Consider the following 53,910-nt stretch of genomic DNA (forward strand, 5'->3'; position numbering starts at 1 on the left):
CGAAGGCGAAGCGGAGCTTCAGCAGGAAGCCGCGCTCCAGCACCCCGGAGGGGACGCTCGGGTCACCGATGGCACCCAGCAGGATCGCGTCGTGCGGCTTCAGCGCGGCGAGGTCGTCCTCGGTGAGGGTCTCACCGGTGGCGTGGTAGCGCCGGGCGCCGAAGTCGAACTCCTTGGTCTCCAGCTTCACGTCCTGCGGAAGGACGGCGGAGAGGACTTTGAGACCTTCGGCCACGACTTCCTGACCGATGCCGTCACCGGGGATCACTGCGAGATCGATGCTGCGAGACATGCCCGACACCGTACTCCGCGTCCCATGGGATGACACCGGGTGTCCATGATGCGGACGGCTCCCGGACGTCGGTGTCAGCCATTCGACCTGTGTTCACCCCTACGCTGGGACGCCGTTGGAATTCTGGGGGAGCTTCATCGACATGACTGTGCTCATCGGGGGGACACCCCCCGAACCCCCCGTACCCGACGTCGGCATCCCGGAGCACCTCGCGGTCCGGATGAGCATGGCCGAGCAGTACGAGTACCTGCGCACGAAGCTGACCCGGCGCCGCACGCTGGTGACGGCGGGCGCCGTGGCGGCGGGCGGGTTGCTGGCGGGGTGCGCCGGCAAGAGCGGCACCACCGACAGCAAGGCCACGCTCCCCTCCCCCGCCACGTCGAAGGTGCCCGGCGCCGTCGTCACCCCCTTCGGCCGCCATCTCGCCTTCGGCGCCGACCCGAAGACCGAGCTGCGGGTCTCCTGGCAGGTGCCGTTCGCGGTCAAGAAGCCGTACGTGCGCGTGGGTTCGAAGCCCGACGACCTCGGCCGCAGGATCACCGCCGAGGTGCGCGCCCTGCACACCCCCGGCCTGACCGGCGTCCGCCCGGCGGTGGAGCAGTACTACGTCCACGCGGCCCTGGACGGCCTCCGCCCCGGCACGACGTACTACTACGGCGTCGGCCACGAGGGCTTCGACCCGGCCGCCCCGGCCCACCGCTCGACGATCGGCTCGTTCCGTACGGCGCCGGCGAGCCCGGAGAAGTTCGTGTTCACGGCCTTCGGCGACCAGGGCGTGAGCAACGCGGCAGCGGCGAACGACCATGTGATCCTGCGCGAGAACCCCGCCTTCCACCTCCACGCCGGTGACATCTGCTACGCGGACACCAACGGGCAGGGCAAGAAGACGGACGGCTACGACCCGACGTACTGGGACCTGTTCCTCAAGCAGAACGAGGGCGTCTCCCGGACCGTCCCGTGGATGGTGACGACCGGCAACCACGACATGGAGGCCTGGTACTCCCCCGACGGCTACGGCGGCCAGCTCGCCCGCTGGTCCCTCCCGGAGAACGGCTTCGACCCGTCGCACGCGCCGGGCGTGTACTCCTTCGTCTACGGCAACGTCGGCGTCGTGGCGCTGGACGCGAACGACGTGTCGTACGAGATCACCGCCAACCTCGGTTACACGGGCGGAAAGCAGACCAAGTGGCTGGACCGCAGGCTGCGCGAGCTGCGGGCGGCCAAGGGGGTCGACTTCCTCGTGGTCTTCTTCCACCACTGCGCCTACTCGACCTCCGCGCACGCCTCGGACGGCGGGGTGCGGAGCGAGTGGCTGCCGGTGTTCGCGAAGCACCAGGTGGACCTGGTGATCAACGGGCACAACCACGTCTACGAGCGGACCGACGCGATCAGGAACGGCGCGGTCGGCAGGGCCGTACCCATCGGCGCGTCCACCGATCCGACGAAGGACGGGATCGTCTACGTCACGGCGGGCGGCGGCGGCCGTGATCTCTACGGGTTCCCGGCGGGCGTCAAGGAGAGCTACGAGGGGCACGTCACGCGGCACGGGACGGTCGACACCATGCAGTGGGCGAAGGGCCAGCACAGCCAGGCGGAGACGGTGGAGTGGTCGCGGGTGCGCTACCGGGGCTTCTCCCTCCTCTCGGTGGAGGCGGAGAGCGGCAGCACGCCGAGGCTCAGGGTGTCGGCGCTGGACCAGAACGGCAAGCGCATCGACCACTTCGAGGTGCGGCGCGGTCGGTGAGACCGCGCCGCACCCCGGCGGGCGCGGCTCCCGGCGAGTGGTGACTGTTGCCAGTCAGGTGGCTCAGTGGCCGGTCTCGCCGCCGTTGTCCCGGCGGTCGAGGGCGCGCTGGAGGGCGGCGGCGGCGTTCTTGCGCTCGGACTCGCTCGTGCGGGGCACGTGGCGGACGCGGCGGACGGTCGTCTCGGCCATGGAGAATCGACTCCTTCGATAATTCCTGGGAGTGCGGAAGGGGGTTACGAGACGCCGGAGGGGGCGGGGAGCAACGGACCACAGGGGTTGCCTGCATGCTGTCCGGCTCACGACCGCCATTCGCTTGGTCTAGCGAGACGTTCGGCTCCTACAAAGCTAGGACAGGACCGCGCATCTGTCTCCACAATTACTCGGACTTCCTACTATCTGAGACGGTGAAACGAGTCACAGGCACCTGACCTGCGGTTTCTGTTTACCGGCTGTCAGAGCACATCCCCGTCACGCCAGTCGAAGAGAAGATCGCTGCCGAGGTCGAGGGGCCCGGCGAGCGCGGGACGGACATACGTGCTGTCCTCCTCCTCGGGGAGATGGACGATGCCGTCCGGCCCGAGCGCGGAGATCCTGCCGCCCCACAGCCGCCAGCCGCGCGCGGTGTAGAGGCGGGCCCCGTCGTCGCTGGCACCGAGCAGCCCGACGTCGTAGGCGTGATCGACGACCCGCTCCAGCTCGGCCATGACGAGCCCCCCGTACCCCTGGCGCCGGGCGTCGGGCCGCACGCCCACCCCCTCGACGTACCCGACCCGCAGCCAGCGCCCCCGGTACCGCACCCGGCGCATGACCACCGACCCGTGCGCGACGAGTCCGTCCTCGTCGGCGAGCAGGGCGTGCACGCCGCCGAGGCCGTGCTCGAAGTCCTGGTCGGTGAGGTCACCGGCGAAGGCGGCGTCCAGCAGCGCGCGGGCGGCGCGGAGGTCGGCCGGGGTGAGGTCGGCCGTGTGGGCGGTGCGCATACGGATGGTCACGGGGTCAGTATCGGAGACGGGGGCTCACGGCGTGGCCGTCATCGCCGCAGAGCTGTCATGACCACATCGCCGTCATGCGTCCACCGCCGTGATCACCGCGTCGCGAAATCCGTGCGGGTCCTCGACCCACGGCAGATGCCCGGCGTCCGCCAGGGTCACCCGGCGCACCCGGGGCAGCGCCCGCGCGAGCGAGTCGACGGCCGACCGGGGCCGGATGTCCCGCTCCCCGTCCACGATGACCACCGGCAGATCGAGGGCCTGGCAGGCGGCGTACAGGGCGGGGCTGCCGGCGGACTGCTTCGCTTCGGCGTTCAAGGCCTTGTTGCAGGGGGAGTTGACGGCGAACCAGGGCTCGGCCATCGACTCCGCGTGCTCGACGGCGCGCTCCCGGTCGACGAACTCGACGGACCACTGGAGCACCGCCCGTTCACGGCTCTCGCCGGGCAACTCCCGCCAGCGGGCGAGCCGTTGGGGGTCCTCGCCGAGGCGCGCGAGAAGGTTCTCCTCGTAGGCGCCGTGCCAGTCGGTGTGCGGCCCGATGCCGGTCCCGCTGACGTAGACGAGGGCGGCGACCCGGTCCGGGTGGGCGAGGGCGTAGCTCAGGGCGAGCGACGCGCCCCAGGAGTGGCCGAGCAGCACGATCCGCTCCAGCGCGAAGTGCCGTCGTACGGCGTCGAGATCGGCCACGAACCGGTCGGTGGTCCACGGGCCCGCGCACGGTTCGGACCGGCCGCCCCCGCGCTGGTCCCAACGGACCACCGTGGCGCGGGAGTCGAGCATCCCGGCCACGCCCTCGAACATGTCCCACAGCCCGGGCCCGCCGTGGCACAGCATCAGGGGTGTGCTGCCGGGTGTGCCACGGCCGGACCGGGAGGCCCACAGCCGTACTCCGTCGTCCGCCGTAACCGCCGTGTTTTCCCTACGGGTTGGGGTCATGACGGGGAGTCTGCCCGCTGCGGGCTCCCGGTGTATCCGGTCTGTCCCGTCAGCCCATGTGCGGGTATGTGTAGTCCGTCGGCGCGACCAGGGTCTCCTTGATGGCGCGGGTCAGGGTCCAGCGGGTCAGGTTCTGCGGGGCGCCGGCCTTGTCGTTGGTGCCGGAGGAGCGGCCGCCGCCGAAGGGCTGTTGGCCCACGACCGCGCCGGTGGACTTGTCGTTGATGTAGAAGTTGCCGGCCGCGTAGCGGAGCTTCTCCATCGTGTACACCGCCGCCGCGCGGTCGCCCGCGATCACGGAACCCGTGAGTGCGTAGTCGGATACCGACTCCATCTGGGTCAGCATCTCGTCGTAGGCGTCGTCCTCGTAGACGTGGACCGCGAGGAACGGGCCGAAGTACTCGGTGGTGAACACCTCGTTGGCCGGGTCGCTGCACTCGACGACCGTCGGGCGGACGAACCAGCCGACCGAGTCGTCGTACGAACCGCCCGCGACGATCGTGCAGTTGGGGTCCGCCTTGGCGCGGTCGATGGCCGCCTTGTTCTTGGCGAAGGCGCGCTCGTCGATGACCGCGCCGATGAAGTTGGAGAGGTCGGTGACGTCGCCCATGGTCAAGTACTCGACCTCGGCGGCGAATTCCTCCTTGAAACCGGAGTTCCAGATCGACGCCGGGACGTACGCCCGGGAGCTCGCGGAGCACTTCTGGCCCTGGTACTCGAAGGAGCCCCGGGTCAGCGCCGTCTTCAACACGGCGCGGTCCGCGCTCGGGTGGGCGACGACGAAGTCCTTGCCGCCGGTCTCGCCGACGAGACGCGGGTAGGTGCGGTACTTCTCGATGTTGGCGCCGACCGTCTTCCACAGGTACTGGAAGGTCTTGGTGGACCCGGTGAAGTGGATCGCCGCGAGGTCGCGGTGCTCCAGGGCGACCTTCGACACCTCGATGCCGTCGCCGGTGACGAGGTTGATGACGCCCTTGGGGAGACCCGCCTCCTCCAGCAACTGCATGAGGAGGACGGCCGAGTGGGTCTGGGTCGGGCTCGGCTTCCACACCACGACGTTGCCCATCAGCGCGGGCGCCGTCGGCAAGTTGCCCGCGATCGCCGTGAAGTTGAACGGCGTGATCGCGTAGACGAAGCCTTCGAGCGGGCGGTGGTCGAGGCGGTTCCAGACGCCCGGGGAGTTCGCCGGGGGCTGCTCGGCGAGCAGGTCGCGGGCGTACTTGACGTTGAAGCGCCAGAAGTCGACGAGCTCGCAGGGACAGTCGATCTCGGCCTGCTGGGCGGTCTTGGACTGACCGAGCATGGTGGACGCCGCGAGGGTCTCGCGCCAGGGGCCGGAAAGGAGTTCGGCGGCGCGCAGGATGATCGCGGCGCGGTCGTCGAAGGACATCGCGCGCCAGGCGGGCGCGGCGGCGAGGGCCGCGTCGATCGCGTCCTGGGCGTCGTCCTGGGTGGCGTTGGCGTAAGTACCCAGCCGCGCCTTGTGGTTGTGCGGCTGCACGACGTCGAAGCGCTCGCCGCCGCCCAGCCTCCGCTCGCCACCGATGGTCATCGGCAGGTCGATCGGGTTCTCGGCCAGCTCCTTGAGCTTGACCTCAAGACGGGCACGCTCGGGAGAGCCGGGCGCGTAGCCGTGCACCGGCTCGTTGACGGGGGTGGGGACCTGGGTCACAGCGTCCATGGGATCCGTAACTCCTTGTACGTGAGCGGGTGTTGGGGTCAATGCCTGGTCGGCCTCGGTCAGCCCTTGGTGAGGGTGGATCGTGCGAAGAAGAGGAGGTTGGCCGGCTTCTCCGCGAGGCGCCGCATGAAGTAGCCGTACCAGTCGGTGCCGTAGGCCGTGTAGACCCGCATCCGATGTCCCTCGGCGGCGAGCCGCAGATGCTCCTCGCTCCTGATCCCGTACAGCATCTGGAACTCGTACTCGTCCAGCTTGCGTCCGGCGCGCCGGGCGAGTTCCTGTGCGATGGAGATGAGGCGCGGGTCGTGGGAGCCGACCATCGGGTAGCCGGAACCCTCCATCAGGATCCGCAGAATGCGGACGTACGCCTTGTCGATCTCGTGTTTCTGCTGGTACGCGACCTCGGCGGGCTCCTTGTACGCACCCTTCACGAGCCGCACGCGGCTGCCGGCCTCGGCGAGGCGGCGGGCGTCGGACTCGGTGCGGAAGAGGTAGGCCTGGATGACACAGCCGGTCTGCGGGAAGTCCTTCCGCAGTTCCTCGTGGATCGCGAACATCGAGTCGAGGGTGGTGTGGTCCTCGGCGTCGAGCGTGACGGTCGTACCGATGGCGGCGGCGGCCTCGACGACCGGCCGGACGTTCGCGAGGGCCAGCTCGTGACCGCCCTCCAGCGCCTGCCCGAACATGGAGAGCTTGATGGACATCTCGGCCCGGGTGCCCAGTTCGAGGTCCTTGAGGCGGTCGACGAGGGTCAGATAGGCGTCGCGGGCGGCGGCGGCCTGTTCCGGGGTGGTGATGTCCTCGCCGACGACGTCCATCGTCAGCTCAAGACCCTTGTCCGTGAGGTCACGGACGATCGGCACGATCTCGTCCACGGTCTCACCGGGGATGAAGCGGTCGACGACCTGCTTGGTCACCGGCGCCGCCGAGATCAGCCGACGCATCTGATCGCTGCGCGAGGCGGCGAGAATCACGGGACCCAGCACGGGGCACCTCCACAGAACCAGCAGACAGGACCACCGTGAAACCTAGGGATCTCTCCGATCGTCGACCATCGACAGCTGTCACGCATCCGTGCCACAGATCTCAGACAGATGTATGAAGGCGACCGGGATTCGGCGCGGGAATGCGGGAGAATGCCCGGGTGACCACCGATTCCACCGGCGACTACCAGGAGCTGGTCGACGAGATCTCGGAGCTCCTCGGCGCCCCGGCGACCCTGGAGAACCGCGACTTCGAGCTGATCGCCTTCGGGGCCTACGACGGTGAGGGCGACCTGGACCCGTCCGCGCTGGACCCGGTCCGCACCCGCTCGATCCTGACCCGGCGCTCCACGGCCGCGATCCGCACGTGGTTCGAGGGCTTCGGCATCACGCGGGCGACCGGTCCGGTCCGCATCCCGCCGACCCCCGAGGCGGGGGTCTATCGCGGCCGTATCTGCCTCCCCGTACGCCATCGGGGTGTGGTCCTCGGCTACGTCTGGCTCCTGGACGACGACGATCCCGGCCCCGGCGAGGCGCGGCTCGCGGCGGCGATGCAGGTCACAGCCCGGATCGGCGCACTCCTCGCGGACGAGGCCCAGGCGGGCGCCGACCTCACCCGTGAGTTGCGGGCGGTCCTCACGGCCGAGCGCGGCTGGCAACGGGACATGGCGGTGGCGGCGTTGCGTACGGCGCTGGGCGCGCGCGGCGACGGCCCGCACACGGTGGTCTGCGTGGCCCCCTGGCCGTCGACCGCCGACCCGGACGACACCCCGTCGGCCCGCACGGTCCCGCACGCGACCGCCCTGTGCACGGTGCCGTGGGGCACGACCGGCCAGCAGAGCCTGGCGGTACTGGTACGGCTGCGGACGACGGATGTACGGACACCGGCTGCGAGTGCGGCGGCGCGGGTGCTGGGGGATCTTCGGGGGGCCGAGGCGAGCGCGGCGGCGCAGGCGCAGAGGAATGTGCGGGGGCCGGCCGCGAGCGCGACGGCGCCGGTACAGAAGAATGCGCAGGGGGCAGGGGCCGGCTCGGCGACACAGGCGCCCAAGAACGCGCAGGGGCCGGAGGCCGGCACGGCAGCACTGGCGCCGACGGATGGGCGGGTGCCGGGGGCGGGCACCGAATCGCGGGGGGTGACCGGTGGACGGGCCGCGGGGGCGAGTGCCCCTTCACGACAGCCGACCGACAGCCGCGTCACGGGAGCGAGTGCCCCTTCACGACAGCCGACCGACGGACGGGTTGCAGAGGCGAGCCACACTCCACCGCAGCCCACCGACAGCCGGACCACGGCGGCAAGCGGCACCCCTCGGCAGCCGGCCGACGGACAGGCCACCGTGGCAAGCACCACCCACCGGCCTTCCACCACCGCACGCACCCCCGCCACGCACACCACCACCCCACGACCGCCGCGCGAGACCGCCCCCGTCGCCGGTATCGGCGCCCCCCGGACAGGTCTCGCCGAGCTCGGTGCCGCGTGGCAGGAGGCCACGGCCGCGTGTCGGGCGGGGCTGGTGGAGCCGCGGTTCGGGGCGGTGGTCGAGTGGGCGGAGATCGGGCCGTACCGGCTGTTGGCCGCTCTGCCGCCGGAGGCCGTGCAGGATCCGGTCGTGGCGCCGCTGCTCGCCCCCGCGCACCACGAACTCGCCCGTACCGCCGAGGTGTACCTCGACCGTGCGGGCCAAGCGGGGCGTACCGCGGCCGAGTTGGGGATCCACCGGCAGACGTTGTACTACCGGCTGTCCCGGGTCGAGCAGTTGACGGGGCTGGATCTGGACGACGGCGAGGACCGGCTGCTGCTGCACATGACGCTGAAGAGTCACCGCCTGTGACGACCGCGCCCTGCACGGGGCGGGCGGGTCACGAAGGGATGACCTCAACTACGCAGCGCCACGGGCCGGATGCGTATTTGAACCACTCACCCTGTCCGAAAAAGGGGATCTTGTGCCACGCTGATCACACGCCCAACAGGCAGCGTGAGCGGGGGAGTCGGTAGTCACGCGAGTACTGAAGCGTGCCGTGGTCCGGCTGCTGCCGGTCCCGGCGGCTCCCTTGCGCACGCGCATGCGCCACACCACGTCCGACGGGGGCCGTGGCGGCGCGACGACGGGCTCAGGGGGAAATTTTGACGATCAGGGTAGTGGCCGCCGTCGACTTCGGAACACACGGGTCCGGTTTCGCCTGGTGTCCCGTCGACTCGGTCAACGACCAGGCCGACCGCAAGATCTACTACTTCGACCAGTGGCAGGACCAGCCGGTCGTGTACCCGAAGAACCTCACCGCCGTGCTCCTGGACGGCCAGGACAAGGTGATCGACTGGGGGTACTCCGCGCGCCGCGCGCTGTCGAACGCCGGGATGCGCTCGGGCGCCGGGGACCTCCGGCTGGTCCAGGGTTTCAAGATGTGGCTGCGCGCCGGTGACGCGCCGGAGAACGGACACCTCAACGGCACACCCGCCCAGGCCCTCCCGCTGATCGCGGCCTATCTGCGGCGGCTGCGGGACGTGGCCGTCCAGCACATCACCGACGGCGGGTACCGCGAGGACGAGATCCGCTGGTGCCTCACGGTCCCCGCGATGTGGACGGAATACCAGCGCAACGCCATGCGCAAGGCCGCCGAACGCGCCGGGTTCCCGGCCACACCGGACCGGCTGCTGCTGATCACCGAGCCGGAGGCGGCCGCCATCCACGCCTTCGCCCGGACCCCGGCCGGCGCGGCCGAGCTGCCGATCATGGTGGTGGACTGCGGCGGCGGCACCGTCGACATCGCCGCCTACCGCCCCGAACCCGGCGGCAGACTCGCCCAGTTGGGGCACACGGCGGGCGGCGACCTCGGATCGTCGTACATCAACGAGCGGTTTCTGACCGGGGTGGTGAAGCCGCGGTTCGGAGCCGAACTCCTCGACCACATCGAGCAGCACGCGCCGGACGCGTTGCAGGAGATGCTGGACGCCTTCGAGGGCGCGAAACGGCAGCACGACATCGGCCGGGACACTCCCCTGTCGATCACCATCCCGGGGAAGATCTACCAACTGCTGCACAGCCGCGGGGGTTTGCAGCGGCTGGCGCGGATGCAGGGCGGCCAGGACTTCCACGTCCTCGTGGACTCCGCCGACGCGGACCGCCTGTTCGACGGAGTGGTCCGGCCGCTCACCCACCTCGTCTCCGAGCGCATCGTCGACATGCGCAAGCTGCTGGGCGACCGCAAGGCGGGCATCCGGATCGTCCTGGTCGGCGGCTTCGCCCAATCGCCGTATCTGCGCAGCCAGTTGACGGCCTTCCTGCAGAAGCGGTACGGCTCCGCCGTGGAGTTGCTCATCCCGCCGGACCCGGCGCGGGCGGTGCTGGCCGGGGCGGTCCACTACACGTACCGGCCGGACGTGGTCTCCTCCCGCACGATGGAACACACCTACGGCATCAGTTGCAGCCTGGCCTTCGAGGACAACGTGGACCCCGTGCGGCTGCGGTTCGTGGACGATCGCGGGATCTTCCGGTGCCGGGACCGGTACCTGGTGTTCGTCCGCAACGGCGACTCCGTGGGCATCGACCGGACCGTCACCAACGATCTGGTCCCGAATCGCAACGACGAAGCCCAGATCCGGTACGACCTGCTGGCGACCACCGAGAAGGACCCCCGCTACTCCACCGGCCGGGACGTGCGGGTCCTCGGCACGGTCGCCATCGACCTGGGCAGTGCCATGAAGTTGCCGATCGACGACCGGAAGGTCGAGATCTCCATGTGCTTCGGCGGTACGGAGATCCAGGTGACGTCCCGCAACGTCCACACCGGCCACACCCTGAGGACGGCCCTGTCCTTCAACCCCGACACCGGTTCGTGAGGCGGCGCGATGACATACCAGGCACAACAGCCCGACGGGGAGCAGCCGCACGATGTCGCGGCTGCGATGGCCCAGTACCTCGGGGACATCGGCGCCGGATTCACCAAGTACGCGAAGCAGTTGCACCGGTTGTCGCAGCAACGGCAGGAGGACATCGGCCAGTTGCGCACGGACTTCGCCAGTGCGCTGCAGGCTCAGGACGCGCAGCTCAACAACCTGCTGCTGCTCCACAACCAGCTCCGGGAGGAACTGAGCGGCGCGGCCGAGGAGCGGCACCACACCCTGGCGGCCGACTTCAAGGATCTGGTGCAGCTCACGGTGGTGCCCACCTGTATGACGGTCGCGTCGTACTGCCCGAGCCTGCATGAGACCGACATGCAGAAGCGGCGCATGACCCTCGTCCGGCGGCTGTGCCGACTGCTGTTCGGCGCGCTGCCGGCCATGTACAGCGAGGTGCGCGAGCTGTTCAGGTCCTACGCCGCGGGCGCCGGTCCCGACGCGGAGAAGCACGTCGCGTCGCTCGCGGAACCCCTGTGCGCGCAGGTGAACGCCCTGCGCGCCGCGATCGCGGACACGGGTACGGCCTTCCGCTGGGACTTCGAGGTGGCGCCCGGCAGTGCCTACGCGCCGGACAGGTACCAGTTGTGGCAGTCCGCCTCCGACCAGGCCCCGATCCGGCACGTCGTCATCCCGGCCTATGTCGTGCCCGGCAGGCCGCCGTACGTGCGGGCGACGGTCTTCACCGTCCTCGCCGCGCAGTTCGGCTCCCCAGTCCAACACCCCTGAACCCCGGGAGACACCATGCCCGCGAAGGCCATTCTGCTGCCGTTCTACGTGGTCATCGACACCTCGCTGTCGATGTCCGGCGAGCCGATCGACGCCGTCAACGACATCATTCCGACCCTGTGCGACCTGCTGCGGGAGAACCCCACCCTGCGCGACAAGATCCGCTTCAGTCTGGTCGAGTTCTCCTCCCGGGCCGATCTGCGCGTGCCGCTCAGCGATCTGCGCGATGTGCAGAAGCCGCCGCTGCTGACCGCCGACGGGGCGACCTCGTACGCCGCCGCCTTCCGCCTCGTAGGCGAACTGATCGAGACGGACACCGAGCAACTGCGGGCCGACGACTTCTCGTTCCACCGGCCGGCCATCTTCTTCATCACCGACGGGGAGCCGACCGACGCCGACGACGTGTGGCACCGGGAGTTCGACACGCTGGTGACCGGCACGAACTTTCCGAACGTCGTCCCGTTCGGGGTCGGCGAGACCAATCCGACGACGCTGGCCGAACTGGTCCACCCCAAGGACCGATTCCATGCCTACACGGTGGCGGAGGGGCACACCGCCGCGGACGCCATCAAAGACACCACCCAGGTGCTGATCCAGAGCGTCCTGGCCTCGGCCAAGGGCACCGAGGAGGGCGCGGACGGGTTCGTCCTCGACCCCGGATTCCAGACCGAGGCGGTGATCCCCGTCCCCATGGACGAGGAGATCCCCTGGAAGGACTGAGGGGGCCCCGGATGACCGCGGAGAGCATCGACGGCGTAGAGGGCGTAGAGGGCGTAGAAGATGTCGAGGACGCAGAGGACGCAGAGGGCGTGGACGGCAGCGATGAAGTCGGCGAGGTCGGTGGCGCCGGCGTCGGTGCCGAGGAGTTCGCCGCCTGCGGCTTCCGGATCGGGGACCCCGGTTCGCACGAGGAGGTGCTGCCCCGGCTCGCCGTCCCGGCCGAGCCGCACGCCGGGTACGGGAACTTCCCGGTGCCCGCCTGCCCCGGCTGGCGCAAGCCGGACACCGTGTTCGACGGGGCCCGGCACGGACCGCTGACCGTACGGGCCGCCAGCACGCGCGGCGACGGTCACCGGCACGTCGGCACTCCGCGGCAGGACGACTACTGCCTCTACGGCACCGACGACTGGCTCGTCGCGGCGGTCGCCGACGGGGTGTCCCAGGGCGCGTTGTCGCATCTCGCGGCGGAGGCGGCGGCCGAGACCGGCTGCCTCGCCCTCGCGACCCAACTGCGGGCGGGTGTCGCACCCGAGCGGCTGGACTGCGAGTCCGTGCTGCGCGACAGCGCCAAGGCGGTGGTCCGCGCGGTCCATCACTCCCTCGCCCGGGAGACCGGCGAGACCGGCGTGCTGTCGCTGGGCGCGGTGGCGCAGTTGGCCTCGGCGGCCGTGGTCTACGCGGTGGTGCCGGTCGCCGCCGGGCCCGAGACCGGACCCGAGGCTGGCCGGGAGGCACTGCTGTTGTGGGTGGGCGATGTCACCGCGTGGACGCTGAGCGACGCGAAGGGCTGGCTGCCGCTGACCGAACTCAAGGCGGACGGCGGCACGAAGGTCGTCACCGGCACCACGGCCGCGCTGCCGCTGCTGGGCCGCGAGTCCTGGCACCGGGCGACGTTCACGCTGGCGGCGGACGAGGCGGTGGTGCTGATGACGGACGGGGTCGGCGACGCCCTGGGCGACGGCAGCGGCGAGGTGGGCGCCGCGCTGCGCTCGGTCTGGCGACGGCCGCCGGAGCCGCACGCGTTCGCCGCGCAGGTGGACTATCAGCGCTCCACGTTCACCGACGACCGTACCGTCGTGGGGATCTGGTCCTCATGACGGTGTCCAGCCGCGACCATCTGGTCCTGACCAGGGACAAGATCGGCACCATGGAGGCGCTCGACCGGGGTGGTCAGGCCATGGTGTACGCCGTCCCGGATCTCGAACTCCCGGACTGCCCCGGCCCGTTGGTCTACAAGGAGTACCACCACTCCCTGCCGGACGGCTTCGCCGAACCCATGCTGGCCGTCGTGGCCCTGCGCGAACGCCTCACGCCGAATCAGCGGCAGATCCTCGACGGCCGGACCATGTGGCCCGTCCGTCTGGTCCGGGACGACTCCAGAGCCTGCGGCATCCTGATGCGCCGCATCCCCGACCGCTTCTTCCACCCCTTCAGGCGGTTCAACGGCGAGATCGTGCGCCGCCCGCGCGACGTCCAGCACCTGATGGCCACCCTGGAGGACAACCAGGGCGCCGGCATCGTCCCGGCCCGGCTCGGCCAGCGCGGCGCACTCTGCCGCGAACTGGCCGTCGTACTCGGCCTGTTGCACGGCATCGGCGTGGTGTACGGCGACCTCAACCAGCGCAACGTCCTCTACTGGGCCGATCCCGGGGGCGGTTGCGGCCTGGTCGTCGTCGACTGCGACGCCGTCCGCGTGACCGGCAGTGTCTCCCCGCTCCCCCAACTCCACGGCGCCGACTGGGCACAACCGGAGGGCGGCACGGTCCAGAGCAAGGCCTCCGACCGCTACAAGTACGGCCTCTACGTCCTGCGCACCCTGGTCGGCCGGGACATGGGCAGCGTCAGCCGCGACCCCATGGACCTCCAGGGCACCCTGAACCCGACCGGCCTCCACCTCCTGCGCCGCGCCCTGTCGGACCAGCCGACCGCCCGCCCACCGATGCACGAGTGGTACCGGTACTGGAACTCGGTACTGCCCTAGAGACCGAGACCGAGACCGAGCCCGAGACCCAGGCCGAGGGCATCGCCGGGCGGATGATCCACACCGCGTCAGCGATCCATCACGTCATCGGTGTCCCGGCACCGGCCCGCTGAGCATTCAAGTCGGCTGATCCGTCGGGGACTTCAGCACTGCGCCAGGCCGGGTGCCGGGTCCTGGCCGGTGGAGACGTCGACCGCGGGGACGTTGCCCCAGGCGCCGTTGTCGAGCTGGGTCCAGTACCAGATGTCATTGCCGCCCGGGTGCGGGTCGCCGTGGCCCCAGCACTGGAACCAGCTGAAGGTGCCGTTCAGTTGGCCGCGGGTGGCCGAGCGGTAGGAGCGGTCCGCGTAGCCCTTCGCGCCGGCCCTGTTGCCGCAGTGCAGCCGGGCGTCGGAACGCACACCGCACTCGGCCCTCGCGGCCTGCACGGCTTTCACCGGGGTGGCACTCGCCGGCGACTGCGCCGAGGCCATCCCCAGCGCCAGCGCGCCCGCCATGGCCAACACGGTGATCTTCTTACGTACGTTCACTGCCTGCTCCTCGCTCCGACCGGTGCCCGCTTGCACCGCGATCGCACCGTGATCATGGAGGAGGCGAGGAACCACCCGCAGCGGCCATACGGGTGAACGGCGGTGAAGCCGCTCGTGTGGGTGACGGAGCGGGAAGTCGATCAGCAGGTCCGCCCGACGTAGTAGGCGCCCTGGATCTTCCGGGCGGAACCGAGCCAGGTCGTGCCGTGCTTGACGCACAGCTCATGGTCGCGGGCCAGGGCGACCTTGACCTTGATGACGACACGCGAGTCGTCGGTGGTGCAGTGTCGGTAGTAGGCGTCGGTACTGGTCTTGTAGAAGCCGCACGGTCCGGCGGACGCGGGACCGGCGACTGCCACCGTCCCGAGAGAGGTGAGCACGAGCGCAGCGGCACCGAGGGCGCTGGTCACGACACGACGAACTCGCAAAGGAACTCCTTGATCGGCGATCAGTCGGATACCGGCCCCACCATCGCCGCGTCGACGGACGCGATCGGTGGAACGCCGAGCCGTTCACCCGGAGAATCGATTTGCCGCGTCGCCGATCGAGTGACGTTCGCCCGTACCCTGCGCCGTGTGCGCAGCGATCAGCCAGAGCACCCCACCCCCGTCATCGATGTCCGGGGAACAGCCCGCTGAGCCGGGGAATGCGCCGCTTGGCCTGCTCGTCGTCGCTCGCGTCCCACCGCTCACCGGCCGGGTCCGCCGACTCGGGATCCTCACCGCCGCGCGCCTCGACGACCTCGTAGAAGTCTTCCTCCGTCCTGCCCGTCACCTGGACGAACGCCTGCCCGGCCACATAGTCCAACTCCTCCCAGACAAGCCACTCCTCCTCGTCCCAGTCCGACTGGTGCCGGCCCACGAGCCGCCGTACGTCCGGGAGTTCGGCCAGGGCGTCAGGATCGCGGGCCACGCGCTCGAACGCCTCCCGGCCCAACCCGACCAGCCAGAGCCGGAAGTAGAAGAAGCTGTCGTCGGAGTTCCAGCCCATGATCCGGTCCGCCGCGGCCCACAAATCCCAGGTGTTCGTGGGAGTCAGCGCACGGTCCAGACATATCTGGAACCCCACGGTCTCCGGCTCGGGCCCGCGCGCCAGTTCGCCACACAACCAGGCCACCCGCTCGTCCGGGTCGGGCGTCCGCGTGCGGCAGTTCTCGATCAGGGTCCAGAAGGTGTCGTCGTCCACGTCCCCACTGTGACAGGGGGGACTGACATCGCGGGGACCACCCGACCCCGGTCCAGTGCGCCGGAATTGGAGCTGCCCGCCGATCCGGCAGAACTCTACTGTCGACGACATGACGACCGGCCCGACCCCCGACTGCCCCAACCCCGCCACGCCCAACTCCCCCACACCCCAAGCCACTTCACGCACACACCCACACCCCCCGCTCCTGACCCGCCCCCTCCTCCTCCGTTTCGTCAGCATGGTCGGCGCCAGTCTCAGTTTCTTCCTGCTGCTCTCGGTCGTACCGGCGTACGCGGCCGAGCGGGGCGGTGGCGGCACCGGCACCGGCACCACGGTCCGCCGAACACCCCGCGGCTCACTCCAACTTGCCCACACCGTCCAGCACTTGCCGCAACCCCTCCGTGAGCTGCTCCGCATCCGGCGCGCTCGTCGGGTCGAAGTTCCACTGGGCGATGAGGCCCGTGATCATCGTCATGTAGAAGGCGCCGAGGGAGTCCGCGGTCTCGTCCGTGATGTCCGTCTCGGGGACGCTCGTCATCAACGCGACCATGCCCCGGCCGCCTTCGCGCTGGGCCCGGGCCAACTGGTCGCGTACGTCGGGCAGTTTGTCGCCCATGGTCATGATCTCCATGCCGAGCCCCCACATGGAACCCGGCCGGCTCATGGTGGCGACGATGTTCGAGAACACCGCCCGAAACCGCTCCAGCGACCCGGGCTCACCCCCCAACTCCGTACCCTCGTCGCCCTCGAAGGCATCGGACGCCTGCTCCACGAGCGCGAGGTACGCCTGTGCGAGCAGCGCGTCCTTCGAGCCGTAGTGATAGCCGATGGACGCGAGGTTGGTCCCCGACTCCTTGACGATGTCGCGCGCCGTCGTGCGCGCGAACCCCTTCTCCAGCAGGCAGCGCTTCGCGCCTTCGAGCAGATCCTCACGGTGTCCCATGCGCGCCACCCTACCGCCGATCCATACAACCGTCCTAGACGCACGATTTATACGTACGGCTTAGACGAGTGACTTACACATTCGTTCTAGACAAGCGTTTAAGACGTGCGTACATTCACTGTCATGACGAACTCACCGAGCTCGACGAACGCCACCGACCCCGCGAGCGGCACCCCCAACTCCCTTGCCGGGCGCCGCGAATGGACCGCCCTCGGCGTCCTGATGCTGCCGTTGCTGCTGGTCTCCATGGACGTCTCCGTCCTCTACTTCGCCATCCCGGCGATCAGCGCGGACCTGGAGCCCAGCGGCACCCAGCAACTGTGGATCTTCGACATCTACGCCTTCGTCCTGGCCGGCCTGCTGATGACGATGGGTTCGATAGGCGACCGCGTCGGCCGCCGCCGGCTCCTCCTGATCGGCGCGGCGGCGTTCGGTACGGCCTCCCTCGTCGCCGCCTACGCGAACAGCGCCGAGACCCTCATCGCCGCCCGCGCGGTCCTCGGCATCGGCGGCGCGACCCTGATGCCCTCGACGATGGCGCTGCTGCGCACGATGTTCACCGACCCCGGCCAGCGCGCGAAGGCGATCGGTCTGTGGTCCGGGGTGATGACCGGCGGTATCGCGCTCGGCTCGGTGCTGAGCGGTGTCCTGGTCCAGTACTTCTGGTGGGGCTCGGTCTTCCTGATCAACCTGCCCGCGATGGCGTTGCTGCTCCTGATCGGCCCGTTCCTGCTCCCCGAGTCCAAGAACCCCGCCCCCGGCCGCTTCGACCGGCCGAGCGTCCCGCTGTCCCTGGCCGCCGTGCTGCCCGTGATCTACGGCCTCAAGGAGATCCCCTCCGAGGGCTGGCACGTCCAGTACGTCGTCTCGATCACCGTGGGCCTGCTCTTCGCGACCCTGTTCGTCCACCGCCAGCGCACCACCGCGTCCCCGATGATCGACCCGACCCTCTTCCGGGCCCGCGGCTTCGCCCCCTCCGTCCTCCTCAACCTCCTCTCCGCCTTCGGAATGATGGGCTCGGCCTTCTTCACCACGCAGTATCTGCAGTCGGTGCTCGGCAAGAGCGCGATGGAGGCGGCCCTGTGGGCATTGCTCCCCTCGGTGCCGATCGGCATGGCGGCCCCGCTCGCAACCACCCTCGTACAGAAGGGAGTCGACCGCGCCTACGTGGTCGCCTCGGGTTTCGCGATCGCCACCTGCGGCTACGGCATGCTCGCCCTCGCCGGCCCCGACTCCCTCTGGCTGGTCCTGGCCGCCGCCGGTGTCCTCGCCTCCGGGATCGTCATGGTGATGTCCCAGATCATGGATCTCGCGATGGGCAGCGCACCGGTGGAGAAGGCGGGCGTCGCGTCCTCCCTCATGGAGACCGGCGCGGAGTTCGGCGGCGCGCTGGGCATGGCTGTCCTCGGCTCCATCGGTACGGCCGTCTACCGCCACGGCATCCCCGCCTCGGCCCCCGCCCCGGCCCACGAGACCCTCGGCGGCGCGCTGGCCGTCGCCCACCAACTGCCGGGGCGCACGGGAGACGCCCTGATCGCGACCGCACGGGAGGCCTTCACCGACGGCATGCACGGCGCGGCGATCGCCGGTGCGCTACTCCTGCTGGGCGCGGCCTTCACGGCGGCACGGACCCTGCGGGGGTTGCGGGTACCGGCCCATGAGACCCCGGCGAAGGCCGCGGTGTGAGCCCCAACTGCACAGAAACGGCGGGGGGGGGGGGGGGGGCCCCCCCCACCCCCCCCCCCCCCCCCCCCAAAAAAACCCCCCCCCCCCCCCCCCCCCCCCCCCCCGCCCCCACACCCCCCCCCCCCACCCCACCCCCCCCCGGGGGGGGGGGGGTCCCCCCCCCCCCCCCCCCCCCCCCCGCCGTTCACGTACAAACACGGTCGGCACCGCTCAGCCCGTCCGGCGCCTTTTCAGCGTGGGCCAGCGCAATCCAGCCCGTCCGGCACTTTCCCAACGCGGGCCGCCAATACCCAGCCCATCCGGCGGTCTCTCAACACAGGCCGACACAATCCAGCCCGTCCGCCGCCTTCTCAACACAGGCCGACACAATCCAGCCCGTCCGGCGCCTTTTCAGCACAGGCCAGCAAGTTCAGCCCGTCCGGCGTTTGAGGACGAGGCCCCTTCAGGGCCGATCGGGGGTCTGGGGGCGGAGCCCCCAGCACCACCTCAGCCGCAGACCAGGCTCAGACGAGGTTCACCGAGCGAGCCGACGTCGCCCCGATCTCCTCGGCCACCTCCGCCAGCACGCCCGCGGCAACCGTGTCGTCGACGGTCAGGACAGCCAACGCCTCGCCGCCCGCGACCGACCGCGAGACCTGCATCCCGGCGATGTTGATGCCCGCCTCGCCGAAGACCCGCCCGACCGTGCCGACAACCCCCGGCCGGTCCTCGTACCGCAGCACCACCATGTGGTCGGCGAGCGCGAGGTCGACGTCGTAGTCCCCGACCGCGACGATCTTCTGGAGGTTCTTGGGACCGGCGAGCGTGCCGGAGACCGAGACCTCCTCGCCGCTGCCGAGCGTGCCCCGCACGGTGACGACGTTGCGGTGGTCGGCGGACTCGGAACTGGTCGTCAGGCGGACCTCGACACCCCGCTCCTGCGCGAACAGCGGAGCGTTGACGTACGACACCGTCTCGGCGACGACGTCCTCGAACACCCCCTTGAGCGCGGAGAGTTCGAGCACCTTGACGTCGTGCTGGGTGATCTCGCCGTAGACCTCGACGTCGAGCCGGACCGCGACCTCGCCCGCGAGGGCGGTGAAGATGCGGCCGAGCTTCTCGGCGAGCGGGAGGCCGGGCTTGACGTCCTCGGCGATGACGCCGCCCTGGACGTTGACCGCGTCGGGGACGAGTTCACCGGCGAGCGCGAGGCGCACCGACTTGGCGACCGAGACACCGGCCTTCTCCTGGGCCTCGTCCGTGGAGGCGCCGAGGTGCGGGGTGGAGACGACCTGGTCGAACTCGAAGAGCGGGGAGTCCGTGCAGGGCTCCTTCGCGTACACGTCGAGGCCGGCGCCGGCGACCCGCCCCTCCTTGAGCGCGGAGTACAGCGCCGCCTCGTCGACGATCCCGCCGCGCGCCGCGTTGACGATGCGCACGGTCGGCTTGACCTTGCGCAGCGCCTCGTCACCGATCAGACCGACCGTCTCGGGGGTCTTGGGCAGGTGCACGGTGATGAAGTCGGAGACTTCGAGCAACTCGTCCAACGACAGGATCTTGACGCCCATTTGGGCAGCCCGCGCGGGCTGGATGTAGGGGTCGTAGGCGACGACCTTCATCCCGAACGCGGACATGCGCTGCGCGACGAGCGCGCCGATGCGGCCGAGGCCGACGACGCCGAGGGTCTTCTCGGCCAGCTCCACGCCCGTGTACTTGCTGCGCTTCCACTCGCCGTTCTTCAGCGCCGCGTTGGCCTGCGGGATGTGGCGTGCGGTCGCCAGCAGCAGACCGCAGGCCAGCTCGGCGGCGGTGACGATGTTCGAGGTGGGGGCGTTGACGACCATCACGCCGGCCTTGGTGGCGGCGGAGACGTCGACGTTGTCCAGGCCGACGCCGGCTCGTGCGACGACCTTCAACTTCCGTGCGGCGGCGACCGCTTCGGCGTCGACCTTGGTGGCCGAACGGATCAGGATCGCGTCCACGTCGGCGATCGCGGGGAGCAGCTCGCCCCGGTCGGCGCCGTTGCAGTGGCGGATCTCGAAGTCAGGGCCGAGTGCGTCCACCGTCGCGGGCGACAGCTCTTCAGCGATGAGTACGACAGGTTTCGAGCTCACGTGAGTCCTCACAAGTCCATTGCGTGCGGACGGCCGTCCCGACGGCCGCAGGCGGTGGAGGGGAAGCGGCGCCGGGGAATGGCGGGTGCGGTCCTGTGTCGTTCGGTGCGTGCTCTCGGTGTGCCGGACGAAGGTCCTCGTAGCGGAACTACTAGGGCCTTTGGCCGGTGCGGCGAGAGTGCGTGCCGGGCGGCGCAGGGGTGTGCCTGCCATTCCTCGGTGTCGCTTTGCCGCGGAGACGCACGACGCTGTGGGCCTGACGCGTATGTAGTACGGCAGTGTAGTGGCGCTCCGACAGTCGTCCTGCGCCTCTGTGGAAGGATCACCCGTCCGAGGCTGGACGGGTTGGACAAAGGGGCCGGAGCATTCGCCCCGGCCCCTCGCCCCCGAGGCTTACGCCTCTTCGTCGACCCAGCTCATCAGCTTGCGGAGCTGCTTGCCGGTGGTCTCCAGCAGGGACTCGGCGTCCTTCTGCTTGTACTCGTTGTACTTCTTCAGGCCACCGTGGTACTCGGCCATCCACTCACGCGCGAAGGTGCCGTCCTGGATCTCGGCGAGCACCTGCTTCATCGTGGCCTTGGTGTCCTCCGTGATGATCCGCGGGCCGGTGACGTAGTCGCCCCACTCGGCGGTCTCGGAGATCGACCAGCGCATCTTCTCCAGGCCGCCCTCGTACATGAGGTCGACGATGAGCTTCAGCTCGTGCAGGCACTCGAAGTACGCGATCTCGGGCTGGTAACCGGCCTCGGTCAGCGTCTCGAAACCGGCCTTGACCAGCGCGGCCGTACCACCGCAGAGAACGGCCTGCTCACCGAACAGGTCGGTCTCGGTCTCCTCGGTGAAGGTCGTCTTGATGACGCCGGCGCGGGTGCCGCCGATGCCCTTCGCGTACGACAGCGCGAGCGCGAAGCCGTTGCCGGTCGCGTCCTGCTCGACGGCCGCGATACACGGAACGCCGCGGCCCTCCTCGTACTGGCGGCGGACGAGGTGGCCCGGGCCCTTGGGGGCGACCATGCAGACGTCGACGCCGGCCGGCGGCTTGATGAAGTCGAAGCGGATGTTCAGGCCGTGGCCGAAGAACAGCGCGTCGCCATCGTTGAGGTTGTCCTTGATGGACTCCTCGTAGACCTGGGCCTGGAGCGGGTCCGGCACCAGGATCATGATGACGTCGGCCTCGGCGGCGGCCTCGGACACCGTCACCACGCGCAGGCCCTGCTCCTCGGCCTTCGCCTTGGACTTGGAGCCCTCGTGCAGACCGACGCGCACGTCGACGCCCGAGTCACGGAGCGACAGCGCGTGGGCGTGGCCCTGGCTGCCGTAGCCGATGACCGCGACCTTGCGGCCCTGGATGATGGACAGGTCGGCGTCGGCGTCGTAGAACAGCTCGGCCACTTTGGGTTCTCTCCTTGGTGTGCAGGTGTTGCGTCCCACCGTATGACGGCGGGCGGAGTCGAAGTTCGGGGGTCTCGGAATGCGGGCGGCGGAAGCCGCCCGCAGACGGTTCTACGCGGAGCGGTCGAGCGCGCGCAGCGAGCGGTCGGTGATGGAGCGGGCGCCGCGGCCGATGGCGATCGTGCCGGACTGGACCAGCTCCTTGATGCCGTACGGCTCCAGCATCTTGAGCATCGCGGACAGCTTGTCGCTGCTGCCCGTGGCCTCGACGGTGACGGCCTCCGGGGAGACGTCGACCGTCTTGGCGCGGAAGAGCTGGACGATCTCGACGATCTGGGAGCGCGTCTCGTTGTCGGCGCGCACCTTCACCAGAACGAGTTCGCGCTGGACCGCGGAACCCGGCTCCAGTTCGACGATCTTGAGCACGTTGACGAGCTTGTTCAGCTGTTTGGTGACCTGTTCGAGCGGGAGTGCCTCGATCACGTTCACCACGATCGTGATGCGGGAGATGTCGGGGTGCTCGGTGACGCCGACGGCGAGGGAGTCGATGTTGAAGCCGCGCCGGGAGAACAGGGCGGTGATCCGGGCGAGGACACCGGGCTTGTTCTCCACCAGGACGGAGAGCGTGTGCTTGGACATTTCTCTTTCGTCTCTCTCGCTCAGTCGTCTTCGTTGTCGCCGAAGTCGGGGCGGACGTCCCGGGCGAACATGACCTCGTCGTTCGAGGTGCCGGCGGCGACCATCGGCCACACCATGGCGTCCTCGTGGACGATGAAGTCGATCACGACGGGGCGGTCGTTGATCGAGTTCGCCTCCTCGATGACCTTGTCGAGGTCGTCGGGGGACTCGCAGCGGATCGCGTAACAGCCCATCGCCTCCGACAACTTGACGAAGTCGGGGACGCGCGTGCCGGCGCTGGGCTGCTTGCCGTCCGCGTCGGGGCCGCTGTGCAGCACGGTGTTGGAGTAGCGCTGGTTGTAGAACAGGGTCTGCCACTGGCGGACCATGCCGAGAGCGCCGTTGTTGATGATGGCGACCTTGATCGGGATGTTGTTCAGGGCGCAGGTGGTGAGTTCCTGGTTGGTCATCTGGAAGCAGCCGTCACCGTCGATCGCCCAGACCGTACGGTCCGGGGCGCCGGCCTTGGCGCCCATCGCGGCCGGGACCGCGTAGCCCATCGTCCCCGCGCCGCCCGAGTTGAGCCAGGTCGCCGGCTTCTCGTACTGGATGTAGTGCGCGGCCCACATCTGGTGCTGGCCGACGCCCGCCGCGAAGATCGTTCCCTCCGGGGCGAGTTGGCCGACGCGCTCGATGACCTGCTGCGGGGAGAGCGAGCCGTTGTCGGGCTGCTCGTAGCCGAGCGGGTACGTCTCGCGCCAGCGGTTGAGGTCCTTCCACCAGGCGCTGTAGTCGCCGGTGTGGCCCTCGCTGTGCTCCTTCTGCACGGCCTGGACCAGGTCGGCGATGACCTCGCGGGCGTCACCGACGATCGGCACGTCGGCGGCGCGGTTCTTGCCGATCTCGGCCGGGTCGATGTCGGCGTGGACGATCTTCGCGAAGGGCGCGAAGCTGTCCAGCTTGCCGGTGACGCGGTCGTCGAAGCGGGCTCCGAGGGCGACGATCAGGTCGGCCTTCTGCAACGCGGTGACGGCGGTGACCGCACCGTGCATGCCCGGCATTCCCACGTGCAGCTCGTGACTGTCGGGGAATGCGCCGAGCGCCATCAGGGTGGTGGTGACGGGCGCTCCGGTGAGTTCTGCGAGGACCTTCAGCTCGGCGGTGGCGTGGGCCTTGAGGACGCCGCCGCCGACGTAGAGGACGGGCCGCTTCGCGGCGGTGATCAGCTTGGCGGCCTCGCGGATCTGCTTGGCGTGCGGCTTGGTCACCGGGCGGTAGCCGGGCAGGTCCATGACCGGCGGCCAGGAGAAGGTGGTCTTCGCCTGGAGGGCGTCCTTCGCGATGTCGACCAGCACCGGGCCGGGGCGGCCGGTGGAGGCGATGTGGAAGGCCTGCGCGATGACGCGCGGGATGTCCTCGGCCTTGGTGACCAGGAAGTTGTGCTTGGTGACCGGCATCGTGATGCCGACGATGTCCGCCTCCTGGAAGGCGTCCGTGCCGATCGCCTTCGACGCGACCTGCCCGGTGATCGCCACGAGCGCCACCGAGTCCATGTGCGCGTCGGCGATCGGGGTCACCAGGTTGGTGGCGCCGGGGCCCGAGGTCGCCATGCAGACGCCGACCTTGCCGGTGGCCTGCGCGTAGCCGGTGGCCGCGTGACCCGCCCCCTGCTCGTGCCGGACCAGGACGTGACGCACCCGCGTCGAGTCCATCAGGGGGTCGTACGCCGGAAGGATCGCACCACCGGGGATGCCGAATACCGTGTCGGCCCCGACTTCCTCGAGAGAGCGGATGAGGGACTGCGCGCCCGTGACGTGCTCGGGGGCGGACGGCTGTCCTCCGGATCGGGGCCGCGGCTGCGGATGGGCCCCGGTGGCCTGCTCGGTCATCGTCATTCTCTTCTCGATGCTGAGGGTTTTTGCGAGGTTTGTGCGGGTTTCTGCTGCTGCACGACTGGTTCCTGTGCAACAAAAAACCCCTCGTGCCGTGAGGCAAGCGAGGGGAGCGCGCCGGGTGCGGTCGCTGGGAGTTCCGGGTCCGTCCGGAGGTCACCAGCGTCAGCCGACGCGCTTTCCAAGTACGAGAATTCGGGTGCGCATGGCAATGACCCTCCCCCCGGCACACACCGACTGTCAAGTGGGTGGGACGGGAGTCTCATTATGTGAGCGCAGGGCCGTTCCGCCCCCGAAAACCGCGGGCACACCACTGGTGTACACCCCCAGCGCGCCGCCCGCGAACGCGGGCTCCGCCGGGCCGTGCGGCACCGGATAGTGACCGCGGGACAGCGCCCGGCGCAGCCGGTACTCGTCCAGCGGCGCGGAGAAGGCCATGCCCTGCCCGTGCGTGCAGCCCATCGCGCGCAGGGCGACCACCTGTTCCGGCAGGTCGACCCCGTCGGCCACGGACTGGAGCCCGAGATCGCAGGCGATCCGCAGCAGCCCGCTGGTGATCTTGTGCAGCCGCGCGGACTCGACGACGCCCTCGACCAGACTGCGGTCCAGTTTCAGTACGTCGACGGGCAGCCGCCGTAGCGTCGTGATGGCCGCGTAGCCGCTGCCGAAGCCGTCGAGGGCGATCCGGACGCCGAGCCGCCGCAGGGCCGTCAGCCGGCGCTCCAGCTCGTCCAGGGAGACCCTCGGGTCGGTGTCGGACAGCTCGATCACCAGCGAACCGGACGGCAGCCCGTGCCGGGTCAGCAGGGCCTCGATCGAGCCGAGCGGCATCGAGCGGTCCAGCAGCCGCCGCGCGCTCATCCGGACGGCCACGGACACGGCGAGCCCGGTCGCGGTGCGCTCGGCGGCCTGCTCCACGGCCTCCTCCAGCATCCAGCGCCCCAGCTCGGCGGTCTTGTCGCTGTCCTCGGCCACTCGCAGGAACTCGGCCGGCGTGAACAGCACGCCCTGCGAGGACCGCCAGCGCGCCTGCGTGGACACCGACGCGATCCGGCCGTCCACCAGCGACACCACGGGCTGGTGCAGCAGCGCGAACTCGCCGTCGTGCAGCGCGGCCCGCAGCCGGGTGGCGAGCTCCGCCTTCCGTACGACGTCCTGCTGCATCTGCGGGGCGTACAGCTCGACCCGGCCCTTGCCCGCCCCCTTGGCGCGGTACATCGCGAGGTCGGCGTTGCGCAGCAACTCCCCCGCGCCCAGGCCCGGTTCGGCGAAGGAGACGCCGATGGAGGCGGCGACGCGGACATCGTTGCCGTCGATGAGGTACGGCTGGGACAGGGTGATCCTCAGGCGGTCGGCGAGTTCCATGATGTGCCGCTCGCGGGCCGCGCGGTCCCGGGTGCCGTCGCCGACGATCAGCGCCGCGAACTCGTCGCCGCCGAGCCGGGAGGCGGTGTCGCCGTGCCGGACCGCGCCGTCGAGCCTGCGGGCGGCCTGGATGAGGAGTTCGTCACCGGCCTGGTGGCCGATGGTGTCGTTGACGGCCTTGAAGCCGTCGAGGTCGATGAAGAGGACGGCCGTGCCGCGGTCGGTGGAACGGCGGCCGGAGAGGGCCTGTTGGACGCGTTTGGTGAACAGCGCGCGGTTGGGCAGGTCGGTGAGCGGGTCGTGCTCGGCGTTGTGCTGCAACTGCGCCTGGAGGCGCACGCGTTCGGTCACGTCCCGGCTGTTGAAGATCAGGCCGCCGTGGTGGCGGTTGACCGTCGACTCGACGTTCAGCCAGCCGTCGTCGCCGGACCGGAAGCGGCACTCGATGCGGGTGGTGGACTCCTCGTAGGGGCTGGCGGTGAGGAAGCGGCGCACCTCGTGCACCACACAGCCCAGGTCCTCCGGGTGGATGAGCGAGGCCAGTTCGGTCCCGACCAGTTCCTCGGCGGCCTTGCCGTAGACACCGGCGGCGGCCGGGGAGACGTAGCGGAGCATGCCGTTCGGGGCGGCGATCATGATGACGTCGCTGGAGCCCTGCACCAGGGAGCGGAAGTGGTTCTCCTTCTGGGCCAGTTCCTGGGTGAGGGTGATGTTGTCGATCAGCATGATCCCCTGGCGCACCACGAGGGCGAGGACCACGCAGCCCGCGGTGATGAGCACCACGCGGTCGGGGCTGCGGCCGTTGAGGACGTTGTAGAGAATCCCCAACGTGCAGACGGCGGCGGCGAGATACGGGGTGAGCGCGGCCAGCGAACCGGAGATGGGGCGGGTGACCGGATACCGCCCTTGGTCGGCGCCCGGCGCGGACGCCTGCGGCTGGACGCCGGACCGCTGTCCGGGCCGGTGCTCGTGCACCACGCGCGTGTGACCGTCGCTCTCGGGCTGGGTGTGCCGGGGCGCGGCCCACGGGGCGTACGCGAGGAGCAGGGAGCCGGCGAACCAGCCCGCGTCGAGCAACTGGCCCGAGTGGTAGTTGTTGTGGAGCAGCGGCGAGGTGAACAGGGCGTCGCACATGACGGTCAGGGCGAGCGCGCCGATCGCGGTGTTCACGGCGGTGCGGTTGACCGAGGTGCTGCGGAAGTGCAGCGCGAGCACCATGCTGACGAGGGCGATGTCGAGCAGCGGGTACGCCAGCGACAGCGCGGTGTGGGCCACGCTCGGCCCGTCGAACCTGGCGGCCTGGGCCAGCGCGAGGCTCCAGGACAGCGTGAGCAGCGAGCCCCCGATCAGCCAGGCGTCGAGCGCCAGACAGACCCAACCGGCTTTGGTGACGGGCCGTTTGGCGAGGACCAGGAGCCCGACGATGGCGGGCGGCGCGAAGCAGAGGAAGAACAGATCGGCGAAACTGGGGCTGGGCACGGGCCGTTGGAGCACGACCTCGTACCACCCCCAGACTCCGTTGCCCAGCGCGGCCATCGCCGAGGAGAGCGAGAACAGCAGCCAGGCGGGTCGAAAGCGGATACGACGGCTTCGCGCGTAGAGGAAACACGAGACGGCGGCGGTACCGGCTGCCGCGCTGAGCCCGAAGTCGCCCATGATCAGGGCGACTTGGGCGGAACCCCAGTCGAGCGCGGAACCGACGGCGTATCCCGCGCAGACCAGGGCCAGGACGAGTTGCTGGACCAGGCTCCATCCGCCGCCGGATCCCGGCGGTCGTGGCTGCCGCGCTCCCGGCGAAGTCCGGTCCCGGAGCGCCCCGTTGAGGGTGGTCGTCGGAGACGGTGGCGAACTCACCGGGCCCTCCCGGTCCGCGTCGCTCCCGGGTCCCGCGGGCTCCGGGGCGCTGGATGGGCGTGCCTGCGGCGGCTGTTGGGCCTGCGGTGATGATGACCGTGGTGGCTGTGCTGACCACCATGACCGCCGTGGTTGCCGTGACCGCTGTGATTGCCGTGGTGGCCGCGTCTGCCCGCGGCGGCGCGCCAGGGTCGCCGTCGGCGGCCCCGCCGCGTCGGATCGCTCGTCCATAGGCCGTGCATCGCCCGTCGCCCCCCTCACAGTCTGAAATGTCCATCCCCGGCGCCGAACGGTGCGCGGCGCAGCCCCTGCCGGGACGATACACCAGTCTCGTCACTCAGGGACATAGTTCCTCTACGCTCCGTAACGACCAGCAGGGATGCGCACACGCCCCGCTTCCGAAAGGTTGCGGAGGGTGCCGGAAGCGGATCGCGCCCCTGCTACGACTACCCCGTCGGTCCCGTCGTAAGGATCACGTTGCGCAGCGGCTCCCGGTTCACGAATCGTCCCAACTGGTCGGCAATCAGGCGCTTCGCGCGCGGCATGAAGGCCGAGGTGGGCCCGCCGACATGCGGACTGATCAGCACGCCGGGCGCCTGCCACAACGGGTGTCCCCGGGGCAGGGGTTCGGGGTCGGTGACGTCCAACGCGGCGGTGATACGGCCGCTTTGGAGCTCCGCGAGCAGTGCCTCGGTGTCGACGACGGGACCGCGGGCCACGTTGACCAGCAGCGCACCGTCCTTCATCCGGGCCAGGAACCCGGCGTCGACCAGGTGCCGGGTCGTCCCGTCGAGGGGCGTGGAGAGGACGACGACGTCCGCATCCGGGAGCAGGGCGGGCAGTTCGGCGAGTGGATGCACCGGCCCGCGCGCGGTGGTACGCGCGGAGCGCGCCACCCGCGCCACCCGCGCGAGCTCGAAGGGAGTGAGCCGGTCCTCGATGGCGGAACCGATGGACCCGTAGCCGACGATGAGAACGGACCGGTCGGCGAGGGCCGGCCGGAACCCGCCGAGCCACTCCCCCTTGTCCTGCGCCCGCACGAAGTCGGGGACGCCCCGCAGCGAGGCGAGAATCAGAGTCAGCGCCAACTCACCGGTGCTGGCCTCGTGCACCCCGCGCGCATTGCACAACCGCACACCGGGGCGCAGGTACTTGAGCCCCGGCTGCACATGGTCGACACCGGCCGACAGCGTCTGCACGACCTCCACGGAGCCCATCGCCGGCAGCGGCCGTACGCCGGTCTCGCTGCTCTTCATGTAGGGCACGACGTAGAAGGCACAGTCGGCCGGGTCCGCGGGGAAGTCCTCACCTCCGTCCCAGAAGAGGTAGTCGGGGCCTTCGGGGAGACCCTCGATGTCGTCCGGCGGGATGGGGAGCCATACGTCAACAGTCATGGTCAGGAGGCTATGTCAGGGCCACGCGCGCGTAGAGGTTAGGTTTGTGGGCCAGGAGAGGGAGGGTCACGAGCAGGTGGAGCGCAGGACGATCGGCGCGGGGTCGCTCGCGATGGGGGCCGTCGGGCTCGGCTGCATGCCGATGAACTGGGCGTACAGCGGGTCGCAACGGCAGGGCGACGAGTCGGTCAGGGCCGTGCACCGGGCGCTCGATCTGGGTGCGACGCTGCTGGACACCGCCGACATGTACGGCCCGTTCACCAACGAGCTGTTGCTGGGGCGGGTGTTGAGGGAGCGGCGCGCGGACGCGTTCGTGTCGACGAAGGTCGGCCTGCTGGTCGGCGAACAGCACATCGTGGCCAACGGCCGCCCCGGCTATGTGAAACGCGCGTGCGACGCCTCACTGCGCCGCCTCCAGACCGATGTGATCGACCTCTACCAACTGCACCGCGCCGACCCCGAGGTCCCCGTCGAGGAGACGTGGGGTGCGATGGCGGACCTCGTACAGGCCGGAAAAGTACGGGCGTTGGGGATCTCCGCGGTCGGCGCCCGCTCCGCGCGGCGCCCCGGCGCTCGGCTCCATGACGGAACGATCCGCCAACTCCAGCGCGTACAACAGGTGTTCCCGGTGACGGCGGTCCAGGCCGAGCTGTCGGTCTGGTCACCGGAGGCCCTGGACGCGTTGCTCCCGTGGTGCGCGGCGCGCGGCGTCGGCTTCCTCGCGGCGATGCCCCTCGGCAACGGCTTCCTGACCGGCACCCTGACCCCGGGCGAGGGCTTCGAACCGGACGACCTCCGCGCCCGCCACCCCCGCTTCACCGCCGAAATGACCGCCGCGAACCAGCCGATCGTGGCCGGCCTACGCCGCGTGGCCCGCCGCCACGGCGCGGAGGTGACCCCGGCGCAGGTCGCCCTGGCGTGGGTGCTGGCGCAGGGGGCGCATGTGGTGGCGGTGCCCGGCACGAAGCGGGAGCGGTGGGTGCGGGAGAACGCGGGGGCGTCGGGGTTACGTCTGACGGGGGAGGATCTGGCGGAGGTGGCGGGGTTGCCTGCGGCTCGGGGGTCTTGGGATTGAGGGGGCGCCATCTCGTGGGCGGGGTGGGGTTCGGGGGGGCAGGGTGATGGCGGGCTCGGCTCTGTGGGGTGGCTGCGGGCTGGGCGGCGGAGAACGCCGGGGGCGGCCGGGCTGCGTCCGACGGCGGGGGCCGGGCGGAGGTGGCCGGGTTCCCTGCGGCTCGGAGGTCTTGGGATTGAGGGGGCGCCTTCGTGGGCGGGGTGGGTTCCGCTGCGCGACGGCAGGCTGGGCCTCGCGGGGCGAAGGCGGGCTCGGCTCTACGGGGCTGCGACGGGCCGAGTGACGGAACTCGGGCCCAGCGGAGCCACGCCTGACGGCCGAGGGCCTGACAGAGGTGACCGGGTTGCCCGCGGCGCTGGGGTCCTCGGGCCACGAGACGGCTTGGCAGCGGGCTGGGTATCGCGAGGTGATGACAAGACCTGGCTCCGCGAGACGACAGCGGGCTGGGCTTCGCGGGCAACTGCGGGCTCGGCTCCGCAGGGCGACGACAGGCCAAGTTCCGCAAAGCCGCAGCGGGCCCGGCTCCGCGAGCCACGGCTCGATCGTGCGTCGGTGCGGAGTGATCGGGAACTCGGATGGCGTGAGCGGTGTATGAAAAGTAGAACCAGCCGGAGGGTGCGGTCGTGAGCCCGCCGTGAGAAGGCGCCGTACCCACTGGTGAGTGCCCGCCCGTCGAAAGGACCCGATCGTGCAACGTCGAGCCGTGTCGGCCGCCCTGGCCGTGACCGCACTCCTGCTGACGGCCGGGTGCTCCTCGGACGGGGGAGGATCTCCGGGCGACGGCACGAGTGCGTCGTCCGGCAGCAGCGGTACGGCGACAGGAGCGGCCTCGCCCTCCGCGCAGGCCGCCGAGGAGACACCGCCCGCCAAGGGCACGGTGAAGGTGCTGCGCACGGTCACCGAGGGGCTGAAGACCCCCTGGGGTCTCGCCCCGCTGCCCGAGGGGGATCTGCTGGTCTCCTCGCGCGACGACGGCACCATCACCCGGATCGCGGAGAAGACCGGCGCGAAGACCGAGTTGGGCACGGTGTCCGGGGTCTCCGCGGCCGGCGAGGGCGGGCTCCTCGGGATCGCGCTGTCCCCGGACTTCGCCTCGGACCACATGATCTACGCCTACTTCACCTCGGCCTCGGACAACCGCATCGTCCGCGTCCTGTACGACGAGAAGAAGCTCGCCGGTGAGCAACTGGGCGCTCCCGACACGGTCTTCAAGGGCATCCCCAAGGGCTACATCCACAACGGCGGCCGCATCGCCTTCGGCCCGGACGGCATGCTGTACGCGGGCACGGGCGAGAGTGGTCAGCGCGGACTGGCGCAGGACAAGAAGTCCCTCGGCGGCAAGATCCTGCGGCTGACCCCGGAAGGCGACCCGGCGCCGGGCAACCCGTTCCCGAACTCGCCGGTGTACACCTACGGCCACCGCAATGTGCAGGGCCTCGCCTGGGACTCCAAGCAGCGGATGTTCGCCTCGGAGTTCGGCCAGGACACCTGGGACGAGCTGAACGCGATCACCCCGGGCGACGACTACGGCTGGCCGGACGCGGAGGGGAAGGGGAGCAATCCCGAGTACCACAACCCGATCGCCCAGTGGCACACGGACAACGCCTCCCCCAGCGGCATCGCCTATGCCGAGGGTTCCATATGGATGGCGGGGCTGAAGGGCCAGCGCCTGTGGCGCATCCCGCTGGACGGCACGAAGGCGTCCGCCGCCCCGCAGGCCTTCCTCACCGGCGAGTACGGCCGGTTGCGGACCGTGGTGTCGGCCGACGGCGACAAGCTGTGGCTGATAACCAGCAACACGGACGGCCGGGGCACGCCTAAGTCGGGGGACGACCGGATTCTGGAGCTTCAGGTGACGTAGCGGCCGGGTCGGCGGAGGGATCGTGCGCCGGCGTGCGGTGATCGGGGTCGGGGTCGGGGTCGGGGTCGGGGTCGGGGTCGGGGTCGGGGTCGGGGTCGGGGTCGGGGTCGGGGTCGGGATCGGGATCGGGATCGGGATCGGGATCGGGATCGGGATCGGGATCGGGATCGGGATCGGGCAAGCGTACGACCACCCTGCCGGACTCCAGGTCTATCGGCCCGCGCCCGGGGTCGCCGTCGGCGACATCGACCCTGGTCAGCTCAAGCCGGTTGGCCTCGTCCTGGGTGTGCTTGCGGCCCGGTGAGAACAACTCCTCGAACATGTTGAACACGGCGCCTCCCCTGGCCGGTCCCCTACAGCGTACGACTCATCGCGCGGAGCGCACGGTGAGCGGGTCGGGCGGGAACAGCTCCAGCCGGTGCGCCACGGCCGCGGCCTCGCCCCGGCCGGAGACACCGAGCTTGCCCAGAATGTTCGAGACGTGGACGCTCGCGGTCTTCGGGGAGATGAAGAGTTCCTCGGCGATCTGCCGGTTGGTGCGGCCGGCGGAGACCAGCCGCAGGACGTCCCGCTCACGGCTGGTGAGGCCGAGCGCCTCGACGGGGTCGGCGGGGACCGCTCGCCGCGCCGGGACCTTCGTGAGCGTCAGCCGGGCCCGCTGGGCGAGCAGCGCGACGGCATCGGTGAGCGGGCGGGCACCGAGGTGCTCGGCGACGGCGGCGGCCAGCCGGAGCGGTTCGGTGGCGCGGTCCCGCTCGTCGTCGCCCCCGTCGGGGTCGGAGAGCAGCGCCTCGGCCAGGCAGTGCCGGACGCGGGCGAGGTCGTAGGGGCGGTCGAGGCATTCGAAGGCGGCGACCGCCTCGGACCAGTCGGCCGGGGTGGAGCGGCCCTCGGCGTGCCGCAGCTCGGCGCGGAGCCAGCGTTCGTGCGCCTGCCAGACGGGGACGTTGGTGGGGACCGGCTTGGCGGCCTCCCGGATGCGTTCGAGAACCTTGGGGCGGCCGGGGTCGGCGATGGGCAGACCGACGGCCCGGGTCTCGGCGACGGCCGCGGTGACCAGCAGGGGCCAAGCCTCGAAGTGGGTGCCGGGGCGGAAGCCGGAGTCCAGGACCTGTTCGAGAGTGGCGCGGCTGTCGAGGAGGCGGCCTTCGGCGGTGGCGACCTGGAGTTCGATCCGCTCCAGGGGCAGATGGTGCTGGGGGGCGACGTCATGGGTGCCGAAGTGCTCGCGGGCGGCGGCCAGTTGGCGTCGGGCCTCGACCAGGTCGCCTCGGGCGAGGGCGAGTTCGGCGCGGATGCGGGCGTGGAAGCCGCGGGGTTTGGCGCTCTGGTCCACGCGCTCCGACTTGGTCGCGGCCTCGGCGGCCTCGTCCCAACGGCCCAGGGAGAAGAGGGATTCGGCGAGGTTGCCCCAGATCCAGGCCTCCTTGTCGAACTGGCCGAACTTCTTGGCGAAGGCGATCCCGGTCTCCAGGATGGGCACGGCCTCGCGGGAGCGGCCGATCGTTTCGAGGGAGGAGGGGAGGTTCACATAGCTGCGGCCGGCGACGGCGGAGATGCCTTCGGCGACCGTCCGTTCGTTGACCTCGACCAGTTCGGCGATGCCCGCCTCGACGTCGCCTGAGGCGACCATGAGGCCGGCCAGGGTGAGGCGGGCGTCCATCTCGATCTCGCGGGCGCCCACCATCCGCGCGTACTCGACCGCGCGCTCGGCGGCCACATAGGCGTCGGGTCCCGGCTCATGGACCATGGACCAGCCGGCGACCTTGGCGAGTACCTCCGCGTGCACTTCGGAGGGCGGCAGTCCGCGGACCAGTTCCTGGGCGGCGGCCAGTTCGGACCAGCCGTCGCCGCGGCCCTGGTGCCGGATCAGGACGGAGCGCTGCACCCAGAACCAGGCGGCCCGCAGGGGGTCCCCCTCGTCCTCCAGGAGGTGCAGTGCCCGCTTGGTGATCTTCAGGGCGCGGTCGCGCTCCCCGCTCAGCCGTCCGGCGACGGCGGCCTCTGCCATCAGGTCTAGGTAGCGCAGGGGAGTGGTCTCGGGGTCGCAGCCACAGGGCGGATAGACCTCGGTGTAGTCGACGGGGCGCAGGCCGGCGCGTACGGCGTCGGGGGCGGTGTCCCAGAGCTCCATCGCCCGCTCCAGGAGCCGTAGTTGCTCGGAGTGGGCGTGCCGGCCGCGGGCCGCGACGGAGGCGTCCAGGACGGCGGGGAGGGCCTTGGCGGCGTCGTGGGCGTGGTACCAGTAGCTCGCCAGGCGCATGACGCGCTGGTCGGCGGGGACGAGCGTGGGGTCGGCCTCCAGGGCCTCGGCGTAGCGGCGGTTGAGGCGGGAGCGCTCGCCGGGCAGCAGGTCGTCGCCGACGGCCTCGCGGACCAGGGAGTGGCGGAAGCGGTAGCCGTCGTCGCCGGGGGCGACCTGGAGGATGTTGGCACCGACGGCGGCCCGCAGTGCCTCGATGAGGTCGTCCTCGGCGAGCCGGGCGACGGCGGCGAGCAGCCGGTACTCGACGGTGGACCCGCCCTCGGCGACGATCCGGGCGACCCGCTGGGCGCTCTCGGGCAGTGACTCGACCCGGACGAGGAGCAGGTCGCGCAGGGAGTCGGTGAGGTTGCTGCGGCAGCCGTCGTGGGCGGCTACGGCGAGTTCCTCGACGAAGAAGGCGTTGCCGTCGGAGCGTTCGAAGATCTCGTCGACCTGGGCGGGGTCGGGTTCGGCGGCGTGGATGCCGGCGATCTGGCGGCCGACTTCCTGCCGGTTGAAGCGGCCGAGTTCGATCCGGCGGACGGTGCGGAGCCGGTCGAGTTCGGCGAGCAGGGGGCGCAGTGGGTGGCGGCGGTGGAGGTCGTCGGCGCGGTAGGTGGCGAGGACGAGGAGGCGGCCGGTGCGCAGGGTGCGGAAGAGGTAGGCGAGGAGGTGGCGGGTGGAGGCGTCGGCCCAGTGCAGGTCCTCCAGGGCGACGACGACCGTGCGGTCGGCGGCGACGCGCTCCAGGAGGCGCGCGGTGAGTTCGAAGAGGCGGGCCATGCCCTCCTCGTCATGTCGGCCGGCTCCTCGTCCGGTGGGTGTCTCCGCCAACTCGGGGAGCAGCCGGGCGAGTTCCTCCTCCTGGCCGGCGGCCGCGACGGACAGCTCTGCGGGCAGCGCGCGGCGCAGGGCCCGCAGAGAGGTGGAGAAGGGAGCGAAGGGCAGCCCGTCCGCGCCGATTTCGACACACCCGCCGAGCGCGACGACAGCGCCCTGCCGACAGGCCGCGGTGGCGAACTCCTCGACCAGCCGGGTCTTGCCGACGCCGGCCTCGCCGCCCAGCAGTAACGCCTGCGGCTCGCCCGCGGCGGCGCGGGCGAGCGCATCGTTCAGCGTGTCCAGTTCATCGGCGCGACCGACAAAGACCGGACTGACGGACCTGGTCTCCACGGCCCCGAGCATGTCACGCGGGTCCGACAACACGGCACCGGTTTTCCACCGGACGGCCACGGCCGGGACCGCCCCACCGTCCTGCCGGGCAGACACCGCACGACCACCCTGTCGAGCGGACACCACAGGACCGTCCTGCCCGGCGAGCGCCGCACGACCACCCTGCCGAGCAGGGGCCACAGGACCGTCTGGCGCGGCGGATGCCACACGACCGTCCTGTCCGGCGGACACCGCACGACCACCCCGCCCAGCAGGGGCCACAGGACCGTCTGGCGCGGCGGATGCCACAGGACCGTCCGGCGCGGCAGACACCGCACGACCGTCCTGTCCGCCGGACACCGCACGGTCGCCGTCCGGCCTGGCCGGCACCGTGCGGTCGTCGTCCTGGTGGCGCCGGGTGGTCACGACGCGCGGGCGAACAGGTGCCTGCGGGGGCCTTCGGTATGCACCTCGCCCTCGGCGGCCCGGCGGGCCTGTTCGCGGCGGGCGGCGCGGGCGGTGCGCACGGCCTCGCGGGCCAGGCGCTCGTTCGCGGCCTGGCGGCGGAGTTCGGCGGAACGGATCTGGTGGAGTTCGTACTCGTACATCTCAAGTCCCTTGGTGGAGGCGGTTGTCGGGCTTCGCTTTCTGCGATGCCTCAACCTTCGTCTCCCAGGGGGGTCCGCCACATCGGGAGAGTTCCGCATCTTGCGGAGCCGGGCGGGCCTTAGACATGCGTAAGGGGTCTTAGGGCCTCCGTAAGGTGCTTACGGAGGCCCTAAGACCCCTGATGAACCGCGGTGAATCAGGTCGCGGACGGCAGGCTGAGCAGCACGTCGGTGTACTTGAGGACGGCCAGGAGCAGTCCTACGACGCCGAGCGCGACGCCGGCCCAGGCGACCGACTTGATCCAGGTGGCCTGCGGCTTGCCGGGCGCGCCGAACGCGGGCCGGACCAGGGCCGCGACACCCACGAGCGCGCCCACGAGCGCGAAGATGCCGGCCCACAGCGCGGTGGTGTGCCACGCGTCGCCGTAGACCTCCTTGATCTGGGTGGCGACGCTCGCCGTGGAGGCGGTGTGGAGCTGGCCCACGAGGGTCTCGCGGGCGGCGGCGACGGAGCCGATCCAGCCGCCGGAGAGCGAGATGAAGCCGAGCGCGGCGGAGACCACGGCGGCGGCACCCTGGCCGACACCGGAGGAACCTTCCGGCTCCTCCAGCCGGAGCTTCGCGAGCTCGGCCGCGTACTCCTCCTCGGAGAGGTCGTCCTCGTCCTCGGCGGCTTCGACCTCGGCCTCGGCCTCGGTGGCCTCCGCGTTCGCGGTTTCCTGCTCGGTCACTTCCTCGTCGGTCTTGGTGACATCGGTCTTCGTCACATCGGTCTTGGTGACGTCGACGGTCTCCGCGTCGCTCTTCACCTCGGTGGCCTCGTTCGCGGCCTCGTCAACAGTCTTGGTACCCATGGTGCGCACGGTAGGGGTGGTTTCTGAGAAGTTCCTTAAAGATCGGCGTGCGCGGCATGCGCGCGTGCCTCGCGCCACTCGGGTGCGAGCACCGACCACACCTCTGTGTCGTGCCGAACGCCCCCGTGGGGGTGTGACTGGCGGAGGATCCCGTCCCTGGTCATGCCCATGCGGCGGGCAACATTCAGGCTCTTCTCATTGCCCGCGGCCGCATGCCATTCGACCCGGTGGATGCCGCGCTGCTCGACGGCGAAGTCGATGAGGATCCGTATCGCGCGCGTGATCAACCCGTGTCCGGCGGCGGCGGGTTCCAGCCAGCAGCCGACCTCGCAATTGCCCTGGTCGGCGTGGAAGTTCAGGAAGAGGACCCCGCCCACGAGCCTGCCGTCGGCCAGCCAGATGCCGTGCAGGGACGCGCTGTCGGCGGCGCGCAGATCGGCGTAGCGCTGGAGCATCTCCCGCGTGGACTCGACGTCCGTCGCCTTGGAGCCGAACGAGATGTACTGGCCGATGAACTCCCGGCCGCGGTCCAGATGCGCGAGGAACTCCTCGGCGTGCCACGGCTCCAGGGGACGCAGTTCGGCCCCGTCGTCACCCAGGGATATCGCGTACATCCTGCTCCCGCTCCTTCGCCAGGACGTCCGCCACCTCGGCGTCCGTCGCGGCGGCCAGCCTCTCATGGGCGGCGCGGCACTCGGGCGGCTCGATGCTGATGCGGGGCAGGACGCGGTCCAGGCCGCGCGGCAGCCACCAGTTGGCGCCGCCGAGCAGGTGCATGAGGGCGGGCACCAGGAGCGTACGCAGCACGAAGGCGTCCAGGGCGACGGCGGCGGCGAGCGCGATGCCGAACATGGCGATCACGCGGTCGCCGCTGAGCACGAAGGCGAGGAAGACCGAGATCATGATGACGGCGGCCGAGTTGATGACCTGGCTGGTCTCGGCCAGGCCGACGCGGACGGCCCGGCGGTTGTCGCCGGTTTCCAGCCATTCCTCGTACATCCGGCTGACCAGGAAGACCTGGTAGTCCATCGAGAGCCCGAAGAGGACCGAGACCATGATCACGGGGAGGAAGGGTTCGATCGGCCCGGCCCGGCCGAGGCCCAGGAACTCGCTCCCCCAGCCCCACTGGAAGATCGCGACGACGACCCCGAAGGCGGCGGCCACTGCGGCGACGTTCATCGCGGCGGCCTTGAGCGGTATGCCGATCGACCGGAAGGCGAGCAGGAGCAGCACACAGCCGAGCGAGATGACGACCCCGACGAACAGCGGGAGCTTGCCGACGATGACGTCCGCGAAGTCGTCGTAGCTCGCCGTCACCCCGCCGACATGGATGTCGAGCGAGGTGCCCGTCTCGGCCCGGGGCAGTACCTCGGTGCGCAGCCGGTCGACGAGGTCGCTGGTCCTCTGGGACTGCGGTGCCGAGTCCGGTACGACGCTGAAGTACCCGGTGGAACCGCCACTGTCGTAGGTCACCGGGGTCACGGAGGCGACGCCCTCGGTGGTGCGGAGCGTGGCGTCGAGGTTGTCGAGGGTGAGCTTGTCCTCGGCACCGTCGATCTTCGTGACGAGGGTGAGAGGGCCGTTGACGCCGGGTCCGAATCCGGCCGCGAGGAGGTCGTAGGCCTGGCGGGTGGTCGACGACTTGGGGTCGTTGCCCTGGTCGGAGGTCCCCAGGTGGAGGGCGAACGTGGGCAGGGCGAGGACGGTGATGACGACCAGCGCGAGGGTGCCGAGGAGTTTGGGGTGGCGCTCGACGAACGCGGACCAGCGGGCGGCGAGGCCGGTGGGCAGTTCCGGCTGGGGCCCGTGCTCGGCCAGCCGGCGGCGTTCGCGGCGGCTGAGGGCGCGCGGGCCGATGAAGGACAGCAGGGCCGGAAGGAGCGTCACGGAGGCCGCGACGGTGAGCACCACCGTCAACGAGGCGGCGATCGCGACCCCGTTGAGGAAGCCGAGCCGCAGGATCAGCATCCCCAGGAGGGCTATGCACACGGTGGCGCCCGCGAAGACGACCGCGCGCCCGGTGGTGACGACCGCGTTGGTGACCGCCTCCGTGACGGACAGTCCGCGTTTCAGCCCGCGTCGGTGTCTGGTCACGATGAACAGCGCGTAGTCGATGCCGACGCCGAGCCCGATCAGCATGCCGAGCATGGGCGCGAAGTCGGCGACGGTCATCGCGTGCCCCAGGAGCACGATCGCCGCGTACGCGGTACCGACGCTCAACAGGGCGGTGCCGATGGGCAGTAGAGAGGCCGCGAGGGACCCGAAGGCGAGGAACAGCACGAGGGCGGCGACGGCGACCCCGACGATCTCGGCCGTATGCCCGCTCGACGCCTCGGTGAGCGCGATGGCGCTGCCGCCCAACTCGACCTGGAGCCCGTCCGTCTCGGCGGACTTGGCGGCGCGGACGACCGCCTGCGCCTCGGCCTTGTCGATGTCCTCGGCCTGGTGCGCGAAGGTGACGGTGGCGTACGCGGTCCGCCCGTCGGCGCTGATCCGGCCGGTGCCCTGCCCGTCGTAGGGACTGACCACGGAGGCGACTCCGGGCAGGCCGGCGATCCTGTCCAGGGCGTCGGTCATGGTCTGTTCGACGTCGGCGGCGCGGACGGAACCGGGTGAGGTGCGCCAGACCACGGTGTCGCTGTCGCCGCCGAGACCCGGGAACCCCTCCTTGAGCAGCTGCGTCGCGCGGCCCGATTCGGTGCCGGGGGCCTCGTAGTCGTTCGAGTACGCCGAGCCGGTGACGGCGGCGGCCGCGGTGACCCCGCCGAACGCGAGGAGCCACAGCAGGACGGCGACGAGGCGGTGCCGAACACACCAGCGTGCAAGGGCTGCCACGAACGTGCTCCCGGGGATGGCGAGTTGTGGATCTTTGACCGGGAAACATCGTCCGAAGGATGAACAGCCCGCAAAGAACGCATGAGCGATACGCGGCCCACTCTCGCAGCCGAAAGTGATCGTTCCTGACGTTCGCGGGCTTCCTCACGAGAGTGGGAGCCAGATCACAGGACAGTAACGGCGACTCTGTCACCCCGGCCGGTGCCTCAGTCGAACTGGTCCCCCAGCGCCATCACCATCGCGCCGACGACCAACAGCCAAAGCGCCCGTCTGGTACGGCCCCTGGCCCCGAGGACCGCGGCGAGCGCACACAGCGCCGCACCCACCGCATACGCGGCCGGGACGAGCACCGGTGCGGAGCCGGTGGCTCTCAGCGCCGCCGCGGCCACCCCGGCGAGGGCCAGCACGGCGCCGGTCAGGACCGCCGTCCAGCGGGCCCGCCGCGCGTCCAGTGCCAAGTCGCCGAAGTCGTCCGATTCGGACAACCCGGATGATTCAACATCTCCGCGTCCGTCCATGGCGGGCGAGCGTAGCGCCTCCGCCTGAGAAACCTGGTGCGCGGCCAACCGACGTCCTCCACAATCTCGTTGCTCTCCCACAGGAAGCTACGCAGAACCGGAGGAGCCCGTTCACCGATGTCCGACACCGACCTGACCAACCGCCTGACCCACCCCCACTACCCGCGCAGCAACACCTACGACGTCCGCTGGACCATCGAGAACCAGATGGGCCCGCACGCCTTGTGGCTACTGGAGTGGCTGGCTCCCGCCCTCGGCCTCGACGCGCTGCGCCCCGGCGCGCGCGTGCTCGACCTGGGCTGCGGCCGCGCCATGACCTCCGTCTTCCTCGCCAAGGAGTACGGCGTCCAGGTCACCGCCGCCGACCTGTGGGTGAAGCCCGACGAGAACGCCGTACGGATCGCCGAGGCGGGCGTCGCGGACCGCGTGCTGCCGCTGCACGTGGAGGCACACGATCTGCCCTTCGCGGAGGGCACGTTCGACGCGATCGTGTCGATCGACGCGTACCAGTACTTCGGCACCGCCGACCTCTATCTGCCCACGCTGACACGGCTGTTGAAGCCGGGCGGCCGGATCGGGATCGTCGTTCCCGCCCTCAAGGAGGAACTGTCCGGCGACGAACCGCCGGAGCACCTGAAGCCCTTCTGGGATCCCGGCTTCTGGGCCTTCCACACCCCCGCCTGGTGGCGCCGCCACTGGACGCGCGGCGGGACCGTGGAGGTCGAGGCCGCCGACTGGCAGCCCGACGGCTGGAAGGACTGGCTGCTGTGGAGCGAGGTGTGCGCCGAGGAGAGTCCCTACGACTGGATGGCGCGGATGGCCCGTGAGTCGGTGGAGCTGGTGACGGCCGACCAGGGCCGACTCCTCGGCTTCGCCCGGGTCGTGGGCCGCAGGACGTAGGGCCTGTCCGGCAGATCCTCAACGGGAACGGCCCCGGAGACCGTGTCTCCGGGGCCGTTCGCGGCGTACTGGCTCAGCCTTCGCTGACGCCCAGTTGCTCCAGGATGAGCTCCTTGACGCGGGCCGCGTCGGCCTGGCCGCGGGTGGCCTTCATGACCGCGCCGACCAGGGCGCCGGCCGCCGCGACCTTGCCGCCGCGGATCTTGTCGGCGATGCCCGGGTTGCCGGCGATGGCCTCCTGGACGGCGGTGGTGAGGGCGCCGTCGTCGGAGACGACCTTCAGGCCTCGCTTGTCGACGACCTCGTCCGGGGTGCCCTCGCCGGCGAGGACGCCTTCGATGACCTGGCGGGCCAGTTTGTCGTTCAGGTCGCCGGAGTTGACCAGCGCGGTGACCCGGGCGACCTGCGCCGGCGTGATGGGCAGCTCGTCGATCGAGGTGCCCGACTCGTTGGCGCTGCGCGCCAGTTCGCCCATCCACCACTTGCGCGCGGAGGTCGAGTCGGCACCGGCGTCGATCGTCGCGACGATGGAGTCGATGGCACCGGCGTTGAGGATCGACTGCATGTCGAACGCGCTGATCCCCCACTCCTCGCGCAGCCGGTTGCGGCGGGCCAGCGGCTGCTCGGGCAGCCCGGTTCGGATCTCCTCGACCCACTCGCGCGAGGGGGCCACCGGCACCAGGTCCGGCTCGGGGAAGTACCGGTAGTCCTCCGCCTCCTCCTTCACACGGCCCGAGGTCGTCGACCCGGTGTCCTCGTGGAAGTGGCGGGTCTCCTGGATGATCGTGCCGCCGGAGTTCAGCACCGCGGCGTGGCGCTGGATCTCGTAGCGGGCGGCACGCTCCACGGAGCGCAGCGAGTTGACGTTCTTCGTCTCGCTGCGGGTGCCGAACTTCTCGCGGCCGTGCGGGCGCAGCGACAGGTTGACGTCGCAGCGCATCTGCCCCTGCTCCATGCGCGCCTCGGACACACCGAGCGCCCGGATCAGCTCGCGCAGCTCCGCGACGTAGGCCTTGGCGACCTCGGGAGCGCGCTCACCGGCGCCTTCGATCGGCTTGGTGACGATCTCGATGAGCGGGATGCCGGCGCGGTTGTAGTCGAGCAGCGAGTGCGAGGCGCCGTGGATACGGCCCGTCGCGCCGCCGACGTGCAGCGACTTGCCGGTGTCCTCCTCCATGTGGGCGCGCTCGATCTGCACCCGGAAGGTCTCGCCGTCCTCCAGCTGGACGTCCAGATAGCCGTTGAAGGCGATCGGCTCGTCGTACTGGGAGGTCTGGAAGTTCTTCGGCATGTCCGGATAGAAGTAGTTCTTCCGGGCGAAGCGGCACCACTCGGCGATCTCGCAGTTCAGCGCGAGGCCGATCTTGATGGCGGACTCGACGCCGATCGCGTTGACGACCGGGAGCGCGCCGGGCATGCCGAGGCAGGTCGGACAGGTCTGCGAGTTGGGCTCGGCGCCCAGTTCGGTCGAACAGCCGCAGAACATCTTGGTCCTGGTGCCGAGTTCGACATGGACCTCAAGGCCCATGACGGGGTCGTACGACGCGAGAGCGTCCTCGTACGACTCCAGGTCGGTCGTGGTGGTCACGGTGAACTTTCCCTCTCAGCCCAGCAGGACGTCGTCGTCGCCCAGCCGCTTCAGCTCGCGGTACAGGATGGCGAGGCCGGTGACGATCGCGACGGCGGAGACCGTGGCGTCGATCAGACGGAGCGTGTCGTGCTCGGTGCGCGCCTTCTTGATCTGCTTGGCGACACCCAGCGCGCCGAACGCGGTGGTGGCGATGGACACATACGTGCCGGACTTGGACTTCTTGAAGCCCTTGGCCTTCGACAGTGCGTTGCTCACAGCGACGGTGCCTCCTCAAGCAGCGGGTGGCCCCACTTTTCCACGAAGGCGGCCTCTACGGCGGCGCCGACCTTGTAAAGACGGTCGTCCTTCAGCGCCGGCGCGATGATCTGCAGCCCGACCGGCAGGCCGTCCTCCGGCGCGAGACCGCAGGGCAGCGACATGGCCGAGTTGCCCGCCAGGTTGGTCGGGATGGTGCACAGGTCCGCGAGGTACATCGCCATCGGGTCGTCGGCACGCTCGCCGATCGGGAAGGCGGTGGTCGGCGTCGTCGGCGACACGATCACGTCGACGCTCTCGAACGACTTCTCGAAGTCGCGGGTGATGAGCGTCCGGACCTTCTGGGCGCTGCCGTAGTACGCGTCGTAGTAGCCGGAGCTGAGCGCGTACGTCCCGAGCATGATGCGGCGCTTCACCTCGGGGCCGAAGCCCGCCTCACGGGTGATCGAGGTGACCTCTTCGGCCGAGTGGGTGCCGTCGTCGCCGCTGCGGAGGCCGTAGCGCAGGCCGTCGAAGCGGGCGAGGTTGGAGGAGCACTCGGAGGGCGCGATCAGGTAGTACGCCGACAGGGCGAGGTCGAAGGACGGACAGTCCAACTCGACGATCTCGGCGCCCAGTTCCTTGAGAACCTCTACGGCCTCGTCGAAGCGCTGGATGACACCGGCCTGGTAGCCCTCGCCGCGGAACTGCTTGACGACGCCGACGCGCATGCCCGCCACGCTGCCGTTGCGGGCGGCCTCGACGACCGGCGGGACCGGGGCGTCGATCGAGGTCGAGTCCAGCGGGTCGTGTCCGGCGATGACCTCGTGCAGCAGCGCCGCGTCCAGGACCGTACGGGCGCAGGGCCCGCCCTGGTCGAGGGAGGAGGAGAAGGCGACCATGCCGTAGCGGGAGACCGCGCCGTACGTCGGCTTGACGCCGACCGTGCCGGTGACGGCGGCCGGCTGGCGGATGGACCCGCCGGTGTCGGTGCCGATCGCGAGGGGCGCCTGGAAGGAGGCGAGCGCGGCGGAGGAACCGCCGCCGGAACCGCCGGGGATCTTGGTGAGGTCCCACGGGTTGCCGGTCGGGCCGTACGCGCTGTTCTCGGTGGAGGACCCCATGGCGAACTCGTCCATGTTGGTCTTGCCGAGGATGACGACGTCGGCGGCCTTCAGCCGCTTGGTGACGGTCGCGTCGTACGGCGGGATCCAGCCTTCGAGGATCTTCGAGCCGACCGTGGTCGGAATGCCCTCGGTGGTGAAGATGTCCTTGAGCGCGAGCGGTACGCCGGCGAGGGGGCCGAGCTGCTCGCCCCTGGCCCGCTTCGCGTCGACGGCACGGGCCTGCGCGAGGGCGCCCTCGCGGTCGACGTGCAGGAAGGCGTGCACCTTCGCGTCGACCTCCTCGATCCGGGCGAGGTGGGCCTCGGTGACCTCCACGGCCGTGAGGACGCCGGACGCGATGTTCGCGGCGGTCTCGGCGGCGGTGAGCCGGATGATGCTGCTGTGGTCCGTCATGGTGATTAGTCCTCCCCCAGGATCTGCGGCACCTTGAAACGCTGCTGCTCCTGGGCCGGGGCGCCGGAGAGCGCCTGCTCGGGGGTGAGCGAGGGACGGACCTCGTCCGCGCGCATGACGTTCGTCAGCGGCAGCGGGTGGGAGGTCGGCGGTACGTCTTGGTCGGCGACCTCGCTGACGCGGGCGACCGCGCCGATGATGTCGTCCAGCTGTCCCGCGAAGTGCTCGAGCTCTTCGGGCTTCAGCTCCAGACGCGCCAGCCGGGCGAGGTGGGCGACCTCCTCGCGCGTGATGCCAGGCATGCGGCGTTCCTCTGGGGTGAGTGTGTGTGGTTTGGCGCCAATCCTATGGGGCGGGGGGCCTCAGCCGTTAAACGGTTTCGCCGGGGCCCCGGTCCTCAGGCTCGCGTGTCCCAGACCGCGCTCTTCGTGAAGTGGTTGTCGTACAGCTCCTGGACCGCCAGGAGGCTCTCCGGGCCGACCTCACCGAGGGCGATGCGCTGGAGGTGGCGGAAGTACGCGAAGCGTTCGACGCCGGGCGTGATGACGATGAGGAGGTCGGCGTCGGCACCCGGTGCGGCGGCGAAGGCGTGCGGCAGGCCGGGCGGGACGACGACGAGGTCACCGGGTCCGGCGGTGACGACCTGGTCGCCGGAGAGGATCTCGGCGGCGCCGTCGAGCAGGAAGAACATCTCCGCGGAGTTGTCGTGCCAGTGCGGTTTCGCACCGTCGGCTCCCCCGGTGAGGGTGACGCGCTGGGTGGACAGCGCACCGCCGGTCGCACTGCTGTCCGCCAGCAGCTTGACGGTGGTGGGCGCACGGCCGACGACCTCGGCCTCGGCATCACGGACGATCACGGACTCGTCGAACTTCGGTACGAGCAACGACATTTCCGGCCCCCTCCGGGCAAGGATCGAGCTGAGGATCAGACAGGGATCAGACGAGGAAAAGCAGAACGGCACTGATCAGTACAACGATCGCGGTGGCGAAGTGGATCCCGAAGGCCACGGCCTTCGCACCACCGTTCCGCAGCACGATCAGGGTGTCGCCGAACGGTATGACAGCCACGCAGAGCATGAACCAGGCCTCGGCATGGGCCCCGGCGAAGGCCAGCAGAGCCAGCCCGATCAGACCGAGCGTGCCGTCCCTGGAGCCCTTGATCGCGAGGTAGGCGCGGGCGTCGCCGGCGGGGTCGGCCGGTACGCCGTAGCCGGTGGCGGCGGGGCCGGGCCGGAACAGGAACCGGTACCCGAGGAACAGGCAGAACAGGTCCAGCAGGATCGCCAGGGTGTACGCGGTGATGGTCACGTCACTTCTCCTCGTCTTCGCTTCATGTCGTTGCCTGGTCTCGTTGCTTCGCCTTGCTTTCTAGCATCGCTAGCAACAAGAGCGAAGCTAGCAGAGCGACGACAGGAAGGCTAGCGATGCTAGAATTCCGGGCATGACGATTCAGACGCGCCGGGAGCGCGAGCGGGCGGACCGGGAGCGGCTGATCGTCTCGGCCGCACGGGAACTGGCCGAGACGGAGGGCTGGGACGCGGTGACCACACGGCGACTGGCCGCCGAGATCGAGTACAGCCAGCCCGTGCTCTACAGCCACTTCAAGGACAAGGGCGCCATCATGGCGGCGGTCGCGGTGGAGGGCTGCGCGGAGATCGCGGCCGAGATGCGCACGGCACGGCTGGCCGCGAAGGACACACGGGGGGCGCTGACCGCGGTGGGCGAGACATACACGTCGTTCGGACGCCGCCGCCCCGCCCTCTACGACGCGATGTTCACCCACATGGTGGACCTACCGTTCGCGACCCCGGAGGCACCGGCCCCTCTCCAGGCGGCCTTCGGTGAGATCCTCCAGGCCGTCGAGCCGATCGCGGCGAAGGGCGAAGACCCCGGCCTGCTTACGGAGACGTACTGGGCCGGCCTGCACGGCTTGGTGACATTGATGCGCAGCGGACGGCTACCCGAGGGGGCCCATGAGCAGCGCCTGGAGCTGTTGATCGCCCACTTCGCAGCAGGGTGAGGTGATTTCCTCAGGGGCGCGGGGCTGTGTCGATTTGCGGCTCCGCCGCGTGGGCGCGACCAGCCACGACGGGCCGGCACTCAAAAACTCACCCAATCCGCCCCGGATCATCGGCCGCAGCCGCGGGCAAGGCCGCCCGAGGCCGCTGCCACCCCCGGGACCCCCGCGCCCGCAACCAAGCCGTCATGTCCTCGGGAGGCATCGCCGCAGCGACAAGCCACCCCTGCACCGCATCACACCCCAGATCCCGCAACCGCTCCCACGTCTCGTCGTCCTCCACCCCCTCGGCGACGACAAGCAACCCCAGGGAATGCGCGAGATCAACCGTGCACCGCACGATCTCCGCGTCCTCCGTGTCCACCGCCAGCCGGGCCACGAACGACCGGTCGATCTTCAACTCACTGACCGGCAGCCGCCGTAGATGCACCAGGGACGAGTACCCCGTCCCGAAGTCGTCGAGCGACATCTTCACGCCGTGCCCGGTCAGCCCGTTGAGGGTGTCGGCGGCGCGCTGGGGGTCCTCCAGGAGGACGTGTTCCGTGATCTCCAGTTGCAGCGAGCCCGCCGGAACCCCGTGCCGGGCGAGGCGCGCGGCCACGGACCCCGCGAACCCGGGGGTGTGCACATCGCGCGGGGAGACGTTCACCGCGACCGGCACGAACAGCCCCTGGGCCCGCCACCTGGCGACCTGGGCGAGCGCGGTGTCGAGCACGTACTCGGTGAGATGGGGCATCAGCCCGGAGGACTCGGCGATCGCTATGAACTCGTCCGGCGGCACCTTCCCGCGCTCCGGATGCACCCACCGCACCAACGCCTCGAGCCCGGCCACCTGACCGTCGAAGCGCACCTTGGGCTGGTAGTGCACCTGCACCTCGTGCGCGTCGAGCGCCCGGCGCAGATCCCCCAACAGACCCAGCCGGTCAGGGGTGTTGGAGTCCCGCTTGGACTCGTAGACCTCTACGCCCGTACGGTCCCGCTTCGCCTGGTACATCGCCACGTCCGCCCGGCGCAGCAGCCCCTCGGCGTCCAGGGCGTGGTCGGGGAAGACCGCGACGCCCGCACTGGCCTCCAGGACGAGCGTGAGCCCGTCGAGGTCGAGCGGGGAGCTGAGCGCGGCGACGAGGTTGCGGGCGACCCGGGTCGCGGACGTGGTGGAGTCGGCGACGGGCAGCAGGACGGCGAACTCGTCGCCGCCGAGCCGCGCGGCCTCCGCCCCGCGCGGCAGCGCCACCCGCAGCCGGTCGGCTATCTGCAACAGCAGCCGGTCACCGGCCAGATGACCGAGGGTGTCGTTGACCGATCGGAAACGGTCGAGGTCGATCAGCATGAGGGCGGCCTTGGCGCCGATGCGCTCGGCGTCGTCCAGCGCGGTCCAGATGCGCTCCAGGAGCCACTGCCGGTTGGGCAGCCCGGTCAGCGGGTCACGCAACTGTTCCTCGGCCCGGGCTCGAGCCATCCACAAGGTGGAGTCGAGGGCGATCAGCGGGATCGAGAACAGCGGCAGCAGGACCGGCTGGGCCACGGCGACCACACAGATCAGCGGGGCGATGCCGAGCAGGGCGACCGCGACCAGGCCCTGTCTGAGCAGGGCGGTGCGGGCGACGGTGGGCAGTCCGCCGTGGCGCGGGGCGTGCAGGTACCAGAGCAGGGTGCGGGTCACGGCCAGATAGGCGACGGCGACCAGGATCACCTCGGGCGCGGTGTAGACCGTCCAGGTGTCGGGGTTCCAGGGCTTCTCGACGGACGGCACCCGGCCGAACGCGCCCAGCACGAGTGCTCCTGCGGCGATGCCGAGGATGTCCACCGCGCCGTGCAGCACGCCCTGGCGCCAGCGGTTGCGGCGGGCTATGCCGACCAGGACGACGACGGTGAGGCTGACCATGCCGGCGGCGACCCAGCCGTAGAGCAGCAGGACGCCGAGGGTGAGGGCGGCGCCCGAGCCGGTGCCGCCCCACCAGCGGGCGCGGCCGAGGGCGACCAGGTGGCCGACGATGATGCCGGTCAGGACGGCCAGCGACCAGCCGACCGTGCCCGACGGGAAGAGCGCGTGGTCGCCGGTGAACGCCCGGAAGAATCCGGCCCCGAGGACGAACGCGGCCGTGACCACGACCGCCGTGGGCAGCGCGGGCCAGGTGAGATGACGGTCGCCGTCGCCGGGCAGTCCTGTGCCCGGGTCGGCGGAGAGCGGTACGGAGTGCCGGGCGTCCGGTGTGGAGTACTGTCCGGTGGCGCGCGGCTGGGCGCCCGGACGCTCCACGGGTCGCGCTCCCCAACGACTCTTCCGCCAGGCGCCGGTGAGCCGGCGCAGCGGAGAGTCCGGGGGGGCGCTCTCGGTCGGTTCCATTCCCGTCCCTCTCACAGCCGGCGGTGCCCACGCCACGCGGTCCGATGCCCGACTTCCGTCAACGGCACCGCGTTTGGAAAACCCCTCCCCCTGCTCACCAAGAGCAGGGGGTTGCCCCAACCGCAGCTGGGCACGGCAGGTGCACACCTCAACAGTAGGCCGCAGAAGGCTTCCACGGGCAGCGGTCGTAGACGGTTGCCCGAATGCGACCCGGCCACCCGTATGCATCTGGTATGCGCCGATCGGGTGGGCTTCAACCGCTGCTCCTCGCTACTCCACGACCGGAAGCGCGACTTCGGCGGCCGCCTCCGGCCCCTGTTCCAGCAGGACTTTGAAACCGTCCTCGTTCAGAACAGGCACCTTGACCTGCATCGCCTTGTCGTACTTCGAACCAGGATTGTCACCTACGACGACGAAAGACGTCTTCTTCGAAACAGAACCGGTCACTTTCGCTCCCCGGCTCTGCAGGGCGTCCTTCGCCCCGTCCCTGGTGAAGTGCTCGAGTGTGCCGGTCACGACGACGGTCAGCCCCTCCAGCGGGCGCGGGCCCTCGTCCTCGGCGGAACCCTCCTCCTCCATACGGACCCCGGCGGCCCGCCACTTGCGGAGGATCTCCTGGTGCCAGTCCTCGGCGAACCACTCCTTGAGGGAGGCGGCGATGATCGGGCCGACGCCCTCGGTGTTCGCCAGCTCCACCTCCTCGGCCTGCTCGATCCGCTCGATCGAACGGAACGCGCGGGCCAGCGCCTCGGCCGCGACCGGGCCGACATGACGGATCGACAGACCCGTGAGGACGCGGGCGAGCGGGCTGTCCTTGGCCGCCGCGATGGTCTCCAGCATCGCCAGCGCGTTCTTCTTGGGCTCGCCCAGCTGGTTGGCGAAGACCGTCGCGATCTTCTCCTCGCCGGTCTTCGGGTCGCGCTTGGGCAGCCCGCTGTTCTGGTCGAGGACGTACGCCTTGATGGGCAGCAACTGCTCGATGGTGAGGTCGAACAGGTCGCCCTCGTCCGTGAGCGGCGGGTCCGCCGGCTCCAGCGGCTTGGTGAGCGCGGCGGCCGACACATACCCGAAGTGGTCGATGTCGAGCGCCTTGCGGCCCGCGAGGTAGAAGAGCCGCTCCCTCAACTGGGCAGGGCAGGCACGGGCGTTCGGGCAGCGGAGGTCGATGTCGGCCTCCTTCATCGGCCGCAGCGGCGTACCGCACTCGGGGCACTCGGCCGGCATCACGAACTCCCGCTCGCTGCCGTCGCGGAGGTCGGCGACCGGGCCGAGAATCTCCGGGATCACGTCACCGGCCTTGCGCAGCACCACCGTGTCGCCGATGAGAACGCCCTTGGCCTTGACGACCTCCTGGTTGTGCAGCGTCGCGAACTCGACCTCCGAGCCCGCCACCGTCACCGGCTCGACCTGGGCGTACGGCGTGACCCGGCCCGTACGGCCCACGCCCACGCGGATGTTGACGAGTTTGGTGTTGACCTCCTCGGGCGCGTACTTCCACGCGATCGCCCAGCGCGGGGCGCGGGAGGTGGAGCCGAGGCGTCCCTGGAGCGGGATCTCGTCGAGTTTGACGACCACGCCGTCGATCTCGTGCGCGACGGAGTGCCGGTTCTCGCCGTAGTACCGGATGAACTCCCGTACGCCGTCGAGGTCGTCGACCACCCTGTTGTACGTGGACGTGGGCAGGCCCCAGGTCTTCAGCAGGGCGTACGTCTCGGAGAGGCGGGTGAGGGCGTCGAAGCCCTCCAGGGCGCCGATGCCGTGCACGACCATGTGCAGGGGGCGGCCGGCGGTGACGCGGGGGTCCTTCTGGCGCAGTGAACCCGCCGCCGCGTTACGGGGGTTGGCGAAGGGCTTGTCGCCGGCCTCGACCAGCCGGGCGTTGAGCTCCTCGAACTTCTCCATCGGGAAGTAGACCTCGCCGCGGATCTCCACGAGGTCGGGCACGCGCTCACCGGTCAGCCGGTCCGGGATCTCCGCGATCGTGCGGACGTTGGGCGTGATGTCCTCGCCCGTACGACCGTCGCCGCGGGTCGCCGCGCGCGTGAGGCGGCCGTGCTCATACGTCAGGTTGACGGCGAGGCCGTCGACCTTCAGCTCGCACAGGAAGTGGTAGTCGGAGGTGCCGACGTCCTTGTGGACGCGCTCGGCCCAGGCGGCGAGCTCCAGGTCGTCGAACGCGTTGTCCAGGGAGAGCATGCGGGAGCGGTGGACGACGGAGGTGAACTCCGTCTCGTACGCCCCCGCGACCTTCTGGGTCGGCGAGTCCGGCGTGCGCAGCTCGGGATACTCCTCCTCCAACGCCTCCAGGGCGCGCAGGAGTTGGTCGAATTCCGCGTCGCTGACGACCGGGGAGTCGTTCACGTAGTACCGGAAGCGGTGCTCCTCGATCTGCTCAGCGAGCTGCGCGTGCTTCTCCCGTGCCTCTGCGGGCACCGCCGTCTCCGCTTGCCTGTCGCCGGCCACCGTGTTGTCCTTCCGTCACTCAGGGTTGTCCGCGAGGGATCTCGCCGCCCGGACGCAGTGGGCGAGAGCCTTGCGCGCGTACTCGGGGGAAGCCCCCGCGAGTCCGCACGACGGGGTGATCGTGACCGCCTCCGCGAGAAGTCCCGGTCGCAGCCCCAGCCTGCGCCACAGCGTCCTGACACCCATGACGCTACCGGCAGGGTCCGACAATGCGGTGTCCGTGCCCGGCACGACACCGGCGAAGAGCCGGGTGCCGGACTCGACCGCCTCGCCGATCACGTCGTCGTCACGCTCGGTGAGGAGCGAGAAGTCGAAGGAGACCCCGGCCGCGCCCGCCCGGCGCAGCAGGGCGAACGGGACGTCCGGTGCGCAGGAGTGGACGACGACCGGGCCGTTCGTGTGCACCTCGACGACGTCGCGGAGTGTGCTCTCGACGAGTTGGCGGTCGACGGAGCGGTAGGTGCGGTAGCCGCTGGCGGACCTGACCTGTCCGCGCAGGACGCCGATCAGGGACGGCTCGTCGAGCTGGAGCACGATCTGGGCGCCGGGGACGCGGCGTTGGACGTCGGCGAGGTGATTGCGCAGCCCCTCGGCGAGCGAGCCGGCCAGGTCGCGGCAGGCGCCGGGGTCGGAGAGCACGGCCTCGCCGTTCCTCAACTCCAGCCCGGCGGCGAGGGTCCAGGGTCCTACGGCCTGCACCTTGAGCGGCCCCTCGTACCCCTGGGTGAACTCCTCAAAGGCGTCGAGGTCCTCCCCCAGCCACGCCCAGGCCCGCTTCGTGTCCCGCCCCGGCCGGTCCCCGATCCGCCAACCACTGGGCTCCACACGCGCGTACACCTCGACGAGCAGTCCGGCGGTCCGGCCGATCATGTCCGCGCCGGGTCCCCGGGCCGGCAGCTCGGGCAGGAACGGGAAGTCCTCGAAGGCCCCGGTCGCGGTCTTCGCGGCCTCGCGGGCGTCGCTGCCGGGCAGGGATCCGATACCGGTCGCCGCGCCGAAGCTGAACTGGCTGTTGTTGCTCACCCCGGAAGCCTAAGCCGCCGACACTGGGGCGGATCCCGGGGTGCCGTCGGCTTGATGGTGCCGATCCGGACTTCAGCGCATCCGGATCCCGAGCCGCTCCAGGAACCCGACCAGTTGCTCCGGATCCGCCACCTCCAGGTTGTTCCGGAATCGGCCGCGCTCCCAGGAGACGTCCGTCTCGCCGTGCACGCTGCCGCTCCCGATGAACTCGCCCTCGGCGTCGAGCAGGGCGATGGTCATGCTGCCGTGGCAGCGGCAGATGTCGTCTATGAACTCGCCGGTCGTGGTGAGGGTGCGCAGTTCCGCGAGGTCCTCGGCGTCGAACACCTCACCCATGAGCCGCCGTTCGGCGAGCGGTCCACCGTCGTCGCCGCGTGCGAGGACGACCGCGGCCTCCGTACGCCCCCAGACCTCGTCGAGCCAGTCCCGGACCTCCGCGCCGTTCGCCCTGTTCCTGCGCTCCGGCCCGGTCACCGTCCCGGCCGCACCGTCAGGTCGTTGACCTCCGCGTCCCCCGGCAGATCGATCGCCATGAGGATCGTCGTCGCGACCGACTCGGGGTCGATCCACTGGGAGGGGTCGTACGGCTTGCCCTCCTGTTGGTGGACCTTGGCCTGCATGGGGCTGGCGGTACGGCCGGGGTAGACCGAGGTGACGCGGACGCCGTTGCCGTGTTCCTCGTGGCGCAGGGAGTCCGCCAGGGCCTTCAGGCCGTGCTTGGAGGCGGCGTACGCGGACCAGTCGGCGCTCGCCCGCAGGCCGGCGCCGGAGTTCACGAAGAGGACATGGCCGCCGGAGAGCCGCAGTTGGGGCAAGAGGTGGCGGGTCAGTTCGGCGGGGGCGATCAGGTTGACGTTGAGCTGGTGGCGCCAGGTCTTGGGGGTCAGGTCGCCCACCGGGCCGAGGTCGACCACCCCGGCGATGTGCAGGAGCGTGTCCACCCGGTCGGGCAGGCTCTGGTGCGAGAACGCCCAGCTCAGTCTGTCGGGATCCGCCAAGTCGCCCACCAGGGTGCGCGCCCCGGGATACTCCGCCGCCAGTTCCTTCGCGCGGCCCGCGTCGCGCGCGTGGAGCACGAGTTCGTCCCCGCGCGCGTGCAGCCGGCGGGCGACGGCCGCGCCGATGCCGGAACCGGCCCCGGTGATCACATGTGTAGCCATGCCCGCCATGCTCGCATCAGCGGGTACCGAAACCCGCGGCGGTAGCCGCTTATGTCACAGCCTCCAGGTAGGCCAGCGCCCCCACCGGCTCCTCCGCGAAGAACACCAGGTCGGTGAGCGGGACGGGCAGGAACCCCTCGTCCTCCATGCGCCGGAACTGGGTCTTCAGGCCGTCGTAGAAGCCGGCGGTGTTCAGCAGCACCACCGGCTTGTCGCTGTGGCCGTGCTTCTTCAGTTCCAGGATCTCCGTCGCCTCGTCCAGCGTCCCGGCACCGCCCACCATGACGACCACGGCGTCGGCCTTCTCCAGGAGCAGCCTCTTGCGTTCGGCGAGGTCGGCCGCGATCACCATCTCGTCGACACCCGGCCGTGCCGTCGCCGCCAGGAGGGTCACCGAGACGCCCACCAGCCGTCCACCGGCCGCGTGTACGCCGTCGGCGACCACCTTCATGAGCCCGGAGTCGGAACCGCCCCACACGTGGGGGTCCCCCCACGCCCTTAAGGCCAATGCCGTTGCTTTAGTGGTCGTGCCACCGGTTGTTCAGGGTGACGACGACCGGCGGGCGGCGGCTGCTGGCGGGTTCGCCTGGGGCTTTGCTG

The 53,910-nt window shown here is 70.4% G+C and carries 46 protein-coding genes and 1 pseudogene (1 of these 47 running past the window's edge); 12 read left to right on the forward strand and 35 right to left on the reverse strand.

The genetic code is table 11. The features are described from left to right. A protein-coding gene (locus tag ACIRRY_RS30995) for a 3-isopropylmalate dehydrogenase (RefSeq protein ID WP_403978952.1) crosses the window boundary here: on the reverse strand, positions 1 to 292 show its beginning. It extends 752 nt beyond the left edge of the window; only the first 292 of its 1,044 coding nucleotides appear in the window; the start codon lies at positions 290 to 292; the stop codon falls past the left edge of the window. A 142-nt stretch (positions 293 to 434) separates the two neighbouring features. On the opposite strand from ACIRRY_RS30995, the gene ACIRRY_RS31000 reads away from it, so the two are divergent. Then, positions 435 to 2,036, forward strand: coding sequence for a purple acid phosphatase family protein (locus ACIRRY_RS31000; RefSeq protein WP_403978954.1), 1,602 nt, complete (start codon positions 435 to 437; stop codon positions 2,034 to 2,036). Positions 2,037 to 2,099: 63 nt separating this feature from the next. Here the strand turns inward: ACIRRY_RS31000 and ACIRRY_RS31005 are convergent, their stop codons facing one another. The 5 genes from ACIRRY_RS31005 to ACIRRY_RS31025 form a co-directional block, all read right to left on the reverse strand. Beyond that, complete coding sequence (locus ACIRRY_RS31005; protein ID WP_403978956.1) at positions 2,100 to 2,228, reverse strand: hypothetical protein; 129 nt, start codon at positions 2,226 to 2,228, stop codon at positions 2,100 to 2,102. A gap of 263 nt (positions 2,229 to 2,491) precedes the next feature. Then, complete coding sequence (locus ACIRRY_RS31010; RefSeq protein ID WP_403978959.1) at positions 2,492 to 3,031, reverse strand: GNAT family N-acetyltransferase; 540 nt, start codon at positions 3,029 to 3,031, stop codon at positions 2,492 to 2,494. Between the two features lie 72 nt (positions 3,032 to 3,103). Further along, the gene (locus ACIRRY_RS31015; protein WP_403978961.1) at positions 3,104 to 3,967 is read right to left on the reverse strand and encodes an alpha/beta fold hydrolase; all 864 of its coding nucleotides are present in this window, start codon (positions 3,965 to 3,967) and stop codon (positions 3,104 to 3,106) included. A 49-nt stretch (positions 3,968 to 4,016) separates the two neighbouring features. Then, entirely contained in the window at positions 4,017 to 5,648 is a 1,632-nt protein-coding gene (pruA, locus tag ACIRRY_RS31020) for an L-glutamate gamma-semialdehyde dehydrogenase (RefSeq protein ID WP_403978963.1), read from the reverse strand. A gap of 59 nt (positions 5,649 to 5,707) precedes the next feature. Beyond that, positions 5,708 to 6,634 (reverse strand): proline dehydrogenase family protein, encoded by a 927-nt coding sequence (locus ACIRRY_RS31025; protein WP_403978966.1) that lies wholly within the window; start codon positions 6,632 to 6,634, stop codon positions 5,708 to 5,710. A gap of 140 nt (positions 6,635 to 6,774) precedes the next feature. Here ACIRRY_RS31025 and ACIRRY_RS31030 point away from each other — a divergent pair, with 140 nt between their 5' ends. The 6 genes from ACIRRY_RS31030 to ACIRRY_RS31055 all read left to right on the forward strand — a co-directional run bounded on the left by ACIRRY_RS31030 (position 6,775) and on the right by ACIRRY_RS31055 (position 13,956). Further along, a complete protein-coding gene (locus ACIRRY_RS31030) occupies positions 6,775 to 8,463 on the forward strand; it encodes a helix-turn-helix domain-containing protein (RefSeq protein ID WP_403978969.1) in 1,689 nt (562 codons plus the stop codon). 293 nt (positions 8,464 to 8,756) lie between these two features. After that, positions 8,757 to 10,469: an Hsp70 family protein gene (locus ACIRRY_RS31035; protein WP_403978972.1), complete on the forward strand. Its 1,713-nt coding sequence runs from the start codon at positions 8,757 to 8,759 to the stop codon at positions 10,467 to 10,469. A 9-nt stretch (positions 10,470 to 10,478) separates the two neighbouring features. Continuing rightward, a complete protein-coding gene (locus ACIRRY_RS31040; protein WP_403978975.1) occupies positions 10,479 to 11,255 on the forward strand; it encodes a hypothetical protein in 777 nt (258 codons plus the stop codon). 15 nt (positions 11,256 to 11,270) lie between these two features. Then, positions 11,271 to 11,975 (forward strand): VWA domain-containing protein, encoded by a 705-nt coding sequence (locus tag ACIRRY_RS31045; protein WP_403978978.1) that lies wholly within the window; start codon positions 11,271 to 11,273, stop codon positions 11,973 to 11,975. An 11-nt stretch (positions 11,976 to 11,986) separates the two neighbouring features. Further along, complete coding sequence (locus tag ACIRRY_RS31050) at positions 11,987 to 13,072, forward strand: protein phosphatase 2C domain-containing protein (protein ID WP_403978981.1); 1,086 nt, start codon at positions 11,987 to 11,989, stop codon at positions 13,070 to 13,072. Next, entirely contained in the window at positions 13,069 to 13,956 is an 888-nt protein-coding gene (locus ACIRRY_RS31055; RefSeq protein ID WP_403978984.1) for a hypothetical protein, read from the forward strand. The genes ACIRRY_RS31050 and ACIRRY_RS31055 overlap by 4 nt, the downstream gene beginning before the upstream one ends. 143 nt (positions 13,957 to 14,099) lie before the next feature. Here ACIRRY_RS31055 and ACIRRY_RS31060 read toward each other — a convergent pair whose 3' ends face one another. From ACIRRY_RS31060 to ACIRRY_RS31075, 4 genes are all read right to left on the reverse strand, one after another. Further along, complete coding sequence (locus ACIRRY_RS31060; protein ID WP_403978987.1) at positions 14,100 to 14,486, reverse strand: hypothetical protein; 387 nt, start codon at positions 14,484 to 14,486, stop codon at positions 14,100 to 14,102. Between the two features lie 140 nt (positions 14,487 to 14,626). Then, positions 14,627 to 14,914 (reverse strand): DUF6355 family natural product biosynthesis protein, encoded by a 288-nt coding sequence (locus tag ACIRRY_RS31065; RefSeq protein WP_403978990.1) that lies wholly within the window; start codon positions 14,912 to 14,914, stop codon positions 14,627 to 14,629. 181 nt (positions 14,915 to 15,095) lie between these two features. After that, positions 15,096 to 15,671 carry a DUF4240 domain-containing protein gene (locus ACIRRY_RS31070; protein WP_403978993.1) on the reverse strand — a complete coding sequence of 192 codons (576 nt, stop codon included), beginning with the start codon at positions 15,669 to 15,671 and terminating at the stop codon, positions 15,096 to 15,098. A 355-nt stretch (positions 15,672 to 16,026) separates the two neighbouring features. Continuing rightward, the gene (locus tag ACIRRY_RS31075) at positions 16,027 to 16,614 is read right to left on the reverse strand and encodes a TetR/AcrR family transcriptional regulator (protein ID WP_403978996.1); all 588 of its coding nucleotides are present in this window, start codon (positions 16,612 to 16,614) and stop codon (positions 16,027 to 16,029) included. Positions 16,615 to 16,737: 123 nt separating this feature from the next. Here ACIRRY_RS31075 and ACIRRY_RS31080 point away from each other — a divergent pair, with 123 nt between their 5' ends. Next, on the forward strand, positions 16,738 to 18,300 hold the full coding sequence (locus ACIRRY_RS31080) for an MFS transporter (protein WP_403978999.1): 1,563 nt from the start codon (positions 16,738 to 16,740) through the stop codon (positions 18,298 to 18,300). 503 nt (positions 18,301 to 18,803) lie between these two features. On the opposite strand, the gene serA is transcribed toward ACIRRY_RS31080, so the two are convergent. The 6 genes from serA to ACIRRY_RS31110 all read right to left on the reverse strand — a co-directional run bounded on the left by serA (position 18,804) and on the right by ACIRRY_RS31110 (position 28,908). Then, a complete protein-coding gene (gene serA / locus ACIRRY_RS31085; protein WP_403979002.1) occupies positions 18,804 to 20,393 on the reverse strand; it encodes a phosphoglycerate dehydrogenase in 1,590 nt (529 codons plus the stop codon). A 393-nt stretch (positions 20,394 to 20,786) separates the two neighbouring features. Next, positions 20,787 to 21,785: a ketol-acid reductoisomerase gene (gene ilvC / locus ACIRRY_RS31090; protein WP_403979005.1), complete on the reverse strand. Its 999-nt coding sequence runs from the start codon at positions 21,783 to 21,785 to the stop codon at positions 20,787 to 20,789. Between the two features lie 111 nt (positions 21,786 to 21,896). Further along, positions 21,897 to 22,424 carry an acetolactate synthase small subunit gene (ilvN, locus tag ACIRRY_RS31095; RefSeq protein ID WP_329258098.1) on the reverse strand — a complete coding sequence of 176 codons (528 nt, stop codon included), beginning with the start codon at positions 22,422 to 22,424 and terminating at the stop codon, positions 21,897 to 21,899. Between the two features lie 20 nt (positions 22,425 to 22,444). Beyond that, complete coding sequence (locus ACIRRY_RS31100) at positions 22,445 to 24,298, reverse strand: acetolactate synthase large subunit (RefSeq protein WP_403979008.1); 1,854 nt, start codon at positions 24,296 to 24,298, stop codon at positions 22,445 to 22,447. A 237-nt stretch (positions 24,299 to 24,535) separates the two neighbouring features. After that, positions 24,536 to 27,514: a putative bifunctional diguanylate cyclase/phosphodiesterase gene (locus ACIRRY_RS31105; RefSeq protein WP_403979010.1), complete on the reverse strand. Its 2,979-nt coding sequence runs from the start codon at positions 27,512 to 27,514 to the stop codon at positions 24,536 to 24,538. 446 nt (positions 27,515 to 27,960) lie between these two features. Next, positions 27,961 to 28,908 (reverse strand): 2-hydroxyacid dehydrogenase, encoded by a 948-nt coding sequence (locus ACIRRY_RS31110; protein ID WP_403979012.1) that lies wholly within the window; start codon positions 28,906 to 28,908, stop codon positions 27,961 to 27,963. Positions 28,909 to 28,984: 76 nt separating this feature from the next. Between ACIRRY_RS31110 and ACIRRY_RS31115 the strand changes: the two genes are divergently transcribed. Both ACIRRY_RS31115 and ACIRRY_RS31120 read left to right on the forward strand, forming a co-directional pair. After that, positions 28,985 to 29,983, forward strand: a complete 999-nt coding sequence (locus tag ACIRRY_RS31115; RefSeq protein ID WP_403979015.1) for an aldo/keto reductase — start codon at positions 28,985 to 28,987, stop codon at positions 29,981 to 29,983. 703 nt (positions 29,984 to 30,686) lie between these two features. Continuing rightward, positions 30,687 to 31,844, forward strand: coding sequence for a PQQ-dependent sugar dehydrogenase (locus ACIRRY_RS31120; protein WP_403979085.1), 1,158 nt, complete (start codon positions 30,687 to 30,689; stop codon positions 31,842 to 31,844). Here ACIRRY_RS31120 and ACIRRY_RS31125 read toward each other — a convergent pair. The 7 genes from ACIRRY_RS31125 to ACIRRY_RS31155 all read right to left on the reverse strand — a co-directional run bounded on the left by ACIRRY_RS31125 (position 31,801) and on the right by ACIRRY_RS31155 (position 40,056). Further along, positions 31,801 to 32,166 carry a DUF6191 domain-containing protein gene (locus ACIRRY_RS31125; RefSeq protein WP_403979088.1) on the reverse strand — a complete coding sequence of 122 codons (366 nt, stop codon included), beginning with the start codon at positions 32,164 to 32,166 and terminating at the stop codon, positions 31,801 to 31,803. The genes ACIRRY_RS31120 and ACIRRY_RS31125 overlap by 44 nt on opposite strands. 45 nt (positions 32,167 to 32,211) lie before the next feature. Then, positions 32,212 to 35,274, reverse strand: coding sequence for an AAA family ATPase (locus tag ACIRRY_RS31130; RefSeq protein ID WP_403979090.1), 3,063 nt, complete (start codon positions 35,272 to 35,274; stop codon positions 32,212 to 32,214). 389 nt (positions 35,275 to 35,663) lie between these two features. After that, positions 35,664 to 35,849, reverse strand: a complete 186-nt coding sequence (locus ACIRRY_RS31135) for a hypothetical protein (protein ID WP_403979018.1) — start codon at positions 35,847 to 35,849, stop codon at positions 35,664 to 35,666. Positions 35,850 to 36,046: 197 nt separating this feature from the next. Then, on the reverse strand, positions 36,047 to 36,703 hold the full coding sequence (locus tag ACIRRY_RS31140; protein ID WP_403979021.1) for a hypothetical protein: 657 nt from the start codon (positions 36,701 to 36,703) through the stop codon (positions 36,047 to 36,049). Positions 36,704 to 36,738: 35 nt separating this feature from the next. Beyond that, positions 36,739 to 37,317 carry a GNAT family N-acetyltransferase gene (locus tag ACIRRY_RS31145; RefSeq protein ID WP_403979024.1) on the reverse strand — a complete coding sequence of 193 codons (579 nt, stop codon included), beginning with the start codon at positions 37,315 to 37,317 and terminating at the stop codon, positions 36,739 to 36,741. Then, complete coding sequence (locus ACIRRY_RS31150; RefSeq protein ID WP_403979027.1) at positions 37,295 to 39,538, reverse strand: MMPL family transporter; 2,244 nt, start codon at positions 39,536 to 39,538, stop codon at positions 37,295 to 37,297. The genes ACIRRY_RS31145 and ACIRRY_RS31150 overlap by 23 nt, the downstream gene beginning before the upstream one ends. Positions 39,539 to 39,744: 206 nt before the next feature. Next, on the reverse strand, positions 39,745 to 40,056 hold the full coding sequence (locus ACIRRY_RS31155; RefSeq protein ID WP_403979030.1) for a hypothetical protein: 312 nt from the start codon (positions 40,054 to 40,056) through the stop codon (positions 39,745 to 39,747). Between the two features lie 117 nt (positions 40,057 to 40,173). Here ACIRRY_RS31155 and ACIRRY_RS31160 point away from each other — a divergent pair, with 117 nt between their 5' ends. After that, positions 40,174 to 40,956: an SAM-dependent methyltransferase gene (locus ACIRRY_RS31160; protein WP_403979032.1), complete on the forward strand. Its 783-nt coding sequence runs from the start codon at positions 40,174 to 40,176 to the stop codon at positions 40,954 to 40,956. A 73-nt stretch (positions 40,957 to 41,029) separates the two neighbouring features. Here ACIRRY_RS31160 and gatB read toward each other — a convergent pair whose 3' ends face one another. The 6 genes from gatB to ACIRRY_RS31190 form a co-directional block, all read right to left on the reverse strand. Beyond that, a complete protein-coding gene (gene gatB, locus ACIRRY_RS31165; protein ID WP_403979035.1) occupies positions 41,030 to 42,544 on the reverse strand; it encodes an Asp-tRNA(Asn)/Glu-tRNA(Gln) amidotransferase subunit GatB in 1,515 nt (504 codons plus the stop codon). 15 nt (positions 42,545 to 42,559) lie between these two features. Further along, positions 42,560 to 42,802 carry a hypothetical protein gene (locus tag ACIRRY_RS31170; RefSeq protein WP_019068646.1) on the reverse strand — a complete coding sequence of 81 codons (243 nt, stop codon included), beginning with the start codon at positions 42,800 to 42,802 and terminating at the stop codon, positions 42,560 to 42,562. Beyond that, positions 42,799 to 44,301, reverse strand: coding sequence for an Asp-tRNA(Asn)/Glu-tRNA(Gln) amidotransferase subunit GatA (gene gatA, locus ACIRRY_RS31175; protein WP_403979038.1), 1,503 nt, complete (start codon positions 44,299 to 44,301; stop codon positions 42,799 to 42,801). Before gatA ends, ACIRRY_RS31170 begins: the two co-directional genes overlap by 4 nt. 5 nt (positions 44,302 to 44,306) lie before the next feature. Continuing rightward, complete coding sequence (gene gatC / locus ACIRRY_RS31180) at positions 44,307 to 44,603, reverse strand: Asp-tRNA(Asn)/Glu-tRNA(Gln) amidotransferase subunit GatC (RefSeq protein ID WP_007384860.1); 297 nt, start codon at positions 44,601 to 44,603, stop codon at positions 44,307 to 44,309. 95 nt (positions 44,604 to 44,698) lie between these two features. Further along, complete coding sequence (locus tag ACIRRY_RS31185; protein ID WP_403979040.1) at positions 44,699 to 45,190, reverse strand: cupin domain-containing protein; 492 nt, start codon at positions 45,188 to 45,190, stop codon at positions 44,699 to 44,701. Between the two features lie 46 nt (positions 45,191 to 45,236). Further along, complete coding sequence (locus ACIRRY_RS31190; protein ID WP_403979042.1) at positions 45,237 to 45,608, reverse strand: DUF4267 domain-containing protein; 372 nt, start codon at positions 45,606 to 45,608, stop codon at positions 45,237 to 45,239. Between the two features lie 133 nt (positions 45,609 to 45,741). Here ACIRRY_RS31190 and ACIRRY_RS31195 point away from each other — a divergent pair, with 133 nt between their 5' ends. After that, positions 45,742 to 46,320, forward strand: coding sequence for a TetR/AcrR family transcriptional regulator (locus tag ACIRRY_RS31195; RefSeq protein ID WP_403979044.1), 579 nt, complete (start codon positions 45,742 to 45,744; stop codon positions 46,318 to 46,320). Between the two features lie 88 nt (positions 46,321 to 46,408). Here ACIRRY_RS31195 and ACIRRY_RS31200 read toward each other — a convergent pair whose 3' ends face one another. The 6 genes and pseudogenes from ACIRRY_RS31200 to ACIRRY_RS31225 all read right to left on the reverse strand — a co-directional run. Continuing rightward, a complete protein-coding gene (locus ACIRRY_RS31200) occupies positions 46,409 to 48,664 on the reverse strand; it encodes a putative bifunctional diguanylate cyclase/phosphodiesterase (RefSeq protein WP_403979046.1) in 2,256 nt (751 codons plus the stop codon). A 270-nt stretch (positions 48,665 to 48,934) separates the two neighbouring features. After that, the gene (ligA, locus tag ACIRRY_RS31205) at positions 48,935 to 51,127 is read right to left on the reverse strand and encodes an NAD-dependent DNA ligase LigA (RefSeq protein WP_403979048.1); all 2,193 of its coding nucleotides are present in this window, start codon (positions 51,125 to 51,127) and stop codon (positions 48,935 to 48,937) included. A 15-nt stretch (positions 51,128 to 51,142) separates the two neighbouring features. Then, complete coding sequence (locus ACIRRY_RS31210) at positions 51,143 to 52,150, reverse strand: methionine synthase (RefSeq protein ID WP_403979050.1); 1,008 nt, start codon at positions 52,148 to 52,150, stop codon at positions 51,143 to 51,145. A 72-nt stretch (positions 52,151 to 52,222) separates the two neighbouring features. After that, complete coding sequence (locus tag ACIRRY_RS31215) at positions 52,223 to 52,624, reverse strand: hypothetical protein (RefSeq protein WP_403979052.1); 402 nt, start codon at positions 52,622 to 52,624, stop codon at positions 52,223 to 52,225. Then, the gene (locus tag ACIRRY_RS31220; RefSeq protein ID WP_403979054.1) at positions 52,621 to 53,319 is read right to left on the reverse strand and encodes an SDR family oxidoreductase; all 699 of its coding nucleotides are present in this window, start codon (positions 53,317 to 53,319) and stop codon (positions 52,621 to 52,623) included. Before ACIRRY_RS31220 ends, ACIRRY_RS31215 begins: the two co-directional genes overlap by 4 nt. 40 nt (positions 53,320 to 53,359) lie before the next feature. Then, positions 53,360 to 53,800 (reverse strand): annotated as a pseudogene (locus ACIRRY_RS31225) (LOG family protein); the annotation flags it as partial. Positions 53,801 to 53,910: the final 110 nt, after the last annotated feature.

This window comes from Streptomyces sp. NPDC101776 (assembly GCF_044766845.1).
Lineage (GTDB): Bacteria > Actinomycetota > Actinomycetes > Streptomycetales > Streptomycetaceae > Streptomyces.

What these genes read in the sequence shown, in the direction of transcription:
- pruA (WP_403978963.1), bottom strand. Translation starts at nt 5,648, where the DNA reads ATGGACGCTGTGACCCAGGTCCCCACCCCCGTCAACGAGCCGGTGCAC.
- ACIRRY_RS31185 (WP_403979040.1), bottom strand. Translation starts at nt 45,190, where the DNA reads ATGTCGTTGCTCGTACCGAAGTTCGACGAGTCCGTGATCGTCCGTGAT.
- ACIRRY_RS31055 (WP_403978984.1), top strand. Translation starts at nt 13,069, where the DNA reads ATGACGGTGTCCAGCCGCGACCATCTGGTCCTGACCAGGGACAAGATC.
- ACIRRY_RS31200 (WP_403979046.1), bottom strand. Translation starts at nt 48,664, where the DNA reads ATGGAACCGACCGAGAGCGCCCCCCCGGACTCTCCGCTGCGCCGGCTC.
- ACIRRY_RS31160 (WP_403979032.1), top strand. Translation starts at nt 40,174, where the DNA reads ATGTCCGACACCGACCTGACCAACCGCCTGACCCACCCCCACTACCCG.
- ACIRRY_RS31000 (WP_403978954.1), top strand. Translation starts at nt 435, where the DNA reads ATGACTGTGCTCATCGGGGGGACACCCCCCGAACCCCCCGTACCCGAC.
- ACIRRY_RS31145 (WP_403979024.1), bottom strand. Translation starts at nt 37,317, where the DNA reads ATGTACGCGATATCCCTGGGTGACGACGGGGCCGAACTGCGTCCCCTG.
- ACIRRY_RS31130 (WP_403979090.1), bottom strand. Translation starts at nt 35,274, where the DNA reads ATGCTCGGGGCCGTGGAGACCAGGTCCGTCAGTCCGGTCTTTGTCGGT.
- ACIRRY_RS31080 (WP_403978999.1), top strand. Translation starts at nt 16,738, where the DNA reads ATGACGAACTCACCGAGCTCGACGAACGCCACCGACCCCGCGAGCGGC.
- ACIRRY_RS31050 (WP_403978981.1), top strand. Translation starts at nt 11,987, where the DNA reads ATGACCGCGGAGAGCATCGACGGCGTAGAGGGCGTAGAGGGCGTAGAA.
- ACIRRY_RS31110 (WP_403979012.1), bottom strand. Translation starts at nt 28,908, where the DNA reads ATGACTGTTGACGTATGGCTCCCCATCCCGCCGGACGACATCGAGGGT.
- ACIRRY_RS31040 (WP_403978975.1), top strand. Translation starts at nt 10,479, where the DNA reads ATGACATACCAGGCACAACAGCCCGACGGGGAGCAGCCGCACGATGTC.
- ACIRRY_RS31100 (WP_403979008.1), bottom strand. Translation starts at nt 24,298, where the DNA reads ATGACGATGACCGAGCAGGCCACCGGGGCCCATCCGCAGCCGCGGCCC.
- gatC (WP_007384860.1), bottom strand. Translation starts at nt 44,603, where the DNA reads ATGCCTGGCATCACGCGCGAGGAGGTCGCCCACCTCGCCCGGCTGGCG.
- ACIRRY_RS31005 (WP_403978956.1), bottom strand. Translation starts at nt 2,228, where the DNA reads ATGGCCGAGACGACCGTCCGCCGCGTCCGCCACGTGCCCCGCACGAGC.
- ACIRRY_RS31220 (WP_403979054.1), bottom strand. Translation starts at nt 53,319, where the DNA reads ATGGCGGGCATGGCTACACATGTGATCACCGGGGCCGGTTCCGGCATC.
- ACIRRY_RS31155 (WP_403979030.1), bottom strand. Translation starts at nt 40,056, where the DNA reads ATGGACGGACGCGGAGATGTTGAATCATCCGGGTTGTCCGAATCGGAC.
- ACIRRY_RS31135 (WP_403979018.1), bottom strand. Translation starts at nt 35,849, where the DNA reads ATGTACGAGTACGAACTCCACCAGATCCGTTCCGCCGAACTCCGCCGC.
- ACIRRY_RS31195 (WP_403979044.1), top strand. Translation starts at nt 45,742, where the DNA reads ATGACGATTCAGACGCGCCGGGAGCGCGAGCGGGCGGACCGGGAGCGG.
- ACIRRY_RS31030 (WP_403978969.1), top strand. Translation starts at nt 6,775, where the DNA reads ATGCGGGAGAATGCCCGGGTGACCACCGATTCCACCGGCGACTACCAG.
- ACIRRY_RS31015 (WP_403978961.1), bottom strand. Translation starts at nt 3,967, where the DNA reads ATGACCCCAACCCGTAGGGAAAACACGGCGGTTACGGCGGACGACGGA.
- ilvN (WP_329258098.1), bottom strand. Translation starts at nt 22,424, where the DNA reads ATGTCCAAGCACACGCTCTCCGTCCTGGTGGAGAACAAGCCCGGTGTC.
- ACIRRY_RS31045 (WP_403978978.1), top strand. Translation starts at nt 11,271, where the DNA reads ATGCCCGCGAAGGCCATTCTGCTGCCGTTCTACGTGGTCATCGACACC.
- ACIRRY_RS31125 (WP_403979088.1), bottom strand. Translation starts at nt 32,166, where the DNA reads ATGTTCGAGGAGTTGTTCTCACCGGGCCGCAAGCACACCCAGGACGAG.
- ACIRRY_RS31075 (WP_403978996.1), bottom strand. Translation starts at nt 16,614, where the DNA reads ATGGGACACCGTGAGGATCTGCTCGAAGGCGCGAAGCGCTGCCTGCTG.
- ACIRRY_RS31140 (WP_403979021.1), bottom strand. Translation starts at nt 36,703, where the DNA reads ATGGGTACCAAGACTGTTGACGAGGCCGCGAACGAGGCCACCGAGGTG.
- gatA (WP_403979038.1), bottom strand. Translation starts at nt 44,301, where the DNA reads ATGACGGACCACAGCAGCATCATCCGGCTCACCGCCGCCGAGACCGCC.